Source organism: Streptomyces sp. NBC_01198, from assembly GCF_036010485.1.
In the GTDB taxonomy this organism is placed as follows: Bacteria; Actinomycetota; Actinomycetes; order Streptomycetales; family Streptomycetaceae; genus Actinacidiphila.
The window spans coordinates 4,153,874-4,208,540 of record NZ_CP108568.1 but is presented as its reverse complement, the minus strand read 5'-3'; the positions used below and the strand labels follow the sequence as shown (position 1 = coordinate 4,208,540).

Annotated in this window: 55 protein-coding genes and 5 tRNA genes (1 of these 60 only partly in view); 29 read left to right on the top strand and 31 right to left on the bottom strand. The window is 73.5% G+C overall.

The window, feature by feature from the left end; genetic code table 11:
* Positions 1-167: 167 nt before the first annotated feature.
* Positions 168-443, bottom strand: coding sequence for a chaplin (locus OG702_RS18905; RefSeq protein ID WP_327290068.1), 276 nt, complete (start codon positions 441-443; stop codon positions 168-170).
* Positions 444-623: 180 nt separating this feature from the next.
* On the opposite strand from OG702_RS18905, the gene OG702_RS18900 reads away from it, so the two are divergent.
* Positions 624-1,124 (top strand): DUF5949 family protein, encoded by a 501-nt coding sequence (locus OG702_RS18900; protein WP_327290067.1) that lies wholly within the window; start codon positions 624-626, stop codon positions 1,122-1,124.
* Between the two features lie 63 nt (positions 1,125-1,187).
* On the opposite strand, the gene OG702_RS18895 is transcribed toward OG702_RS18900, so the two are convergent.
* A complete protein-coding gene (locus OG702_RS18895; protein ID WP_327290066.1) occupies positions 1,188-1,460 on the bottom strand; it encodes a hypothetical protein in 273 nt (90 codons plus the stop codon).
* Between the two features lie 187 nt (positions 1,461-1,647).
* On the opposite strand from OG702_RS18895, the gene OG702_RS18890 reads away from it, so the two are divergent.
* Positions 1,648-2,757 carry a hypothetical protein gene (locus tag OG702_RS18890; protein WP_327290065.1) on the top strand — a complete coding sequence of 370 codons (1,110 nt, stop codon included), beginning with the start codon at positions 1,648-1,650 and terminating at the stop codon, positions 2,755-2,757.
* 12 nt (positions 2,758-2,769) lie between these two features.
* Here OG702_RS18890 and OG702_RS18885 read toward each other — a convergent pair whose 3' ends face one another.
* From OG702_RS18885 to OG702_RS18875, 3 genes are all read right to left on the bottom strand, one after another.
* Positions 2,770-3,351 carry a hypothetical protein gene (locus OG702_RS18885; RefSeq protein ID WP_327290064.1) on the bottom strand — a complete coding sequence of 194 codons (582 nt, stop codon included), beginning with the start codon at positions 3,349-3,351 and terminating at the stop codon, positions 2,770-2,772.
* 12 nt (positions 3,352-3,363) lie between these two features.
* Positions 3,364-3,891 carry a J-domain-containing protein gene (locus tag OG702_RS18880; RefSeq protein ID WP_327290063.1) on the bottom strand — a complete coding sequence of 176 codons (528 nt, stop codon included), beginning with the start codon at positions 3,889-3,891 and terminating at the stop codon, positions 3,364-3,366.
* 70 nt (positions 3,892-3,961) lie between these two features.
* Complete coding sequence (locus OG702_RS18875) at positions 3,962-5,692, bottom strand: SpoIIE family protein phosphatase (protein WP_327290062.1); 1,731 nt, start codon at positions 5,690-5,692, stop codon at positions 3,962-3,964.
* A gap of 238 nt (positions 5,693-5,930) precedes the next feature.
* Here OG702_RS18875 and pip point away from each other — a divergent pair, with 238 nt between their 5' ends.
* Entirely contained in the window at positions 5,931-6,878 is a 948-nt protein-coding gene (gene pip / locus OG702_RS18870) for a prolyl aminopeptidase (protein WP_327290061.1), read from the top strand.
* 3 nt (positions 6,879-6,881) lie between these two features.
* On the opposite strand, the gene OG702_RS18865 is transcribed toward pip, so the two are convergent.
* On the bottom strand, positions 6,882-8,288 hold the full coding sequence (locus OG702_RS18865) for an MFS transporter (RefSeq protein ID WP_327290060.1): 1,407 nt from the start codon (positions 8,286-8,288) through the stop codon (positions 6,882-6,884).
* A gap of 143 nt (positions 8,289-8,431) precedes the next feature.
* Here OG702_RS18865 and OG702_RS18860 point away from each other — a divergent pair, with 143 nt between their 5' ends.
* From OG702_RS18860 to OG702_RS18850, 3 genes are all read left to right on the top strand, one after another.
* On the top strand, positions 8,432-9,334 hold the full coding sequence (locus OG702_RS18860) for a LysR family transcriptional regulator (protein ID WP_327290059.1): 903 nt from the start codon (positions 8,432-8,434) through the stop codon (positions 9,332-9,334).
* A gap of 457 nt (positions 9,335-9,791) precedes the next feature.
* Positions 9,792-10,088 carry a type II toxin-antitoxin system VapB family antitoxin gene (locus tag OG702_RS18855; RefSeq protein ID WP_033173270.1) on the top strand — a complete coding sequence of 99 codons (297 nt, stop codon included), beginning with the start codon at positions 9,792-9,794 and terminating at the stop codon, positions 10,086-10,088.
* Positions 10,089-10,175: 87 nt separating this feature from the next.
* The gene (locus OG702_RS18850; RefSeq protein ID WP_327290058.1) at positions 10,176-10,769 is read left to right on the top strand and encodes a LytR C-terminal domain-containing protein; all 594 of its coding nucleotides are present in this window, start codon (positions 10,176-10,178) and stop codon (positions 10,767-10,769) included.
* A gap of 37 nt (positions 10,770-10,806) precedes the next feature.
* On the opposite strand, the gene upp is transcribed toward OG702_RS18850, so the two are convergent.
* Positions 10,807-11,442 carry a uracil phosphoribosyltransferase gene (gene upp / locus OG702_RS18845; RefSeq protein ID WP_327290057.1) on the bottom strand — a complete coding sequence of 212 codons (636 nt, stop codon included), beginning with the start codon at positions 11,440-11,442 and terminating at the stop codon, positions 10,807-10,809.
* Positions 11,443-11,600: 158 nt separating this feature from the next.
* Between upp and OG702_RS18840 the strand changes: the two genes are divergently transcribed.
* The 8 genes from OG702_RS18840 to OG702_RS18805 all read left to right on the top strand — a co-directional run bounded on the left by OG702_RS18840 (position 11,601) and on the right by OG702_RS18805 (position 15,936).
* Positions 11,601-11,765: a hypothetical protein gene (locus tag OG702_RS18840; protein ID WP_327290056.1), complete on the top strand. Its 165-nt coding sequence runs from the start codon at positions 11,601-11,603 to the stop codon at positions 11,763-11,765.
* 254 nt (positions 11,766-12,019) lie between these two features.
* Positions 12,020-12,559, top strand: coding sequence for a tRNA adenosine deaminase-associated protein (locus tag OG702_RS18835; protein ID WP_327290054.1), 540 nt, complete (start codon positions 12,020-12,022; stop codon positions 12,557-12,559).
* An 83-nt stretch (positions 12,560-12,642) separates the two neighbouring features.
* Positions 12,643-13,080 (top strand): nucleoside deaminase, encoded by a 438-nt coding sequence (locus tag OG702_RS18830; protein WP_327290053.1) that lies wholly within the window; start codon positions 12,643-12,645, stop codon positions 13,078-13,080.
* A 41-nt stretch (positions 13,081-13,121) separates the two neighbouring features.
* Positions 13,122-13,211: transfer RNA gene (locus tag OG702_RS18825), tRNA-Ser, on the top strand.
* Positions 13,212-13,439: 228 nt separating this feature from the next.
* Positions 13,440-13,604 (top strand): hypothetical protein, encoded by a 165-nt coding sequence (locus OG702_RS18820; RefSeq protein ID WP_327290052.1) that lies wholly within the window; start codon positions 13,440-13,442, stop codon positions 13,602-13,604.
* Between the two features lie 23 nt (positions 13,605-13,627).
* Positions 13,628-13,921: a Dabb family protein gene (locus OG702_RS18815; RefSeq protein WP_327290051.1), complete on the top strand. Its 294-nt coding sequence runs from the start codon at positions 13,628-13,630 to the stop codon at positions 13,919-13,921.
* Between the two features lie 190 nt (positions 13,922-14,111).
* Complete coding sequence (locus tag OG702_RS18810) at positions 14,112-14,933, top strand: RNA polymerase sigma factor SigF (RefSeq protein ID WP_327290050.1); 822 nt, start codon at positions 14,112-14,114, stop codon at positions 14,931-14,933.
* A 166-nt stretch (positions 14,934-15,099) separates the two neighbouring features.
* Positions 15,100-15,936 carry an RNA polymerase sigma factor SigF gene (locus OG702_RS18805; protein ID WP_327290049.1) on the top strand — a complete coding sequence of 279 codons (837 nt, stop codon included), beginning with the start codon at positions 15,100-15,102 and terminating at the stop codon, positions 15,934-15,936.
* Between the two features lie 39 nt (positions 15,937-15,975).
* On the opposite strand, the gene OG702_RS18800 is transcribed toward OG702_RS18805, so the two are convergent.
* The gene (locus OG702_RS18800; RefSeq protein WP_327290048.1) at positions 15,976-16,164 is read right to left on the bottom strand and encodes a hypothetical protein; all 189 of its coding nucleotides are present in this window, start codon (positions 16,162-16,164) and stop codon (positions 15,976-15,978) included.
* Between the two features lie 154 nt (positions 16,165-16,318).
* Between OG702_RS18800 and OG702_RS18795 the strand changes: the two genes are divergently transcribed.
* The gene (locus OG702_RS18795; RefSeq protein ID WP_327290047.1) at positions 16,319-16,780 is read left to right on the top strand and encodes a PPOX class F420-dependent oxidoreductase; all 462 of its coding nucleotides are present in this window, start codon (positions 16,319-16,321) and stop codon (positions 16,778-16,780) included.
* Positions 16,781-16,828: 48 nt separating this feature from the next.
* Here the strand turns inward: OG702_RS18795 and OG702_RS18790 are convergent, their stop codons facing one another.
* The 6 genes from OG702_RS18790 to OG702_RS18765 form a co-directional block, all read right to left on the bottom strand.
* Positions 16,829-18,886, bottom strand: a complete 2,058-nt coding sequence (locus OG702_RS18790) for a glycosyltransferase family 39 protein (protein ID WP_327290046.1) — start codon at positions 18,884-18,886, stop codon at positions 16,829-16,831.
* Positions 18,883-20,181, bottom strand: coding sequence for a glycosyltransferase (locus OG702_RS18785; protein ID WP_327290045.1), 1,299 nt, complete (start codon positions 20,179-20,181; stop codon positions 18,883-18,885). The genes OG702_RS18790 and OG702_RS18785 overlap by 4 nt, the downstream gene beginning before the upstream one ends.
* Before the next feature lie 25 nt (positions 20,182-20,206).
* Positions 20,207-21,688: a sensor histidine kinase gene (locus OG702_RS18780; protein ID WP_442814465.1), complete on the bottom strand. Its 1,482-nt coding sequence runs from the start codon at positions 21,686-21,688 to the stop codon at positions 20,207-20,209.
* 146 nt (positions 21,689-21,834) lie between these two features.
* The gene (locus OG702_RS18775) at positions 21,835-22,644 is read right to left on the bottom strand and encodes a response regulator transcription factor (RefSeq protein WP_327290044.1); all 810 of its coding nucleotides are present in this window, start codon (positions 22,642-22,644) and stop codon (positions 21,835-21,837) included.
* Positions 22,645-22,801: 157 nt separating this feature from the next.
* Complete coding sequence (locus OG702_RS18770) at positions 22,802-23,452, bottom strand: HAD family hydrolase (RefSeq protein WP_327290043.1); 651 nt, start codon at positions 23,450-23,452, stop codon at positions 22,802-22,804.
* 67 nt (positions 23,453-23,519) lie between these two features.
* Complete coding sequence (locus OG702_RS18765) at positions 23,520-24,449, bottom strand: NAD-dependent epimerase/dehydratase family protein (protein ID WP_327290042.1); 930 nt, start codon at positions 24,447-24,449, stop codon at positions 23,520-23,522.
* Between the two features lie 211 nt (positions 24,450-24,660).
* On the opposite strand from OG702_RS18765, the gene OG702_RS18760 reads away from it, so the two are divergent.
* Complete coding sequence (locus OG702_RS18760) at positions 24,661-25,647, top strand: GlxA family transcriptional regulator (protein ID WP_327290041.1); 987 nt, start codon at positions 24,661-24,663, stop codon at positions 25,645-25,647.
* On the opposite strand, the gene OG702_RS18755 is transcribed toward OG702_RS18760, so the two are convergent.
* The 3 genes from OG702_RS18755 to OG702_RS18745 form a co-directional block, all read right to left on the bottom strand.
* Positions 25,637-26,389: an aminoglycoside 3'-phosphotransferase gene (locus OG702_RS18755; protein ID WP_327290040.1), complete on the bottom strand. Its 753-nt coding sequence runs from the start codon at positions 26,387-26,389 to the stop codon at positions 25,637-25,639. The two genes, OG702_RS18760 and OG702_RS18755, sit on opposite strands and share 11 nt — an antisense overlap.
* 88 nt (positions 26,390-26,477) lie before the next feature.
* A complete protein-coding gene (locus tag OG702_RS18750) occupies positions 26,478-26,990 on the bottom strand; it encodes a GNAT family N-acetyltransferase (RefSeq protein ID WP_327290039.1) in 513 nt (170 codons plus the stop codon).
* 65 nt (positions 26,991-27,055) lie between these two features.
* The gene (locus OG702_RS18745; RefSeq protein ID WP_327290038.1) at positions 27,056-27,772 is read right to left on the bottom strand and encodes a histone deacetylase; all 717 of its coding nucleotides are present in this window, start codon (positions 27,770-27,772) and stop codon (positions 27,056-27,058) included.
* A gap of 93 nt (positions 27,773-27,865) precedes the next feature.
* Here OG702_RS18745 and OG702_RS18740 point away from each other — a divergent pair, with 93 nt between their 5' ends.
* Together OG702_RS18740 and hemC are read left to right on the top strand one after the other, a co-directional pair.
* Positions 27,866-28,258 carry a hypothetical protein gene (locus tag OG702_RS18740; RefSeq protein ID WP_327290037.1) on the top strand — a complete coding sequence of 131 codons (393 nt, stop codon included), beginning with the start codon at positions 27,866-27,868 and terminating at the stop codon, positions 28,256-28,258.
* Between the two features lie 92 nt (positions 28,259-28,350).
* On the top strand, positions 28,351-29,322 hold the full coding sequence (gene hemC / locus OG702_RS18735; RefSeq protein ID WP_327293282.1) for a hydroxymethylbilane synthase: 972 nt from the start codon (positions 28,351-28,353) through the stop codon (positions 29,320-29,322).
* 39 nt (positions 29,323-29,361) lie between these two features.
* Here the strand turns inward: hemC and OG702_RS18730 are convergent.
* The 5 genes from OG702_RS18730 to OG702_RS18710 all read right to left on the bottom strand — a co-directional run bounded on the left by OG702_RS18730 (position 29,362) and on the right by OG702_RS18710 (position 31,385).
* Positions 29,362-29,436, bottom strand: a tRNA-Trp gene (locus OG702_RS18730).
* 33 nt (positions 29,437-29,469) lie between these two features.
* Positions 29,470-30,342 (bottom strand): GNAT family N-acetyltransferase, encoded by an 873-nt coding sequence (locus tag OG702_RS18725; RefSeq protein WP_327290036.1) that lies wholly within the window; start codon positions 30,340-30,342, stop codon positions 29,470-29,472.
* Between the two features lie 74 nt (positions 30,343-30,416).
* Positions 30,417-30,489, bottom strand: a tRNA-Arg gene (locus OG702_RS18720).
* Positions 30,490-30,715: 226 nt separating this feature from the next.
* On the bottom strand, positions 30,716-31,102 hold the full coding sequence (locus OG702_RS18715) for a hypothetical protein (protein ID WP_327290035.1): 387 nt from the start codon (positions 31,100-31,102) through the stop codon (positions 30,716-30,718).
* A 189-nt stretch (positions 31,103-31,291) separates the two neighbouring features.
* Positions 31,292-31,385 (bottom strand) — tRNA-Ser (locus OG702_RS18710).
* Between the two features lie 212 nt (positions 31,386-31,597).
* On the opposite strand from OG702_RS18710, the gene OG702_RS18705 reads away from it, so the two are divergent.
* Together OG702_RS18705 and OG702_RS18700 are read left to right on the top strand one after the other, a co-directional pair.
* Positions 31,598-32,101, top strand: coding sequence for a hypothetical protein (locus OG702_RS18705; RefSeq protein ID WP_327290034.1), 504 nt, complete (start codon positions 31,598-31,600; stop codon positions 32,099-32,101).
* A gap of 295 nt (positions 32,102-32,396) precedes the next feature.
* Positions 32,397-35,966 carry a hybrid sensor histidine kinase/response regulator gene (locus tag OG702_RS18700; RefSeq protein ID WP_327290033.1) on the top strand — a complete coding sequence of 1,190 codons (3,570 nt, stop codon included), beginning with the start codon at positions 32,397-32,399 and terminating at the stop codon, positions 35,964-35,966.
* Positions 35,967-35,984: 18 nt separating this feature from the next.
* On the opposite strand, the gene OG702_RS18695 is transcribed toward OG702_RS18700, so the two are convergent.
* Positions 35,985-36,521, bottom strand: a complete 537-nt coding sequence (locus OG702_RS18695; protein ID WP_327290032.1) for a carboxymuconolactone decarboxylase family protein — start codon at positions 36,519-36,521, stop codon at positions 35,985-35,987.
* A 47-nt stretch (positions 36,522-36,568) separates the two neighbouring features.
* Here OG702_RS18695 and pdxR point away from each other — a divergent pair, with 47 nt between their 5' ends.
* From pdxR to OG702_RS18680, 3 genes are all read left to right on the top strand, one after another.
* Positions 36,569-38,029 (top strand): MocR-like pyridoxine biosynthesis transcription factor PdxR, encoded by a 1,461-nt coding sequence (pdxR, locus tag OG702_RS18690; protein ID WP_327290031.1) that lies wholly within the window; start codon positions 36,569-36,571, stop codon positions 38,027-38,029.
* A 95-nt stretch (positions 38,030-38,124) separates the two neighbouring features.
* Positions 38,125-40,059, top strand: a complete 1,935-nt coding sequence (locus OG702_RS18685; protein WP_327290030.1) for a hypothetical protein — start codon at positions 38,125-38,127, stop codon at positions 40,057-40,059.
* Positions 40,059-42,155, top strand: a complete 2,097-nt coding sequence (locus OG702_RS18680; protein WP_327290029.1) for a dynamin family protein — start codon at positions 40,059-40,061, stop codon at positions 42,153-42,155. Before OG702_RS18685 ends, OG702_RS18680 begins: the two co-directional genes overlap by 1 nt.
* A 105-nt stretch (positions 42,156-42,260) precedes the next feature.
* Here OG702_RS18680 and OG702_RS18675 read toward each other — a convergent pair whose 3' ends face one another.
* The 5 genes from OG702_RS18675 to OG702_RS18655 form a co-directional block, all read right to left on the bottom strand.
* A complete protein-coding gene (locus OG702_RS18675; protein ID WP_327290028.1) occupies positions 42,261-43,910 on the bottom strand; it encodes a long-chain fatty acid--CoA ligase in 1,650 nt (549 codons plus the stop codon).
* 244 nt (positions 43,911-44,154) lie between these two features.
* Entirely contained in the window at positions 44,155-44,679 is a 525-nt protein-coding gene (locus tag OG702_RS18670) for a SigE family RNA polymerase sigma factor (RefSeq protein ID WP_327290027.1), read from the bottom strand.
* A gap of 236 nt (positions 44,680-44,915) precedes the next feature.
* Positions 44,916-45,776: a DUF1906 domain-containing protein gene (locus OG702_RS18665; RefSeq protein WP_327290026.1), complete on the bottom strand. Its 861-nt coding sequence runs from the start codon at positions 45,774-45,776 to the stop codon at positions 44,916-44,918.
* A 258-nt stretch (positions 45,777-46,034) separates the two neighbouring features.
* The gene (locus OG702_RS18660) at positions 46,035-46,340 is read right to left on the bottom strand and encodes a hypothetical protein (RefSeq protein ID WP_327290025.1); all 306 of its coding nucleotides are present in this window, start codon (positions 46,338-46,340) and stop codon (positions 46,035-46,037) included.
* A 227-nt stretch (positions 46,341-46,567) separates the two neighbouring features.
* Complete coding sequence (locus OG702_RS18655) at positions 46,568-47,308, bottom strand: SDR family oxidoreductase (protein WP_327290024.1); 741 nt, start codon at positions 47,306-47,308, stop codon at positions 46,568-46,570.
* 153 nt (positions 47,309-47,461) lie between these two features.
* On the opposite strand from OG702_RS18655, the gene OG702_RS18650 reads away from it, so the two are divergent.
* Positions 47,462-47,968, top strand: coding sequence for an RrF2 family transcriptional regulator (locus OG702_RS18650; RefSeq protein WP_327290023.1), 507 nt, complete (start codon positions 47,462-47,464; stop codon positions 47,966-47,968).
* A 179-nt stretch (positions 47,969-48,147) separates the two neighbouring features.
* Here OG702_RS18650 and OG702_RS18645 read toward each other — a convergent pair whose 3' ends face one another.
* The gene (locus OG702_RS18645) at positions 48,148-48,447 is read right to left on the bottom strand and encodes a hypothetical protein (RefSeq protein WP_327290022.1); all 300 of its coding nucleotides are present in this window, start codon (positions 48,445-48,447) and stop codon (positions 48,148-48,150) included.
* A 244-nt stretch (positions 48,448-48,691) separates the two neighbouring features.
* Here OG702_RS18645 and OG702_RS18640 point away from each other — a divergent pair, with 244 nt between their 5' ends.
* Together OG702_RS18640 and OG702_RS18635 are read left to right on the top strand one after the other, a co-directional pair.
* A complete protein-coding gene (locus OG702_RS18640; protein WP_327290021.1) occupies positions 48,692-49,453 on the top strand; it encodes an MBL fold metallo-hydrolase in 762 nt (253 codons plus the stop codon).
* A 251-nt stretch (positions 49,454-49,704) separates the two neighbouring features.
* Positions 49,705-50,049 carry a cupin domain-containing protein gene (locus tag OG702_RS18635; protein WP_327290020.1) on the top strand — a complete coding sequence of 115 codons (345 nt, stop codon included), beginning with the start codon at positions 49,705-49,707 and terminating at the stop codon, positions 50,047-50,049.
* A 481-nt stretch (positions 50,050-50,530) separates the two neighbouring features.
* On the opposite strand, the gene OG702_RS18630 is transcribed toward OG702_RS18635, so the two are convergent.
* Together OG702_RS18630 and OG702_RS18625 are read right to left on the bottom strand one after the other, a co-directional pair.
* Positions 50,531-50,617 (bottom strand) — tRNA-Ser (locus tag OG702_RS18630).
* Positions 50,618-50,668: 51 nt separating this feature from the next.
* Positions 50,669-52,411, bottom strand: coding sequence for a S1C family serine protease (locus OG702_RS18625; protein WP_327290019.1), 1,743 nt, complete (start codon positions 52,409-52,411; stop codon positions 50,669-50,671).
* Positions 52,412-52,565: 154 nt separating this feature from the next.
* Here OG702_RS18625 and OG702_RS18620 point away from each other — a divergent pair, with 154 nt between their 5' ends.
* The 3 genes from OG702_RS18620 to OG702_RS18610 all read left to right on the top strand — a co-directional run.
* Positions 52,566-53,420: a glycerophosphodiester phosphodiesterase gene (locus OG702_RS18620; protein ID WP_327290018.1), complete on the top strand. Its 855-nt coding sequence runs from the start codon at positions 52,566-52,568 to the stop codon at positions 53,418-53,420.
* A gap of 177 nt (positions 53,421-53,597) precedes the next feature.
* Positions 53,598-54,320 (top strand): ATP-binding protein, encoded by a 723-nt coding sequence (locus OG702_RS18615; RefSeq protein WP_327293281.1) that lies wholly within the window; start codon positions 53,598-53,600, stop codon positions 54,318-54,320.
* A 292-nt stretch (positions 54,321-54,612) separates the two neighbouring features.
* A protein-coding gene (locus OG702_RS18610; RefSeq protein WP_327290017.1) for a DUF5926 family protein crosses the window boundary here: on the top strand, positions 54,613-54,667 show its beginning. It continues 929 nt past the right edge of the window; only the first 55 of its 984 coding nucleotides appear in the window; the start codon lies at positions 54,613-54,615; its stop codon lies beyond the right edge, outside the window.

Genomic DNA, 54,667 nt, shown 5'->3' with positions numbered 1-54,667 from the left:
AGAGGAATGACGAGCGAGGTCCCGTAGCGGTCGGCCGAGGCACGAGGTCGCCCGCGAAGGGAGCGAGGAGGAAGACCGACCAGCAGAGGAAGAGGAATGACGAGCGGCTCCCGCACGCGAAACGGCCTCCCGGCACCAGGTGCCGGGAGGCCGCGCTGGCGCGGGATTTACCACTCCGCGCTGTCGTCCGTGACGTGCGTGACCGAGCTGTTCTCGCACTGGTTGCCGAACGCCGGGTTCAGCAGGCCGACCACGTTGATGGAGTTGCCGCAGACGTTGACCGGAACGTGGACCGGGACCTGGATCAGGTTGCCGGACAGCACGCCCGGGGAACCGACAGCAGCGCCCTGGGCACCGGCGTCGGCAGCGGCCATCCCGGCACCCGCGGCCAGTACGGCACCCGCGGCGGCGGTGACAGCCGCAGCCTTTGCGATACGCGACATCAAGATCTCCCTGAGATGAAAAAAGCAGCCGCAAAGAACCGCGGCTTTGACGCAGTGCGCAACGGGAGGAGATCAGGAATAGTCACGCAAGTTGAGCTGAACCGGTGATTCGGTATCGGATTCCCCCGTTGGAGTGACATACGCGGCGGTCCGGCACTTCCGGCCGTTAGGGTCCGGCGCATGACCCAGACCAATACCGCGTCCGACACGTCACTGATGAACCGCCTGGGCACCCTCGTGGTGATCCCGTGGGCCGGCGAACACCAGGATGACGGCCGCGACATGGCATTCCTGATGGCTTATACCCTCGGTGACGGCGTGGCGGGCCGCGAGGGCTCGGAGGCCGCCGCCCTGATCGTCGCGAAGGAGGCGGGGCTGCCGGTCGGCGGCGCGGTCCTCGATGTGGCCCAGGTGCCGAAGTCCCCGGTGAAGGTGCTGGTCGAAGGCGGCAAGGCGGTCCTGACGATGCCGTATCTGCATGTGGCCTGCCCCGTGCCCGAGCAGTGGGTCACGGCCGCGCGCGACCGCGGCACGGTCTACGTCATCCTGGCCAGCCGGCCGTGGCCCGAGGCCGTACCCGGCCGGGCGGTCACCGAGGCCGCGCTGCAGGCCTTCGCGGCGGACGAGGCCGTCCTCGGCACGGCCGCGCACTGCCTGGTGCCGGTGGGCACGCTCAGCTGACGGGCGCGGGTGCGCCGCCCCCGCACGACGGGCCGTCGTGCGGGGGCGGGCGGCGGGCGGGCCTTACTGGTTCACGAGTTCGTTGCCGGCGCTGACGGCGTCCGAGCCGGCCTGGACGGCCTTCTTGACAGCCGAGACCTTCTGGCCGACGCCGGACTGCGCGAGCACCCCCTGCGTCGCCGTGGTGGCCTGCTCACCGGCGGCCTGCGCGGTCACCGCCGTACCGCTGAGGGTGCTGCCGAGGTCGGCAGCCTGGGCCGCCGCGGTCGCGGACGTGGCGGCGGCGAGCAGGACCGAGCCTGCCGCTGCCTTGCTGAGGAATCGGCGTACGTTCATGATCCTTACAACGAGTGACCGGCCACCAGGGCACGCCGGGTCACCCCAGCACAGCGCCGGCCCGCCTGGGACGGCACCCGGCCCTGCGGCGCCACACGGCGACGGCGCCCGGGACGCCCGGCCGCTGTTGCACGCGCGTGACAACGGCCTGACAGGAGGGCGACGTTGGCCGGGCAGGCTTTCCAGAGTGGCAGGTGCGGACCGCGCCGCCGCGCTCACCGTCGTGCTTGACCAGGGGGAAACCGCCATGCCCGCTCGCGCCGGACGCCGTACCACCGCCGCCGCCATCGCCCTCACCGCCGGGATCACCGCGGGCCTCGGCTTCGCGCTCACCGGCTGCGGCCCGGAGGACGCCGCCGGCGCGGACGGCCCCGGGCCGTCGGCGAGCAGCACCACCGCCGGCACCCCCGCCTCCGACGGCAAGGGAGCGCCGGGCAGGCCCGCCGCCAGCACCTCGCCGACGTCCGGCCCGCCGCTCAACGGCACCGCGCACAACGGCCTGACCATCAGCGACGGCACCCGCTTCGTGGTGATGAACGGCACCCGGGTCGACTTCGGCACCGCGGTGCGCGACCTGACCTGGTCGCCCGACGGCAGCACCGCGGCCTTCGTGGACGGCGCCGGCGACCTCGTCGTGAGCAGGCAGGACGGCAGCGGCCGCAGAGTCGTGGCGAAGAATCCGGGTGACCAGAACTGGTCCCACCCCACCTGGCAGGTACGCAAGGCCGACCCGGCCAACGACCAGCCGAAGCAGGACAACCTGTTCTTCGCCGCCCGCAAGGACGGCGTGTCCCGGCTCTACGGCGTCCCCGCCACCGGCCACAACGCCCGGCCCACCGTGCTGAGTCTGGGCAACGAGTCCGGCGAGAACGTCAAGCCGCTGCCGAAGACCGGCAATGTGTGGCCCAGCGGCAGCGGCACGCACGGCAGCGCCGTCTACGCCAACAGCGCCGACGGCCATGTCTACATCCGCGACGACTACCTGCGGCAGCAGGGCTCCGCGATCACCAAGGGCTCCGAGCCCGCGGCCGCGCCGGACGAGGACGAGGGCTTCGTCTTCGTCCGCTCGGTGGGCGGCCACGACCACCTCTTCCGCGAGACGCCCGGCAACAACGCCGCGCAGTTCACCGACCTCACCCCGAACGCGACCACCGACTACACCGAGCCGGCCTTCTCCGCCGACGGGAAGACCATCGCCGCCCGCACCCCGGACGGCATCGTGACGCTGCCCGCCGACGGCTCCAAGGCCCCGGTCAAGGTGTCCGGTTACCTGGGCCTGCCCGCCTACCGCGGCTGAACTGCCCCCGTGCTAACGGCGGTCGGCCAACTCCGTCCGCAGCGCGTCGAGGTGGGCGTCCGCGACGTCGTGGGGCAGGAACTCCACGACGTCGACGAAGCGGAAGAGCACCTGCGAGGCGGTCACCGCGAACTCGTAGTCGGCGAAGCCAACCACCGCGCCCATCGACCCGCGCACCGCGCCCCTGACCACATGCGCCGTCATGTCGTCCGCGGCGTTCGCGCTGGTGCCGCGGCGGGCGTTGGGCCTGGCCAGGTAGGGGCACACCATCGAGGCGTAGAGCATGCACGCCCGGTGACCCGGGCCTTCCAGGGTGGCCGCGAGATTGCGGTACGGCCGCCCGGCGGCCAGCGCCTCGCCGATCGCCGTGCTCTCCGGTCCGCCCACCACCCGCCAGACCGGGCCTCGCGGCATCAGCACGTCGCACACCGAACACAGCCGCCCCCGGGCGCACTTCGCGCTGCGCTCGTAGTCGGTCAGCGCGAACTGCGGCTGGTCGCCGTCCCACGGGGTGATCGCGGGGACCGGATAGCCGCGCACATCACGCGGCCTGGCCTCGACGGACCGCGGCATGGGAACGGATTCGAAGCGCATCGCCCATGCCTATCAGGCCGAGCGGCGCCTGCGGAACAGCCGTCCCCAGCCGCCCCGCGCGGGCTCCCCGTCCGCGGCGGGCCCCGCGGCGCGGGCCGCCGCCTCCGCCGCCTCAACTGCCTCGGCCGCAGCCGCCGCCTCCTCCGCCCTGGCGGCCCGCCAGTCCGCGACGACCTGCTCGACGTCGAAGAGCCCGCGGCCCAGCGGCGGGCCCTCGGGCGGGCGCCGCAGCGCCTCCCTCAGCTTGTCGTTGATCGTCCCGACGATCCGCCGCACCTGCGCCTCGGTGGCCGCCCGCGCGACGGCCTCCATGGCGTCTTCGGCCTCCTTGCGCAGCACCAGCGACGGCGGCAGCGCGGACAGGCCCTCCTGCTGCATCTTGCGGCGGATCCACCACATCTCGTCATAGGGCGCGTCCAGCGACGGCAGCGGCTTGCCGGCCCCCGGCAGTGCCGCGAATTCCCCGCGGCGCTCGGCGTCGCGGATCTGCTTGTCGGCCCAGGTCTCGAAGGAGACACCGGGCGGCTTGCGTTCGGTCATGCCGCACTCCTCCCGATCCCGTACGGCCCCCAGGACGCGGGGCCCGTACGACGACGGCGCTCCGTCCAGGCTACAAGCGGCCACCGGACAGCGGACGGGCCCGGGCGGCCAGCAGCGCGACGTCGTCCTCGGCGACGGCGGGCGCGAGCCGCTGCACGATACGGGCGAGCAGCGGCTCCAGCGGGCCGGCCGCGTGCGGCAGCTCCAGCCCGGCCAGCCTGGCCAGCGAGACGTCGATGTCCTCGGTGCGCCGCTCGATCAGGCCGTCTGTGTACAGCAGCAGGGTGTCGCCGGCCCGCCAGCGTACGTACACCGCCTCGTACCGCCCCCGCAGCTCCGCGCCGAGCGGCGGGCCCGGTGGTACGTCCAGCAGCCGCACCCGGCCGTCCGGGGTGATGATGGCGGGCGGCAGGTGGCCGGCGTTGGCGAACCAGATGCCGCCGCGCAGGGGGTCCGCCAGCGCCAGCAGGCAGGTCGCGGGCCGCTCGATGCCCGCGGCGGCCAGCAGCGTGTCCATCCGGCGCAGGATCCGGTCCGGCGGGTCGGCGTGGCCCGCGACCACCCGCAGCATCGAGCGGTAGTGGCTCATCTCCACGGCCGCTTCGACGCCGTGGCCCATCACGTCGCCCATCGCCAGCAGGGTGGCCCCGGAGGGCAGGGCCATGGTGTCGAACCAGTCGCCGCCGACCAGGTCCGTCGCCCCGGCCGGCAGGTAGCGGGTGGCGACGTCGATCCGCGCGTTCGGGGCGCCGGGCGTGGCCAGCAGTGCCCGCTGCAGCTCCACCGCGATGCCGTGCTCGCGGCTGTAGCGGCGGGCGTTGTCCATGCTGATCGCGGCGCGGTCGGCGAGCGCCACCGCCACCGCGACGTCCTCCTCGCCGAAGACCGGGGAGGAGCCGGCCCTGATCAGGGTCACCGTGCCCAGCTGCTCCCCGCGCGCCGCCAGCGGCACCACCAGAGCCGAGTGGATGCCCGCCGCGCGGAAGGCGGCCACCCGGTCCGGATTGGGCGCCGACCTGCGCAGTTCCGCGTCGCCGGGCACGTTGTACGTCATCGGCCTGCCCGTCTCCAGGCAGCGCGGGATCGCCGAGCCCGGCTGGTAGTCGACGTGCTCGCCCGGCACGCCGAACTGCTGCACCGACTCCCGCAACCGGGGCACCGCCGCCATCGCCGCCCGGCGCATCCGCAGCATCCCGCCGGCCGGCGGGCGGCGGCCCTCGGTGCCGTGCATCGCCAGCACCTCCACGGTGGCCACGTCGGCGATCACCTCGACCAGCAGGTCGCACAGCTCCTGGCAGGTGCGGTCCACCTCCAGCGTCCGGCCGATCCGCACCGCCGCCGTGTCCAGCAGCTGCAGCCGCTCCCTGGTCCGCTCCAGCTCCGCCCGGGCCTCGTACTCCTTGCTGACCTCGAAGACCACCGCGCCCAGGCCGCGCACCTCGCCCTGCGGGCCCTCCAGCCGGTGGTAGGTGCCGCGCCAGACGCGCATCCGGTGCGGGGAGTCCGCGCGGGTCTGCCCGGTCGCCACGATCTCCCGGGTGCGGCCGTCCGCCAGCACCTCGCGCAGGGTGCCGACGCCGACGTCCACGTCCGGGGCGATCTCGGAGATCGTCCGCCCGATGTGCGCCTCGGCGGCCACGCCGTTCATGGCGGCCAGCGCCGGGTTGACGTACACATAGCGCAGGTCGGTGTCCAGCACGGCGACGCCGGCGGTCGTGCCGCCCAGCAGCGCGCTCCACGCCCACGCACCGGCGTCCGCCGGTGCCCACGCACCGGCCTTCGCCGGAGGGTCGTCGTGCATCCCCGTCCCTCCTGCCCGTTCCTGCCGCCCCTCGCCTACGTTCCACCTTGCGCGCCACCTGCCCGATCTGCTCTCCGAAGGGGTGCGATCGGTGCCACCCGGGCCGCGTCCCCGGCGACCCGGGGAAACCCGGTGGCCGGGGGGCGGGGGATGGCGGGAGGATCTACGGGCGCGGCGGACCGCGCGACGGGCCGGGACGCACCACGGGGTGCGACGTTGAGAGGCGCTGGAGCCGCACATGGATGCTGAGCCCTACAACCACGGGATGCTGGACGTCGGCGACGGCGATCTCGTGTACTGGGAGGAGTGCGGCAACCCCCAGGGCAAGCCCGCGCTCGTCGTGCACGGCGGCCCCGGCTCGGGCTGCACGCCGGGCCACCGCACCCTCTTCGACCCGCGGGCCTACCGAGCCGTGCTGTTCGACCAGCGCAACTGCGGCCGCAGCCTGCCGCACGCCTCGGATCCGGCGACGGACCTGGCCCGCAACACCACCGACCACCTCATCGCCGACATGGAGCTGCTCCGCCGCCACCTCGGGATCGAGCGCTGGCTGCTGATGGGCGGCTCGTGGGGTTCGACACTGATCCTGGCGTACGCGCAGCGGCACCCCGAGCGGGTCACCGAGATCGTGATCAACGGTGTGACGACCACCCGCCGCGCGGAGATCGACTGGCTCTACCGCGGAGTGGGCCGGTTCTTCCCCGGCGAGTGGGAGCGTTTCCGCGCCGGGGCCGGCGGCCCCGACGTGGCGCCGCAGGACGTCGTGGCGGCCTACGCGGCACTGGCCGGGCACCCCGACGCGGCCGTACGCGAGCGGGCCACCGCGGACTGGTGCGCCTGGGAGGACGCGGTGCTGTCACTGGAGCCGAGCGGCAGCCCGCGCCCGTACAGCGACCGGCCCTCCGCCGCGCGGCTGGCGATGGTGCGGATCACCAGCCACTACTTCTCGCACGCGGCCTGGCTGCCGGAGGGCGCCCTGATCGACGGCGCCCCCCGGCTGGCCGGCATCCCCGGCGCCCTCTTCCACGGCAGGCTGGACCTGAGCACGCCGGTCGACACCGCCTACCACCTCGTACGCGGTTGGCCGGACGCCCGGCTGACGGTGGTGGCCGACTCCGGTCACAAGGGCAGCGCGACGATGAGCGCGAACGTCCGTGCGGCCCTGGCCGCGTACGCCACGCGGTAGCGGTCAGCGCCGTACCGGTTCGAGGACCGGGACGGCGACCTCCCGGCGCGCACGCCGGCCCGCCACCGCGACGGTCGCCGCCGCCGCGCAGACCGCGGCGGCCAGCAGCAGGGCCTCTGCCACGCCGTGGTCGGCGCGCCCCTCACCCCGGTGCATGGCGACGGTGACGAAGGCGCCGAGGACGGCGACGCCCAGGGTGGCGCCGAGCTGGCGCAGCGCGTTGAACAGGCCTCCCGCTGCCCCCGCCGAGCCGTCGGGGGCCAGCGTGATGACCGCGGTGGTGAGGGCGGGCAGCGCGAAGGAGACGCCGAAGCCGGCCGCGGCCAGACCCGCCGCGAGCAGCGCGTAGGGCGCCCCGGTCCACACGACGGCGCCCATGGCGGCGGCCCCGGCGGCCAGCAGGCACAGCCCGGCGAGCACCGGTCCGCGCGGGCCGGTGCGGGCGACGATGCGGCCGGTCAGCAGCGGGTTGAAGGCCGTCGGCAGCGTCATCGGCAGGAAGGCCAGCCCGGTGCCGACCGCGCTGTAGCCGAGGCGCTGCTGCAGCAGCAGCGGCAGCACGAACAGCGCGCCGGTCAGCGTGAAGCCGACCGCCGCACCGGCCAGCAGCATCGCCGCCATGCCCGGCGCCCGCAGTACCGCCCTGGACAGCACGGGGGAGGTGCTGCGCCGCTCCCGTATCCCGAACAGCACACCCGTGGCGACGGCCGCGGCGCAGGACCACGCGGTGTGCGCCCAGTGCCGCCCGCCCAGGGCGATCAGCGCGTCCGTGCCCAGCGCCAGGGCGGCGCAGGCGAGCACCTGCCCCGTGCGGTCGATGCGCCGGTCGGGCGCGGCAGGGCAGTGCAGCGCGCTTCCCGACACCAGGGCGAGGGTGAGCGCGGCGATCGGCACGTTGACGAGGAAGACCGCCCGCCAGCCCCCCAGGCCCACCAGCAGCCCGCCGGCGATCGGCCCGGCGGCGAGCGCGGCCCCGCTGACCGCGGCCCACACCGCGACCGCACGGGCCCGCCCGGCCGGATCCGGGTAGAGCCGGGTGATCAGCGCCATGGAACTGGGCACGCAGGCCGCCGCCGCGACGCCGAGCACCGCGCGCAGCACGACCAGCGTCCACAGCTCCGGGGCCGCCGCGCACAGCAGCGATCCGGCGCCGAAGACGGCGACACCGCCGCGGAAGAGCCGGTGCGCGCCGAAGCGGTCGGCGGCCGCCCCAGCGGACAGCAGCAGCGCGCCGAAGGCGACGGTGTAGCCGGTCACCGCCCACTGCAGCCCGGCCACCGAGCCGCCGAGCGAGCGGGACAGGTCGGGTTCCGCGACCGACAGAACGGTCATGTCGAGGAGCACCATGAAGTAGCCGAGCGCGATGCCGAGCAGCGCGTACGGTTTCCGGTCGGGGGACATGCCAGGCATCACCACTCCGGTCGTCCGGACTGAGCCGGATCGCAGGGTTCGGGAACGCCTGTCAGCCTGCGGCCGGCCCGCGCCCCGGCTCCACCGGCGCCGCCGCACACGGCATTCGGCCGCGCCGAACGCATCGGAACGGGAAGTGAGCGATGGAACTGCGCCAGCTGCGGACCTTCGAGGCCGTCGTCCGCGAGGGCAGCGTCACGGACGCCGCCGTCGCCCTCGGCCTGGCCCCCTCGTCGGTGTCCCAGGCGGTACGCACCCTGGAGCGGTCGCTGGGCGTGCAGCTCTTCGTCCGCGACCCGCGCGGCATGCGCCCCACGTCCGCCGGCGAGCAGCTGCTGGTCTGGGCCGCGCGGCTGCTCGACCAGGCCGAGCAGGCCCGCCGCGAGGTGGTCGCCGCCGATGCCGCGGCCCGCGAGGTGACCAGGGTGCGGCTCGGAGCGCTGGAGTCGATCGCCGCCGAGCTCGTCCCCGCGATCCTGGCCAGGCTCGCAGCCCGGCGCCCCGGGCTGCGGGTCGAGGTCCGCTCCGACCCCTCGCGCGACGCGCTGCTCGCCGCGGTGGGGGCCGGCGAGCTCGACGCGGCGCTGGTGCTGGACACCGGGAGCGCCCTCGGCGACCTGGGCTTCCCCCTCCCCTCGGTCGGCCCGCTGGACTTCGTCGACCTCGACCCGGTCCCGCTGGTCCTGGTCGGCTCCCCGGCCCACCCGCACGCCGGCGCGCCCGCCCTGGCCCCTGCGGACTTCGACGGGCACCGGCTGCTGGTCAATACCGCGTCGTCCTGCTCCTTCGCGCTCACCGCCGCCAAGATCTTCGGCCCGGCCGTCGAACGCGTCCAGGCCGGCAGCGTCGCCGTCATGCGGGCCTGGGCCAGGCAGGGCGTGGGCATGGCCCTGCTGCCCGCCTTCGCGGTGACCCCCGATCTGGCCGCCGGCACGTTGGTCGCCCTGCACCTCCCCCTCCCGACCCTCCACCTCCGCCTGACCTGGTCCCCCTCCGACCCGACCCCGCCCGCCACCCGCGCCCTCCTCTACGCGGCCGCCACGTAGCCCCTCCGGGGCGCGGTTTCCTCTGCGGCAAGGGGGCCCCCGACAGGAGCGCGGGACTCCGCCCCCGAGCCCCCACGCGCCGTCCCGTGTCAACGGACCGCCATCACCCCAGGGGCGCGGGGAACTGCGCGACCAGCCCCCACCGGCGCGCGGGTCGTCACCGACCGAAGGGGGCTGTTCGGTCCGTACCGGACCACCGGCCGGTGGTCGGCGGAGCGCGCAGTTCCCCGCGCCCCTGTCGGGCACCCCCCCCCCGCGGAGGGGAAGCGCCAACCACCGCGGCCCGCGGAAGGTCAGGCTCAAGCGCGGCCGGGAGGCCATTGGTCGGGCGGCGCCAGGAAATTGCGGGCTCATGGCCGCATCACATCCCCCACCTGCCCCCCTATGCCCCATTTGGCGTCACCGCACCACGTCGCCACTGCTGCGCCCGCGCAAGCGGGACCGGTAGGCTTTCCGTGTGATCTTCAAGCGCATCGGAAGCACTCGGCCGTACCCGGACCACGGCCGGGTGAGTACGCGTGAGTGGGCGGACGTCGCCCCCCGACCCGTGCGGCTGGACCAGTTGGTGACCACCAAGGGACAGCTCGACCTGGAGACGCTGCTCGCCGAGGACTCCACCTTCTATGGCGATCTCTTCGCACATGTCGTCAAATGGCAGGGTGATCTCTATCTGGAAGACGGCCTGCACCGGGCGGTACGCGCCGCGCTGCAGCAGCGTCAAGTGCTCCACGCCCGGGTCCTGGAGATGGACTGACAATCCGCTTACGCTGCGCTCATGAGCATGCTGACGCCCTCTGGGATGGGCGGGAAGTACCGAGTCACCGGGGATACGTATCCGCGGATGCGACGACCCAGAAAACGCGGCCGTATCGTGACCGCGCTCGTCGCCTCGGTCGTCGTGCTTGGCCTGTTCGGCTGGGGCGCGCTGCAGCTCTTCCACGTCTTCAACGGTGACGACGGCGACACCAAGGCCAACGCGGCCCCGCAGAGTCGGCCGTGCGTGCCGGCCGTGTCGGCCTCGCCCGCGCTGAAGCCGATGGCGCTGCCGCAGCCGGCCGGCGTGACGATGAACATCTACAACGCCACCGTCCGGGGCGGCCTCGCCAAGTCCACCGCCGACGAGCTGGCCAAACGCGGCTTCAGGGTGGGCAAGTTCGGCAACGCCTCGGCGCCCTACGACAAGAAGGTCACCCAGTCGGCGCTGATCGTGGCGGGCCCCGCCGCGGAGGCCGCCGCCCGGGAGGCCGGCACCCAAGTGGCGGGATCGGCGGTGAAAATCGACCCGACACGTAAGGACAAGACCATCGATCTGATGATCGGTTCGGCATTCAGGTCACTGGCCACCCCGGCGGACGCGGCCAAGGCGCGGATCGTCGCGGCCAACCCGCCGCCGGCGAAGCCCGTCTGCGCCGCCTCGACTCCCGCCGCCCGCTGACCCTGTGGTGGGCGCCCCTTCCGGGCGCCCACCGCGGTCAGCCGACCGTGCCGTAGAGGCGGTCGCCCGCGTCGCCGAGGCCCGGGACGATGAACCCGCGCTCGTTGAGCCGCTCGTCCACCGCCGCGGTGACCACGGTGACCGGCTTGCCCGCCAGCTTGCGCTCCATCAGTTCCACGCCCTCGGGGGCGGCGAGCAGGCACAGCGCCGTGACGTCGTCGGCGCCCAGCTCGATCAGCAGGTTGATGGCCGCCACCAGGGTGCCGCCGGTGGCCAGCATCGGGTCGACCACGTAGACCTGCCGGCCGGACAGGTCGTCGGGCATCCGGGTGGCGTACGTCGTCGCCTCCAGCGTCTGCTCGTCGCGGACCATGCCCAGGAAGCCGACCTCGGCGGTGGGCAGCAGCCGCACCATGCCGTCGAGCATGCCGAGCCCGGCGCGCAGGATCGGCACCACCAGCGGCCGCGGGTGCGACAGCCGCACCCCGGTCGTCGGTGCGACAGGCGTGCGGATGTCGACCTGCTCGGTCCTGACGTCGCGCGTGGCCTCGTAGGCGAGCAGGGTCACCAGCTCGTCCGCGAGCCGGCGGAAGGTCGGTGAGTCGGTGCGCTCGTCGCGCAGGGTGGTGAGCTTGTGCGCGACCAGCGGGTGGTCGACAACGTGGAGACGCATACCGATGACTGTATCGGCCGCCCCGGGGGACCCGGCCAGCCCCGTCACACCCGTCGCTTGTGCGCGGCCGAGGGGGTAAACCGCTCGTAAGAGGGAATCCGGGTCTGTACACCCGGTGCGTCACCCGGGTGAACCGATTCCAGGGATGGTGGGCGCCCATGGCGGACCACGATGACGAACGCGATCTGGAGCGCCGCCGCAAGCGCGCGTCGTTCCTGCGGGAGCTGAACGAGGCCAAGGAGCTCCGCGAACGGGTACAGCCCCGCAAGGCGCGCGCGGCGCGGATGCGGCAGCAGATGCGGATGCGGACCTTCCGTTGGTGAAAGCCCGTGAACTGCGATGTGCGTCACATGAGCACAGTGTGACCGCTTCATGGTCCGCGGGTGACCCGGGTACCCCCACAATGGCCGTACAAGATCGCCGAATATCGCAGAAGTGACGAAGACCTGGCACGTCGCGGTGCCGAAGACCCTTCGCAACGCCCCGGTTTCTGCCACGATGCCGATGGGCGGGGCCGACAGAAGTCGAAAGCGGCCCCACCCGGTCCGGACGGCCTGAGACCAGTGGGAGAGTCACGGTGTACTTCGCCGCACTGCTCGCGCGCACCGAGGACGGTTGGCACGCGAGCGAACCCGATCTCGACAATGTGGAAACCCTCGCCGATCTGAGCGATCTGGCCCGCGCGGCCGGCGACGAGGAGGAAACGGTTCTGGTCTTCATCGAGCAGGAGGACGCCTGGTTCGGCGTCATCCGGGTCGACGGTGAAGAGGATCCCAGGATCTACGTGTCCGACGCGGCAGCCGCCGCCCGCAGCTCGTACGGAGAGATCCTGCTCACGGACGAGGTGCTGGGCCGCGACCCGGAGGACCTCGATGACCTGGTCGACCTCGACGGCACCGAGGACGGCGAGACCGACGACGACGAGGACGCCATGGCGGGCCCCTCGGAAGACCATGTGCCGACCGGCCCGCTCGGCGAGACCGATCTGCTGGCGGACCTCGGGATGAGCACCGGGGAGCTGCTGGCACTCAGCGGCGACGGCGCGCTCACCGGCGAGGCGCTGGGCGAGATCGCCGAGGCGCTGGGTTGTGCCGACGTGCTGGAGGCGGTCCGCTGACAGCACACCCACCGGCATCGGAACCTCCGCCAGGGGACGCGGCGCCACCGGCCGACCCGGTACGCGACCCGTGGAAGGCCGCCATGCGGCTGGCCCTGGCGGAGGCGGAACACGCCCCGCTCACCGGCGACGTCCCGGTGGGCGCGGTCGTGCTGTCCGCGGACGGCACGACCGTGCTCGCCCGTGCCCGCAACGAACGCGAGGCCACCGGCGACCCGACCGCCCACGCCGAGGTGCTGGCCATCCGGCGCGCCGCCGCGGCCACCGGCCAGTGGCGGCTGACCGGCTGCACCCTGGTGGTCACCCTCGAACCGTGCCCGATGTGCGCGGGCGCCATCGTGCAGTCCCGCCTCGACCGCGTCGTCTACGCGGCCCTCGACCCCAAGGGCGGCGCGGCCGGCTCCCTGTGGGACCTGATCCGCGACCGCCGCCTCAACCACCGCCCCGAGGTCATCCCCGGCGTCCTCGCCACGCCCGCCGCCGCCCTCCTGACCCACTTCTTCCGCACGACCGCCCCGTAACGATTTCGGCCCACCCCCCGGTGTGGGCTAGGATCTGTCTCGGTAGCGTGTCCGAGCGGCCTAAGGAGCACGCCTCGAAAGCGTGTGAGGGGGCAACTCCTCCGTGGGTTCAAATCCCACCGCTACCGCCATCAGCACCGCGAACGCCCGTCCACTCCCGCGGAGTGGACGGGCGTTCGGCTTTTCCGCCGGTCGGGGCGGGTGCGGGACCGGGGCGGCAGGGGTGCGGGCCCGACGGGTGGCGTTCATCCGATCAAAGGGCTGGGCGCCCGTCTGATTGCGCCAACTGATGGATAGACTTCGTTGATTGCACACTTGTGACCGTTGGTGCTTGGCTGCGGCTGGGGAGGGCAAGACGCATGGCGCAGGCGAGGAAGGTCGCCACGTACGTGCTGGTGATCTTCGTGCTCTACACGATCATCAACCAGCCGTCCCGGGCCGCCGATCTTGTGCAGGTAGGCTTCGTCGGAATATCGAACGCGGCCAAGAGCATCGGAAAGTTCATGCACGACCTGGCCAACTAGCACGTCAGCGAGCGAGGGTTTCGATGATCCGGCATCTGGTGCTGTTCAAGCTCAACGAGGGCGTCACGCGGGACGAACCCCGGGTGGTGGACGGGGCTCGGGGGTTCGCCGAGCTCGGCGGGCTGGTGCCCGAGGTCGAGTCCTGGGAGTGCGGGTGGAACGTCAGCGACCGGGCGGTCGCCTACGACTTCGCGATCAACTCCTCGGTCGCGGACACTGGCGCGCTGGTCCGGTACCTGGAGCATCCCGCGCACCAGGCGGCCGTCGCGCCCTGGGCCGAATTCGCCACCTGGGTGATCGCGGACTACGAGATCTGACCCGTACGCACGTTCCCCGACGCGCCCCCCGCCGGTCCAGCGGGGGGCTTCTTCGTGCCCGGGACCGGCCGGGAACGCACTGCGGTTGTACAACACGGCAATATGCGGTGCTTGCGCACCCCGCACATGAATTGTGATGCTATGACCGCTTTTGCCGGATGAGTCGACCAGTGTGGGGTGTGATGTGCCGGTGCCGGCCCGTACGGCGTCAACGACGTATCCCCGCGCACGGACGCGTACCCCGAGCACCAACGCGGCGGACGCACGGGCACTGACCCAGGTGCTGTTCGAACAGATCCGCACACTGGAACCCGGCACCGCCGAGCACTCCCGGGTCCGGGCGGCACTGATCGAGGTCAACCTGCCACTGGTGCGGTACGCCGCGGCCCGCTTCCGCAGCCGCAACGAGCCGATGGAGGACGTCGTCCAGGTCGGCACGATCGGCCTGATCAACGCCATCGACCGGTTCGACCCGGAACGCGGGGTGCAGTTCCCGACCTTCGCGATGCCGACCGTGGTCGGCGAGATCAAACGATACTTCCGCGACAACGTGCGGACCGTGCACGTACCGCGCCGGCTGCACGAGCTGTGGGTGCAGGTCAGCGGCGCGATCGAGGACCTGACCGTGATGCACGGCAGGTCCCCCACCACCGCCGAGATCGCCGAGCGGCTGAAGCTTTCCGAGGACGAGGTGCTGGCCTGCCTGGAGGCGGGACGGGCCTATCACGCGACCTCGCTGGAGGCCGCCCAGGAGGGCGACGGGGCGCCCGGGCTGCTCGACCGGCTCGGTTACGAGGACCCCGCGCTGTCCGGCGTGGAGCACCGCGACCTGGTCCGGCATCTTCTGGTGCAGCTTCCCGAGCGGGAACGCCGCATCCTGTTGCTGCGCTACTTCGGCAACCTGACGCAGTCCCAGATCAGCGCTGAACTGGGGGTTTCCCAGATGCACGTGTCCCGGCTGCTGTCCCGCAGCTTTGCCCGGCTGAGGTCCGCAAACCAGCTCGAAGCGTAACCGAAACGGATTAAGTCACCTGCGCAGATATGTCGACTTGGCGCTACAGCGTGTTGCCGACATGTGACATTCTGCGGATACCGCGTTTGTCGCGAGCGCACCTCCGGTATTCCAGTGGAGGAACAACGTCGCTCGCGACACCCGTCCGCGACCTCAAGGGGGTGGCATGTCCGTACAGGTGGGCAGTCCCAAGGTGCTCCGTACCACCGACGCACCGCACGATGCTCTTCACGGCGAGGCCATCGACACCCGTACGCTGTCCCGCTCGCTCTTCCTGCGCCTCGCGGAAGTGCCGGTGGACAGCCCGGAACGCACCTACGTACGCGACACGCTGATCGAGCTGAACCTCCCGCTCGTGCGTTACGCGGCGGCCCGCTTCCGCAGCCGCAACGAGCCGATGGAGGACATCGTCCAGGTCGGCACGATCGGCCTGATCAAGGCCATCGACCGCTTCGACTGCGAACGCGGGGTGGAATTCCCCACCTTCGCGATGCCGACGATCGTCGGCGAGGTGAAGCGGTTCTTCCGCGACACCTCCTGGTCGGTACGGGTGCCTCGGCGGCTCCAGGAGCTGCGGCTGGCCCTCACCAAGGCCAGCGACGAGCTGTCCCAGCGGCTCGACCGCTCGCCGACCGTGGCGGAGCTCGCCCTGTGCCTCGGCGTGACCGAGGAGGACGTGGTCGACGGCCTGGCCGTGGGCAACGCCTACACGGCCAGCTCGCTGGACTCCCCGCCGCCCGAGGACGACGGCAGCGAGGGCACGCTCGCCGACCGGCTCGGGTATGAGGACGCCGCTCTCGAAGGCGTCGAGTACCGCGAGTCGCTGAAGCCGCTGCTGGCCCAACTGCCACCGCGCGAGCGTCAGATCATCATGCTGCGCTTCTTCGCGAACATGACGCAGTCGCAGATCGGCGAGGAGGTCGGCATCTCCCAGATGCACGTCTCCCGGCTGCTGACCCGCACGCTGGCGCAACTGCGTGAGGGCCTGACCACCGAGGGATGACGCCGGCTCGCGGACGGGACGGAGTGGTCGGGACGCGCCCTAGCTCACGGCGAGCGCGACCACTCCGACAATGACGATCACGGCGATGACCAGTCCGATGATCAGCCCGGTCCGGGGTCGAGCCTGTGCCCGCTGGACCTCCGCGGGCGCCGGCTGCTCGTCGACGAAGGCGCGGAACATCTGCGTGTTGCCGGCCGGGTCGTAGTTGTTCTCAGGGTTGTTCGACATGCCGCCTGACCCTAGCGTGTCGACGGAATCCCCCGCACCCCCCGTAGGCCCCCCATCTGCGGCCGATCCCACATCGCACCCGCCGGCGGCCGAGCCGCGGCCGGCCGGGGCCGCCCGCCGGGACCCGCGCGGGCCGGCGACGTAGAGTGCGGGCATGGCTCCCAACATCGCCACGAACACCGCGGTCTCGCGGGAAGAGCTCCTCGACTTCGTACGCCCCAGGCACCGGGCGATCCTTCTCACCACCCGCGCTGACGGTCGCCCCCAGGGCTCCCCGCTCACCTGCGGCGTCGACGACGCCGGCCGCGTCGTCGTCTCGACCTACCCGGAACGGGCCAAGACCCGCAACGCGCGGCGCGACGCCCGGGTCAGCGTCATCGTCCTGTCGGACGAGTGGAGCGGGCCGTGGGTCCAGATCGACGGCACCGCGGAGGTGCTGGACGTACCGGAGTCCGTCGAGCCGCTGGTCGAGTACTTCCGCAACATCAGCGGCGAGCACCCCGACTGGGCGGAGTACCGCGAGGCGATGGTCCGCCAGGGCAAGTCCCTGATCCGCATCACCCCGGACCGCTGGGGCCCGCTGTCCACCGGCGGTTTCCCCGCACGACTGGCGTAACCGGCGCAGGGCCCGCCCTCCGCGGCGGAGGGCGGGCCGCGGACGGGGCTACGAGAGGTCGTAGACGGTCGTCGAGCCCACCGTCTTCGACGGGTAGGCGGACTCCACCCACGACTGGATCTGCGCGGCGGTGCCTGAGCCGCCCATACCACCGCCCCCACCACCCATGCCGCCGCCGGCGATGAAGTAGTGGATGCGGCCCGCGGCCACGTACTGCTTGAACTGGGCCAGCGTCGGGGACGGATCGCTGCCGTTGAAGCCGCCGACGGACATCACCGGCTTCCCGCTGGCGAGCTGGTAACTGGCCTGGTTCTGCGAGCCGACCGCCGCTGCCACCCACGTGTACCGGCCGGCGTCGGCCTTGAGCAGCGACGTCATCGCCGAGCTGACCTGCGTGCCGTTCAGCAGCCCGCCCATACCGCCGCCGGCGCCCCGGCCGCCGGTGAAGCCGCCCCGGCCCTGCCCCTGCGGGCCGGCGCCGGGTCCGGCGGGAGCACCGGCAGCGCCAGGTGCGCCCTGAGCCGCCCCGCCGCCCGGCGCGCCCGGGAAGGCGCCGCGGCCCATGGCGCCGCGCGGGCCGCCGCCACCCCCGGGGAAGCCGCCGCCGGAGGCCACCGCGGGCCCGGCCGTGACGATGGAGCCCTCGTGCGGAGTGCTCACCGTGTCGAGGGTGTACGCCGCCGGTCCGCCGAGGGCCGCCGCGAGGCCGACGACGGCCGCGCCGCGGGCCAGCGCGGCGAACCGCACGTGGGGCGCAACGAGCAGGGCCACCGCGGCGGCGATACCCGCGATCAGCACGGCGTACCGCAGCCAGGGGTGCCAGGACGGGGAGCGGTCGAGGAGGACATAGGAGACCGCCCCGGTGCCCGCGACGGTCGCGGCGAGGACGGCCGCGGCCAGGGGGGTCTCCCGGCGCCGCCAGAGCAGCACCGCGCCCATGCCGGTGACCGCCGCGATGTACGGCGCCAGCGCGATGTTGTAGTACTGGTGGAAGATCCCGGACATGAAGCTGAAGGTCGCGAAGGTCAGGAGCAGCGAGCCGCCCCACGCCAGGAACGCGGCCCGTTCGGGGTCGGTGCGCCCGGCGCGCCGGGTGAACCACAGCCCGGCCAGCAGCAGCGCGAAGGCGGCCGGCAGCAGCCAGGCGATCTGCCCGCCCATGTCCGCGGTGAAGAGCCGGCCGATCCCGGTGACGCCCCACTGCCCGCCGCCGGGGCCGCCCCCGCCGCCGACGCTGCCGGTCTCGTTGCCGGTGATGCGGCCGAAGCCGTTGTAGCCGAAGGTCAGGCCGAGGAAGCTGTTGTCCTGCGAGCCGCCGATGTACGGGCGCGAGGACGCGGGCCAGAGCTCCACGATCGCCACCCACCATCCGCCGGCCAGCACCATCGCGCCGCCGGCGTAGAGGAGTTGGAGCAGCCTGTGGCTCAACCGGGTGGGGGCGCAGGCCCCGTAGACGGCGGCGAGCGCGGGGACGATCAGCCAGGCCTGCAGCGTCTTGGTGAGGAAGGCCAGGCCCAGCAGCCCGCCGGCGACCAGCAGCCACCTGGTGCGGGCGTCCTCCAGCGCGCGCTGCACGCTGTAGACGGACGCGACCATGAGCAACGCCAGCAGCGCGTCGGGGTTGTTGAAGCGGAACATCAGCGCGGCGACCGGCGTGAGCGCCAGCACCGCACCGGCGGCGAGCCCGGCGGCGGCGCCGAAGCGGCGGCGTACTGCCGCGTACAGCAGCGCCACCGTGCCGACGCCCATCAGCGCCTCGGGCACCAGGATCTGCCAGGAGCCCAGGCCGAACAGCCGGACGGACAGCGCCATCGGCCACAGCGCGGCGGGCGGCTTGTCGACGGTGATGGCGTTGGCGGCGTCGCAGGAGCCGAAGAAGAAGCCCTTCCAGCTCTGGCTGCCTGCCTGGACGGCCGCGGAGTAGAAGGAGTTGGCGTAGCCGGACGCGCCGAGGTCGTAGAGGTAGAGGACCAGGGTGCCGAGCAGCAGGGCCAGCAGGGCCGGCCGCGCCCAGGCGGGGTCGTCGGGGCGGCCGCGCCAGGTCCGCCGGGCGATCGGCAGGCGGGGGGCGGGTCCTGCGGTCGGCGGGTGGGTCAGCGCGGTCATCGCGCACTCCTGTCGGACGTGGGGACGGCGGGCGCGGGTTCAGGTTCGGGTTCGGGTTCGGGGAAGACCCAGGCCCGGAAGAGCAGGAAACGCAGCACCGTCGCCGCCAGGTTGGCCGCCACCAGCACCGCGAGTTCGCTGCCGTGCGAGGGCGTGGCCGTCGCGGTGTGCAGCGCGGCGAGCGAACCGCTGGTCAGCGCCAGGCCGATGCCGAAGACCACCAGGCCCTGTGCCTGGTGCCGCATCGCACGGTCGTGCCCCCGCACGCCGAAGGTGAGCCGCCGGTTGGCCGCGGTGTTGCCCAGCGCGGACAGCAGCAGGGCCAGGGCGTTGGCGACCTGGGAGCCGGTGCCGAGCCGGAAGAAGGAGAAGAGGGCCAGGTAGATCAGTGTGCTCAAGGTCCCGACGACGCAGAATCCGACCAGCTGGCGGGCAAGTCCGCCGGGGACACCGGCCAGTTCGCGGTCGCGCGGGTCGTCGCCGAACGGGCGGCGCAGCCGGTCGAGCGCCAACTGCCCGGTGGCCAGGGCCCGTCCGATCCGCCAGACGCCCCGCAGGTCGTCGCTGGCGGTCCGCACCAGGTCGACGCTGCTGTCGGGGTCGTCGACCCAGTCGACCGGGACCTCGTGGATCCGCAGGCCGGCCCGCTCGGCGAGCACCAGCATCTCGGTGTCGAAGAACCAGCCGGTGTCCTCGACCATCGGCAGCAGCCGCTGTGCCACGTCGCCGCGGATCGCCTTGAATCCGCACTGGGCGTCGGTGAAGCGGGCGGCGAGCGAGCCGCGCAGGATCAGGTTGTAGGCCCGCGAGACGAACTCGCGCTTCGCGCCGCGCACCACCCGCGAGGAGCGGGCGAGCCGGGAGCCGATCGCCAGGTCGGAGTGCCCGGAGATGAGCGGGGCGACCAGCGGCAGCAGGGCGTTGAGGTCGGTGGACAGGTCCACGTCCATGTAGGCCAGGACGGGCGCCTCGGAGGCGGTCCAGACCGCGCGCAGCGCGCGCCCGCGGCCTTTCTGCTCAAGCCGGAAGGAGACGACCTCGGGCATCTCGTCCGCGAGGGACCTGGCGACCGCCGAGGTCAGGTCGGTGCTGGCGTTGTCCGCGACGGTGATGCGGAAGGGGTAGGGGAAGGTGCCCGACAGGTGTGCGTGCAGGCGGCGGACGCAGGGGCCCAGGTCGTCCTCCTCGTTGTGCACGGGAATGACGACGTCCAGCACCGGGGTGCCGGCCGTGAGCGCTGCGCCCGTGACCGGCAGGTGCTGCCGGGCGGGCAGGTTGCCGAGTGGGGTTCGCATGCTCCGACACTCGCCAACCGCCCTGTCACGAGGTTGTGCTGAGGCTGGGGAGGGGCTGTGAGTGTGCCGGGGGCAGTGTGACGGTGAAGACGGTGCGCCCCGGCCTGCTGTCCAGCGCGACGGTGCCGCCGTGCGCGGCGACCACGGACTGCACGATCGCCAGGCCCAGGCCCGTACTGCCGCCGGAGTCGGCGGACCGCGTACGGGAGGCGTCGCCGCGGGCGAAGCGTTCGAAGACCACGGTCTGCAACTGCGCGGGGATGCCGGGACCGTCGTCCTCCACCTGGAGGCGTACGCTCCCGGCCGGATCCGCGGCGACCCGGGTGGTGACGGTGGTGCCGGCCGGGGTGTGGGTGCGGGCGTTGGCCAGCAGGTTGGTGAGCACCTGGTGCAGGCGCTGCGGGTCGCCGTGCACGACGGCCGGGTCGTCGGGCAGGTCGAGCCGCCACACGTGGCCGCCGCCCGCCGCCCGCGCGTCGCTGACCGCGTCGACGACCAGCGGGGACAGGTCGGTCGGCGCGGGGGACAGCGGGCGGCCCGCGTCGAGCCGGGCGAGCAGCAGCAGGTCCTCGACCAGGGTCGTCATCCGGGCCGCCTCGGACTCGATACGTCCCAGGGCGTGCTGGGTGTCGCGGCCGACGGGCTCGCGCCCGCGGCGGGTGAGTTCGGCGTAGCCGCGGATCGAGGCGAGCGGGGTGCGCAGCTCGTGGCTGGCGTCGGCGACGAACTGCCGTACCCGCGTCTCGCTCTCCTGCCTGGCGCGCAGGGCGGAACCGACGTGCCCCAGCATCCGGTTGAGCGCGGCGCCGACCTGGCCGACCTCGGTGCGCGGGTCGGTGTCGGTGTCCGGCACCCGGTCGTACAGCGCCACCTCACCGCGGTCCAGCGGGAGTTCGGAGACCCGGGTGGCGGTCGCGGCGACCCGGCGCAACGGGTGCAGGGCGATCCGCATCAGTGCGGCGCCCGCGAGTCCGGCGGCGACCAGGCCCGCGGCCGACACCGACACCTCCACCCACATAAGCGTCGACAGGGTGTCCTCGGTGCCCTTCGTGGACAGCCCGACCAGCACAGTGCTGCCGTCGGCGGACGGCCGCGCTGCCTCGACGCGGAAGCCGCCGAGCCCGGACACGTCGAGGGTGTGCGGGCGGCCGTCGAGCGGCACGTGCGTGAAGGCCGCGGCCTGCGCGGCGCTGAGCGGTGCCGCGACCAGACCGCCGGAGCCGGTGGAGCCGGTGGCACTGACCGCGGCCTGGCCGATCTGGCCCGTCGCGGTCACGACGGCGCCCACGGTCTCGCCTGGCTGGCCGCCGCCGATCAGGAAGTTCAGCGGCACGCCGGCCGGCCTGCCCTCCCGCGGCGCCCTGGAGCCGGGGCCGCCGCCGGGCGGGCCCGCCGCGCGTACGGCCAGGTCGCGGACCTTGCCGTCCAGCTGGCCGTAGAGGAAGTCGTGCAGCGCGAAGATGGTGACCGCGCCGATCACCGTGCAGACCACGGCGACCAGGGCCACGCAGGACGCCACGAGCCGGCGGCGCAGCGACCATGCGCCTCGCGGGTGCGGGTGCCGGCGCCGGGGGGCGGGCGGGTGCGGGGGTCCGCCTCCGTGGGTGCGTCCCCCTGGGTGTGCGGGGTCCGCCCGCGGCCTGCGCGGGAAGGTCACGCGGGGTCCCCCGGCTTGATCAGGTAGCCGGCGCCGCGCCGGGTGTGGATCATCGGCGGGCGGCCGACGTCGATCTTGCGGCGGAGGTAGGAGATGTACAGCTCCACGACGTTGGCCTGGCCGCCGAAGTCGTACGACCACACGCGGTCCAGGATCTGCGCCTTGCTCAGCACCCGGCGCGGGTTGCGCATCAGGTAGCGCAGCAGCTCGAACTCCGTGGCGGTCAGGTGGATGTTGGCGCCGCCGCGGCTGACCTCGTGGCTGTCCTCGTTCAGTACGAGGTCGCCCACCGTCAGCAGCGACTCGTTGCGCACGGCGGCCGCGCCGGAGCGGCGCAGCAGCCCGCGCAGCCGGGCGACGACCTCCTCCAGGCTGAACGGCTTGGTCACGTAGTCGTCGCCGCCCGCGGTGAGCCCGGCGATCCGGTCCTCGACCGCGTCCTTCGCGGTCAGGAAGAGCACCGGGACGTCCGGGGTCTCGCGGCGCAGCCTGGCAAGCACTTCGAGGCCGTCCATGTCGGGCAGCATCACGTCGAGCACGACCGCGTCGGGCCGGGACTCGCGGGCGGCCCGCAGCGCTCCGGCGCCGTCGCCCTCGGTACGCACCTGCCAGCCCTCGTAGCGCAGCGCCATCGACAGCAGGTCGGCGAGCGGGGTCTCGTCGTCCACGACGAGGACACGCACCGGCGAGCCGTCGGGGCGGGCCAGGTCGGCGGCGGGAGCGGTGACCGCGTGCCCGGCGGGCTTCGCGGCGGCGGCCTGGGCGGCGGATGCGCGGGCGGCGGGAGCTATGGGTGTCGTCGTCATGCGCTCAGACTGTGCGCGGGCTATGAGAGCAGTCTTGGCCGTTTCTGTGAATCGTCTGAGAAACCGGCCCGCGGGGGTTGCCGCGGGCCGCCGCCGGTCGCCGGTACGTGCCCGGGCCCCGCACCGGCCCGGTACCTGCCCCGTGCCGGCCGTCGCGCTATCGCGGCGGGCCGCAGAAGACCGGTTCGAGCACCGCGTGCAGGCCGCCGGGTTCGCGGTAGTGCAGCGCGCTCATGCCGAGGGCCAGGGCGGCGTCGACGTTCTCCCTCGTGTCGTCCACGAACAGGCAGCGCTCGGCCGCGACTCCCGCCAGGTCGACGGCGACGGCGTAGATCCGCGGATCGGGCTTGGCCAGCCCGACCCGCGCGCTGCTGACCACGTGGTCGGCCAGGTCGGCGAGTCCCAGCGCCGTGAGGTCGTCCTCCAGGTCGACCGAGGCATTGCTGACCAGGACCAGCGGCAGTCCGGCCTCGGCGCGTATCCGGCGCAGCAGCCCGACGACCGCCTGGTCGGCGGCGAAGGGCGACCCGACGAGCGCGGCGGCCAGCGGCCGCGCCGCGGCCTCGTCGAGCACCCCCTGCCGGGCGAATTCCACCGTGATCGACGCCGCCCACTCGCGCGGGGTTATCGCCCCCAGCAGCAGCGGCTGGTCGACTTCGGGCGCGAAGGCGATCCGGGCCGTGGTGCCTTCCGCCAGTCCCGCGGCACGCTCCAAGGCGGCGAGCGGCGCGGGGTCGTAGTGCCGGATGACGTTGTCGATGTCGCACAGGACGGCGTCGAAGGGGCGCGGCGGCGGGTTCGTGGTCACCGCTCCTGCATAGCATCCCGCCGGTCCGCCGGCGCCCATCGGTCGGCCGGACCCGGCGCCCGCGGCGTCAGGCCGCGGGCCGCACCATGGTGTCGAGCACCTCGTCGAGCGGGGTCGCGGTCACGCCCAGCTTCTCGACGGTCGGCGTGGCGTCGAGCAGCAGCGGGCGGTTCAACAGGTAGAGCACCTCGGGGAATTCGGCCGTGATCGAGTCGGCGCTCGCGGCCGCCGCGAGCTCCTGCGCCGTCATCACCCCGAGCCGGGGCGCGGGGACGCCGGCCCGGGTGGCGAGGCGGGCCGCGAGTTCGCGCACGGGCAGGTCCGAGGTCGGCGGCACGTGCCAGGCCCGCCCCCAGGAGTCCTCGTGCCTGGCCGCGGCCACCAGCGTGCGGGCCACGTCCCGGGCGTAGCACCAGCTGTGCGGGACGTCGAGGTCGCCGGGGTAGGCGGCGGGCCGGCCGGCCAGCACCTGGTCGCCGACCAGGATCGTGAAGGGGGAGTAGGCGCCGCCGCCGATGAAGTCGCTGGCCCGCACCTCGGTGACGCGCGCCCGCCCCGCCTCGTACGACGCCAGCGCCTCCTGCCACATCCGGGCCCTGACCTCGCCCTTGACGCTGCTCGGCGCGAGCGGCAGGTCGTCGGTGAGCGGTCCGTCCACCGGCCCGTAGCCGTAGACGTTGCCGAGCATCACGTAACCGGCCCCCGTGGCCTCCGCCACGCTGAGCAACGACGCGGCCAGCGGCGGGAATTCGGTCGGCCAGCGGTCGTACGGCGGCATCGCGCAGTTGATCAGCACGTCGGCGCCTGCCGCGATCGCGGCGAGCCGTACGGGGTCGCCCGCGTCGGCTGCGACGCGTTCGACGCGGGGGTGGTCGGGGCCGGAACCGCTGCGGGTGACCAGCAGGACCCGGTCGCCGGCCTCGGCGAGCAGGACGGCGGTGGCCGAGCCGGTGGCGCCGGCTCCGACCACGACGGCGGTGTTGACGTGCTGGGACACGGAGTTGGCCTCTCATCGGTGGGTGCTTCGCCCTCAACCCTCCGCGACGGGCCGCCGGTAGAGTAGTGGCCCGGATGCCAAACCTACGGAGGTTCGGGCCATGGCCCCTTCGGCCCCGCCGCCCGGCCCGGCGGCACTTCCCGCGCCTGGCGTCGCGCCACTCCCCGTGCCTGGTCTGGCTTTACGCCCCGTGCCGGCCGCCGCCCGTGGGGTGCGCGAGCCGATCCGGGTCGCCGTCATCGCCGTGCCGCCGGTCACCGTCTTCGACCTGACCATCCCCGAGCTGGTGCTCGGCGAGACGACCGTACGCGGCGAGCCCGGCTACGACGTGCGCGTCTGCACCGCGGAGCCCGGCCGCCAGGTGACCGCGGGCGGCAGCCTGGAGATCGCCGTCCCGCACGGGCTCGACGCCGTCGCCGACGCCGGCACGGTGATCGTCACGGGCACCGGAGCCCGCGACGGCATCGACCCGCGGGTGCTCGACGTGCTGCGTGCCGCCTACGCCGCGGGGCGGCGGGTCGTGTCGATCTGCACCGGCGCCTTCGTACTGGCCGAGGCGGGCCTGCTCGACGGCCGCCCCGCGACCACCTACTGGGCGAAGTCCGCCGAGTTCACCGCCCGTTACCCCCGGGTGGAGCTGTGCCCGGGCGTGCTCTACGTCGACGACGGCCGGGTGCTGACCTCCGCCGGGCTCTCCGCGGGGATCGACCTGTGCCTGCACCTGATCCGGAAGGACTACGGCGCCGCGACGGCGAACGCCGCCGCGCGCCTGGTGGTGGCCGCGCCCGTACGCCCGGGCGGGCAGGCGCAGTTCATCGACAGCCCGCTGCCGCCGGAGAACGGCACCTCACTGGCCCCGACCCGCGCCTGGGCGCTGGGCCGCCTCGACGAGCCGCTGACCCGTTCCGACCTGGCCGCCCACGCCCGCACCAGCGTCCGTACGCTGACCCGCCGCTTCCACGCCGAGACGGGGCTGAGCCCGCTGCAGTGGCTGCTGCACCAGCGCGTCAACCGCGCCCAGGAACTGCTGGAGACCACCGAGCTCCCGATCCCCCACGTGGCGCGGCTGAGCGGCCTGTCGACCCCCGACTCCCTCCGCCACCACCTCACCCGGCGAACGGGTCTGCCGCCGTCCGCCTACCGCACGAGCTGGCACCACCCGGCCGCGCCGCCGGCGGCCGGGGGTGTCACGGGCTGACGCCGCCCAGCCGGCGGTAGAAGGCGATGCGCTCCGGGTCGGGCGCGATGCCGTAGGCGTCGAAGTACGTGTCGTCCCAGCCGGGGCCGTAGTTCAACCCCATGCTCCAGGCGCCGACCGCGAGGTCGGCCCAGCGGTCGGCGACGCCGAGGGCGCCCAGGTCGACGTGGGCGCGCCAGGAACCGTCGTCGTTCAGCAGGGTGTTGGGCGCGCACGCGTCGCCGTGGCACACCACCAGCCGGTCGACCGGCGGCGCCGGCAGCACCAGGTCCACCTCGCTGTCGCCCTCCGCCCTGGCCTTGGCCCGCCGGTGCTCCACCGACCAGCTGAACGGGCAGTCGTCGACCGGCAGCGCGTCATGCAGCGCCCGCAGACCTTCGGCCACCGCCCGCACCGCGGTCTTCGGGTCCGCCCGCCAGCGCGGGCTGACCGCGCTGTCCCCCGGCAGCCCCTCCGTGACCAGCCACCCGCCGCCCCCCGCGGGGTCCAGCCCGTGGTCCACCACCCGCGGCACCGGCGTGAAGTCCACCGTCCACCGCAGCCGCGCCGCCTCCGCCCCGAGGTCGACACCGGACCCGGCGGGCGCCCACTTGGCGAACAGCCGGCCCTCCCCGGCCCCCAGCTGGAAGGTCACGCCGCCCGATCTGTTGATCCACACGGGCACCACGGGCCGCCCACCGGAGCGTTCGGCTATCGGCGCGGGGACGGGCACCTCGCCCTGTGGCGGTCCTGAATATTCCATCCCCGCATGCTCCCCCGCCCCCGCCGCCCGCAGCGACCCGTTTTCCTGCCCGGCACCAGACCTCGCCCCGTACCTGCGCCCCCCTTCCTCACCCCGCCTGGAGATCCACCCGCCAGTCGTGCGAGGTCATCCAGTTCCCCTTCGGATACTCGAACTCGGCCTCCCCCAGCAGCTCGAAGCCCGCCTTGCGGCACACCGCGTTCGACGCCGGGTGATCGACCCCGGGAAACGCGTGCAGATACCGGTGCGTACCCGCCTCGCGCGCCACCTCGATCACCTCCCTGGCCGCCGCCACGGCCAGCCCCCGCCCCTGGAACTCGGGCAGCACCCCCCACCCGGTCTCCCACACCGTCCCGCCCTGCCACTCCCGCTCCCAGTAGCCGATCGACCCGACGGTCTCGCCGCTGCCCGCCAGCACGACCCGGAGCATCTCCCCCGCCGTCATCTCCAGATACCGCTGGTGCCGCCGCGCCAGCTGCTCCGGACTCTCCGGCCCCCCGAGATGGTCCGTCATCTCGGCCGCGTTGGCCCGCTCGAGCAGCCAGAAGTCCCCCTCGCCCCACCCGACCAGTTCCACCCGCGTCCCGCGCACGCTGTCCATACCGATCACCGTAGACGGGGGGTCTGACACCGGCCCCGACCGCGACAGGTGACCGCGGGAGCGGTTCAGCCGGTGAAGCCCGCGGGCCCCGGGGAGCCCGTGGAGCCGGGGGGATCGGCGGGATCGGCGGGATCGGCGAGCAGCAGCATGATCTCCTCGGCGGTCCACTGCCCGGCGGCGCCCGGGCGGGAGGCGAGGTAGCGGGCGATCCCGTCCGCGTCCCACGCGCCCGCCTCCAGCAGCCCGACGGCCAGCAGCCGTACGTACGCGGCCGACGGCTTCGTCCACGGCACGTCGGCGGCCCGCCACGGCGCGGTGAACGTCAGCAGCGGGACACCGTCCAGGTCGCCCGGGCTGACGAGCGTCTCGTACCGCCCCGGTCCCAGCCGCGCCCGGCCTTCGGCGAGGACCGGGCCGAGGTCGAGGTCGTGGCCGGGCGGCCGGTACATCTCCTGCGCGGCGATGTCGGAGAACTGCCCCACGCTCACCAGGTGGGCCCGGGCCCTGACGGTCCCCTCCGCGTCCGGGTCGTAGAAGGCCCGTCCCCCCTTCCACACCGGCGACCGCGTCGCGAAGTACATGACCCCCGGCAGTTCGACGGTCGCCGACCGCACCGGCATGCGGCGGTCCCGGGCCCCCGGGTACGAGCGGGCCGCGCCCGGCGGACGCCCCCCGGCGAGGTAGCACGCCAGCCGCCCCGCCGCCATGTTGGAGCCGTACGCCACGTACCAGACCTGCCCGCCGGGCGGCTCCTGCGCACCGGCCGGCCCGCGCATTCCCATCCCGTGATCGTAACGACGCGGCCCGCCGCGACGCCGCAACCGGCCGGTTCCCCCGGTGCGTTCCGGTCACCCCCGGTCTGCCAGAGTGGCGCCGTGCTTCTGGCTCCTGAGCAAACCCTGTTCGTGCGCGGCGACACGCCCCTGCTGCTGCTGGCGGGCGCGCCCGTCCATGACGCGCTGCCCCTGGTGACCGCCCCGGGCGAGACCCTGCCCGCCTGCGAGGGCTGGAGCATCGTCCCCCGGCTCACCCTCTGCGTCGTGGACGGCCCGGGGGACCACGGTGTCGTCATCCCCGCGTTCACCGCCCCCGTCGTCGCCGCCGCCGGAAGCCCCGCGGCGGACGGGATGGCGGAGTGGTGCACGGACGTCGAGAAGGCGGGCGGGGCGATCGTGCTGTCCCTGGACCGGCTCCCCGACGTGATCGACTGGTCGGCCCTGCTCGCCCCCGGCGCGGCCCGCGGCGGCTTCCTGCCCGCCGTCTCCTGACCCCGGCCCCGGCCGCCCGCGTACCGGCCCGCGTCCCCGGCTCCGCGGACCCACCCTCTACCGTGGGACGCGGACGAGAGGACGCCAGCGAGATGACCACCTTCCCGGCCGGCCGGACGCTGCGGCTCGGCACCCGCAGCTCACCGATGGCCCTGGCCCAGGCCACCGCCGTGTCCGAGCTCCTGCGCAAGGAGCACCCGGACCTCCAGGTGGAGCTGGTCCCCGTCACCACCGAAGGCGACCGGTGGCACGGCGACCTGTCCCGGCTCGGCGGCAAGGGGCTGTTCGTCAAGCAGATCGACGCCATGCTCCAGCGCGGCGACGTCGACCTGGCCGTCCACTGCATGAAGGACGTCCCCGGCGACACCCCCATGCCCGAGGGCCTGGTCTTCGCCGCCTACCTGCCCCGCGACGACGTGCGGGACGTCCTGGTCTTCCCCGAGGGCTCCGGGTCGCAGACTCTCGACGACCTCCCGGCGGGGGCCGTCGTGGCCACCTCGGCCGTACGCCGCAAGGCCCAGGTCAACCGGGTACGCCCGGACCTCACCGTCGTACGCGTGCGCGGGGCCGTCGGCACCCGGCTCGACAAGCTCGACGGCAGGAAGCCCACCGACACCACGCCGGACGCCATGATCCTGGCGACCTCCGGACTGGAGCGGCTCGGCCTGTCCCACCGCGGCCGGCAGGTCTTCGCCGTGGACGACCTGCTCCCCGCCGTCGGAGCCGGGGTCCTCGGCCTGGAGTGCCGCCACGACGACCCCGCAACCGCCGCCCTGTTGTCCCGGCTGAACCACGGGAAGACCATGACCGAGGTCACCGCCGAGCGCGTGATGCTCCACGAGCTGCGCGGCCACTGCAACAGCCCGATCGCCGGCCTCTGCACCACCGACCCCGACGGACGCCTCAGCCTGCGGGGCATGGTCTTCTCCCCCGACGGCTCCACCTCCGTCCACGCCCACCTCCGGGCCGAGCCCACCAACGACCCGGCCCTCCTCGGCACCCGCGTCGCGGCGGAACTCCTCCAGCAGGGCGCGGCCGAGATCATCGCGGCCATCCCCCACTGACCCTCCCCGGCGGGGCCGCGCGGCACGTCAGGCGGCGGACGGAGCCGGCCGGATTCGAACCGGCGTCCTCGCGGTTTTGGAGACCGCGCGCGACGACCTCTGCGCTACGACCCCGCCCGGCCGGGATCCTAACCGCCCGGCACGGGCCTAAGCCTCGGCGTTGATGACGAATCCGAGCGACGTCAGCCCCTCGGCCTGGCAGAGCGTGTCCGAGGCTCCGCCGACCTCGGTCTGCAGGAGTTGGTAGGCCGCACCATGGTCGTGTCCCCACCGCATCGCTGCCCGCCACAGTGCGCGCCCGAGGCCGCGTCCCCGCCGCTCCGGAAGAACGCCGAAGTATTGCGGCATGAGCTGTGGTTGGCCGATGGCGTCATGCCTGATCTCCATGGGGCAGATGGCCCCGGCCACGCGGCCGTCCACTACCGCGAGGAGTACAGGACCGACCGCGCCTACTCGCATGCGTTCGAAGAGGAAGCGGAATCCGTCTTCTCCGATCGTGTCCCCGAAGGTGGCAAAGCTCCTGTGGCCTGAGACCGAAAGGTCGGCGTAGGCCGAGACAACCGGCTCGGCCGCCGGGCGCGGCCCGCCGGAGAACTCGCGGAGCTGGATGCGCGTGCCCCGGGCGGATCGGGTCGCGTACTCGGAGCCCAGGAAGCGGACGACGCGTGCCGTGTCGGCGCCGTGCGTGACGCAGAGCTTCTGTGCGAGTTCGGCGGCGGTGATGCGGCTGGCGGGCTCGACACCGTAGGCGTAGACCTTGACCGTTCCCGCGCCCCTTGCCAGGAGGGTGGGGATCAGGGTCTCGCCCGGTCGGTGCGCGATGTCCTCGGCCAGTACGCGTTCGTCCTTCGTGTCGGACCAGCGGAGGTCTTTGTCGTAGAGCAGGAAGCGCCTGGTCCCAGCGGTCCGGAGGATGTCGGCGAACAGGTCCTCCGTGAGTACGGAGGGATGCACGGGCCCGATGGTGGGGACGTAGGGAGCCGTTACCACCGGACGTAGCCAGTCCCAGCGGAATCGCATGGCTCGCACCTTACTTGCGGAGCGGCACGACACAGAGGCCCCCCGGAATGATCCCGGGGGGCCTCTGAGCTGTGTGCACTCGGCAGGATTCGAACCTGCAACCTTCTGATCCGTAGTCAGATGCTCTATCCGTTGAGCTACGAGTGCGGGGCTGCTTCGCGGCGGTTTGGGCCGGTCGGCGGCTGCGGAGACAACATTACATGAGGCGGGGCGGGAGGTGAAATCGGTAAAGGGGGCGCCCCAGGGGAGGGGGCGGGAGGCCCCGCTCGCCTGGGAAGGAGCGGGATCCCGGGGGGCGGCGAGGCCCCCGGAGGGGTCTCGCCGCCCGCCCCTTATGCCCGCGGGGGACGGGGTCCGCCGAGGGCCGGGACGATCACGTGTAGCCGTTGTGCGACCTGGCGCACTCGTACTTGACGCCGCTCCGCATCAGGCAGACCTGGATATAGACCGCGTGCTGTTCTTCGAGGTTCTGGTTGGTCGAGACGCAGTCACCGTCGGGAACGCCGTCGTAGACCGTCTCCATCACCTCGCCGGAGGCCTCGTAGAGGATCGCGCCCGCTCCGTAGCTGTCGCCCGACACGTCGTCGCAGACCCAGAGGTCGTCGCCGGTGCTGACGAACTCCGCTCTTCCGCCGAGGTTGTGGTCGACCGTGTAGGTCCACCCGATGTCCTGGGAGATGGCCTGCGCCGACCCGTTCCCCAGCAGCAGGCCCCCCACCGAGAACGCCGCGACGACCGCGGCCCCCACGCTTCTCCTCATGCTGCCTCCCGTTGATGGCTGAGCCAGACATGGTCGTTCGCCTGTCCGGGCGGCGTCCATGGTGCCTAATCCGCACAATGCGGGCAGGGAACGCCTGTTCGGTCGAGCCGGTATGCCCCGGCCGCCGGCGCCCGGCCGGCGAAACAGCTCAGGGAGCTCGCGCCGAGTGGCCCGAACTCCCTGGTCAGATGGCGGAGGCGGAGGGATTTGAACCCTCGATGGACGGTAAAGCCCAAACCGCATTAGCAGTGCGGCGCCATAGACCGGACTAGGCGACGCCTCCTGGGTACGACCCGGGTGACCGGGTGCGTGTGCAGATGATGGCACAGCCCTGCGGGCCGCGACCAATCGCAGACTACGGTACAAGGCCGCCGGTCGGCTGGGCAAAGGGGTTGGCCCGGGCGGGGCGGCGCACGTGGGTGCGGGTGGTGGCGGCACGCCCACGAAAGGGTGGAATGGGCGGCTTGCCGGGTTCGCGCGCGGTAGAGACGGGGCATGACTCTTGCCAGGCCTCGCATCAGCAGTCGGACCGGCACCGCAGCGGGTGCCCGGGTCCGCCCCCGCCTCACCCTCTGCGTCGCCGCCGCGGCCCTCGGCACGCTGCTGGCGGCCGGGTCCGCCGGGGCCGTCGGGCTGCCGCGGCCCGGCATCGCCGGGTTCCAGGACCGGCTCACCGTCGCGTACGACGACGGCAGCGGGCTCTCGGTCACCCGCACGCTGGACTGCGGTGCGGCCGTGTCGGCGGGGCAGCAGGACGCCTGCCTGCGGCTCGTCGAGCTGGGCGGGCCGCTGGCGCCGGTCCCTGCCGGGCAGATGTGCCCGATGATCTACGGCGGCCCGCAGACCGCCCGGGTCACCGGCCTGTGGGACGGTGTGCCGATCGACGAGTCGTACCGCAGGACGGACGGCTGCGAGGTCGCCCGGTGGAACCGCATGGTGCCCGCGCTCCCCTCGCCCGCCGGCGGCACCGACGGCGGCCGCCGGATGCTCCTGACCTGAGCCGGCGAGCCCCCGCACCCGAGTCGAGACCCCACCCCGGAAGCACGCCCGCACTACCCGTGACGTACACCACACAAACCCCCCACACATCCGAACCCCTATACGCACACCCCCACATGGGCATCCGCAGCCGCGCGCGGGGGCCCGACCCGTACACTCGGTCTAGTGACATGTCCCGGGGGTGGCGGCAAGATGGGCCGCCCGTAAAGACAGCCGACGGCGCCGGCGGGAGTACGCCGTGCGCGGCACGCCACCCGGGGCGAGAACAGAGCGGAAACCAGAGAGGACGCGTCTCGTGAGCAGCAGGCCATCCAGAGGCGCTGCTCGCCTCGCCTCCATACTCGACGCGCTGCCCGACGCCCTGCTGCTGGTCGACGTCAACGGCACCGTGGTGAACGCCAACGCGATAGCGCTGGAGACGTTCGAGTCGCCCGGGACCGCCCTGGTGGGGCGGGGCCTGCTCGACCTGCTGCCGTCGTTCGACTCCAAGCGCATCCCGGGGTCCATGCGCAGCCCGCGCGAGGCGGCCGAGGACACCCGGACGAAGCCGACCCGGATGGTGGCGCGGCGCACCGACGGCACCGACTTCCCCGTCGAGGTCACCAGCGCGAACCTGGAGAACGGCCGCAGCCCGTACGCCGAGTACGGCGACGGCGTGCCGCACTACACCGGCGACGAGCTGCTGATGCTGGTGGTCCGCGACCTGACGGGGACGATGGACACCGAGGCCGAACTGGCCCGCCAGCAGCGGCAGACGGAGATGATCCTGCGGGCCGCGGCCGAGGGCGTGGTCGGGGTCGACACGGCCGGCAAGGTCGTGCTGGTCAACCCGTCGGCCGCGCAGATCCTCGGGTATCGGGCCACCGACCTGGGCGGCAAGGAGCTGCACCCGCTGGTGCACCACTCGCGCCCGGACGGCAGCCCGCTGGCGTACGAGGAGACGCCGCTGGCCGACACGCTGCGCAGCGGGCGCAAGCACCGGGTGCGCGGGCAGGTGCTGTGGCGCAGGGACGGCAGGCCGGTGCCGGTCGACCTGACGACGGCGCCGGTACGGGACGGCGATCAGCTGGTCGGCGCGGTGATGACCTTCACCGACCGTTCGGCGTACGACGCGCTGGCCGCGCGCAGCGGGCAGCTGAGCGCGCTGCTCGACACCTCGCTGCGCGGGCCGCTGGCCGAGCTGCGGGGCGAGCTGACCGGCCTCGCGGCCGACCCCGCGGGGCAGCTGTGGCCGGAGGCCAACCAGATCCTGCACCACCTGGCGGCCGGTTACGCGCGTATCACCACCCTGATCGACAACGTGCTGGCCTTCCAGCGGCTCGACCGCGGTGAGGACAAGCTGCGCCGCGAGGACGTCGGGCTCGACCAGGTCATCGCGGCGGCCGTCGACGGCGCGACCGAGCTGATCGGGCCGGGCCGGGCGCAGTTCGCGGTGCACGCGCCGCCGATCGAGGCGTCGGTGGACGGCGAGCGGATGGCGCAGGCCCTCGCCCACCTGGTCGCCGACGTCGCGGGCGTCGACTCGGCGGGCAACGCCATCGCCTACACCGGCGACTCCACGATCGTGGTGGCGGCGGCCCAGCGCGGTGACGTGATCAGGATCGACGTGCGCGGCCCGCACGCCGGCGGCGACCCGGTGCATCTGCCGCTGGCCCGCGGCATCGTGGAGCGGCACGGCGGTGTGCTGCAGACCCACGAGGTGCCCGGCCAGGGCAGCGCGTACGTGCTTGAGGTGCCCGCGGGGAAGGGCAACGGCGCGGGTGTTCCGCGGCAGGCGGTGGAGGGCGCCGACCAGGGCGTTGCGCGGACGAACGGCGTCGCCCGTACGTCCGGGGACGGCGACGGCCCCCGCGAGTCGGACACCACCGTGATGCCGCTGCCCACCGAGCCCGCCCGGGGCACGCAGGGCCAGGAACAGCCCGGAGCCCGTAAGTCGGCCGGCGAGGTCGCCGCCTGGTCGGTGCCGCCCGCCGCCGACGAGCATCCGGGCGGGCAGTCGCACGCCGAGCAGGACGGGGGCGCACCGACCGGACGCCGCCGCGCGCTGCGCAGGCCCGAGGGCCGGCCCGCCCCGGTGGAGGCGCCGGCCGCGGCACCGCAGCCGACCGGCCGCCGCCGGGCCCGCAGCGAGGAGCCGCAGGAGCAGCCGCCGGCGCCGGAACGCGCCGAGCTGCCCGCCGTACCGATCCCCAACGCCCTCCCGCCGGCCGGCCAGGGCGGGGGCGCCGCCGTCCCCGAGGGCACCGGCCGCCGCGCGGCCCGCCGCGCCGTCGAACCGCCCGCCGCACCGGTGCCGCCGCAGCCGGCGCCGCAGTCCTGGCCGGACGCCGGCCGTACGGCGCCGCCCGACCCGCAGGCCTGGCCCAGCGCCCCGCCGCGGGCGGCCCAGCCGCCCGCCCAGCCGGCCCCGCCGTCCTCGCCCGCCCTGCCCGCCGCGCCCGCCGGGCCGCAGAACCACCAGGACCCGGGTGCCGGCGGCACGCCCCGCGCCGCGCTCCCGCCGGCCACCAACTGGCCCCCGGCCCAGGGCACCCGCCCGACCCCGGCGGCGCCTCCGCCGCCACCCCCGCTCGCGTCCGCCCCGCAGCCGGACCCGCTCGCGTCGGCCCCGCAGCCGGACCCCTCGCACAGCACGTACGGCCGTGCCATAAGCGTCCGCACCCTCGGCCAGGGCGTCCCGTACTCGCACCGGCCCGACGGTTCACAGGACCCGCAGACGCAGACGCAGGCGATCGAGGCGCACAGCCCGCAGGGCCTGCCCGCGCAGGTCGCGGCGGGCGGTTCAGGACGGCGCCGCAGGCTCAACCCGGACCGGGCGGCCGTCGACAAGGAACAGCCCAGCCGGAGCCTGATCCAGCAGGTGCCGAGCCAGCCGCACGGCCCCGGCGGCGAGTCGCAGGCCCGCCAGCACCCGCAGGCGGACCCGGACAGCGGCCAGTTGCCGGTCAACCGCAAGGAGGCGCCGCCCGCCCCGGAGGAGGAGACCGCGCTGCTGCGTCCGGTCCCGCCGGCGCCCCCGCAGGCCCCCGGCAGGTCGTACGCGATAGGCGCGCCCGCGGCCGGCGCCGACGAGGGCCCCGAGCCGCTGGACGGGCCGAACGGCGCGGTCGACGTCACGGACGTCGCCGATGTGGCCGACGACCGCATCGAGGAGCCGCTGGACGAGCCGCGCCGGCTGCTGGTGTGGCCGGAGCCGGACATCTCCACCCGGCAGGCGCTGACCGACCGCGGCTATCGTCCGGTGATCGTACGGTCGCGCGAGGAGGTCGACGCGCAGGTCGCCGAGCCGCCGGCCGCGCTGTTCGTGGACCCGCTGACCGGTCCGATCACCCGGACCGCACTCCAGGCGCTGCGGCAGGCCGCCGCGGCCGCGGACGTCCCGGTGCTGGTGACGGCGGGGCTCGGCCAGGCGACCCGGGAGGCGGCGTACGGCGCCGACCCCGCGGTGCTGCTCAAGGCGCTGGCACCGCGCGACAGCGAGCAGCACCCGCCGCGGGTGCTGCTGGTCGAGAGTCACGAGCCGATCGCGCAGGCCTTCGCGGCGACGCTGGAGCGGCGCGGGATGCAGGTCGCGCACGCCGGCTCCGAGGCCGAGGCGATGACGAAGGCCGCGCAGATCCACCCGAATCTGGTGGTGATGGACCTGATGCTGATCCGCCGCCGCCGGCAGGGGATCGTCGACTGGCTGCGCGGCCACTCGCGGCTGAACAACACGCCGCTGGTCGTCTACACCTCCGCCGACATAGACCCGGACGAGCTGCCCCGGCTGGCGTCCGGCGAGACGGTGCTCTTCCTCGCCGAGCGCTCCACCAGCACGGACGTGCAGTCCAGGATCGTGGACCTGCTCGGCAAGATCGGCACCTGACCCCGCCGGCGGGGCGGCTCAGCCGTTGCCGCCGCGCGGGTCGGTGCCGGCCAGGCTGTGCCCGGCGAGCGCCACGCGGTTCCAGACGTTGATGGTGAGGACCAGCCCGAGCAGCTGTCCCAGCTGCTTGTCGTCGAAGTGCGCGGCGGCCCCGGCGTAGACGTCGTCGGGCACGCCGCCGTGCGAGATCAGCGTGACGGCCTCGGTGAAGGCGAGCACCGCCTGCTCCTTCGGGGTGTAGAAGTGCCGCGCCTCGCGCCAGGCCGACAGCACGTACAGCCGCTCCTCGCGCTCGCCGTGCTTGCGGGCGTCCTTGGTGTGCATGTGGAGGCAGTACGCGCAGCCGTTGATCTGCGAGGCGCGGATCAGCACCAGGTCGACCAGCGTCGGGTCGAGGCCGGCCCGGGAGGCGGCGTCGAGCCCGATGACGGCCTTGTAGACGGCGGGCGCGGCGGTGGCGAGGTCGATGCGGGTGTCTGCTGACGATGCCGTCACTGCTGTCACTTCTGCCGCTGGGGTCTCTGGCGTCACAGGGGTTTCTGATGTCGTTGTCATGATGATCAGCCTAAAAGCGGTGGTGACCGGGCGTAGAGTGCAATTCCATGACAGATGGACGGGTCAATCCCGCAGAGACCCCACCCCCCGGGTGGGCGGAGGCCGCCGCGGGTCTCGGCCGTGACCTGCACCTGGAGCTCGCCGGCGACCGTGGCGGCGGCCGCGGCGGCAGGTGGGCGGTGCTCGCCGGGGCGCTGCGGGAAGCCATCCGCAGCGGCCGGCTTCCGGCCGGCACCCGGCTGCCGCCCTACCGCTCGCTGGCCGCCGACCTGGGCATGGCCAGGAACGCGGTCGCGGACGCCTACGCCGAGCTGGTCGCCGAGGGCTGGCTCACCGCACGGCAGGGCTCGGGCACCCGGGTCGCCGAGCGCGCGGCGCCGCCCGCCGCGCCCGACCCGGCACCCGCGCCCGCGCCCCGGCCGGCCTTCGACCTGCGGCAGGGGGTGCCGCTGACCGGGTCCTTCCCCCGGACGAGCTGGCTGGCCGCGTCCCGGCGGGCGCTGACCGCCGCGCCCAACGACGCCTTCGGGCCCGGCGATCCGCGCGGCCGGATCGAGCTGCGCCGGGCGCTTGCCGGCTATCTGGCCAGGGCGCGCGGGGTGCGGACCTCGCCGGGGCGGATCGTGGTCTGCTCGGGGGTGGCGGGCGCGCTGCGGCTGCTGGCGACCGTCCCGCAGGTGCGCTCGGCGCCGGTCGCCGTGGAGGCGTACGGGCTGCCGCAGCACCGGGCCATCCTGACGGGGGCGGGCCTGCGCACCCTCCCGCTGCCGGTCGACGGGCGCGGCGCCGACCCGGCGGGGCTCGCGGCGAGCGGCGCGGCGAGCGTACTGCTCACTCCCGCGCACCAGTTCCCGACCGGTGTCGCGCTGCACCCCGACCGGCGGGCCGCGGCGGTCGGTTGGGCGCGGGAGACCGGCGGGCTGGTCTTCGAGGACGACTACGACGGCGAGTTCCGCTACGACCGGCAGCCGGTGGGGGCGGTGCAGGGGCTCGACCCGGAGCGGGTGGCGTATCTGGGCTCGGTGAGCAAGAGCCTGTCGCCGGCCGTGCGGATCGGCTGGATGGCGCTGCCCGCGCATCTGGTGGACGCCGTCGTGGCGGCCAAGGGCGAGCGGGAGCCGTCGGTGAGCGTGCTCGACCAGCTGGCGCTGGCCGAGTTCATCGAATCCGGTGGCTACGACCGGCACTTGCGCGGCATGCGGCAGCGCTACCGGCGGCGGCGCGACCAACTGGCCGCGGCACTGGCCGAGCAGGCCCCGCAGGTCGAGGTGACCGGCATCGCGGCGGGACTGCACGCTGTGCTGCGGCTCCCGGCGGGCACGGAGGCCGCGGTGGCCCGGGACGCCGCTCTCCAGGGGCTGGCCGTCGAGGCGTTGACGGGCTTCCGCCACCCGGACGCGGCCCCCGGCGGTGACCGTGACGGCCTGGTGGTCGGATACGCGGCACCGCCCGACACCGCCTTCGCGGCCGCCCTGGTCGCCTTGTGCCGGGTGCTGGCCGGGGCGTGACCGCACGCGATCGGGGGCGGGTTGTCCGAAAAGCCGGTGGACGGTGCGGCCGCTCGCCATGATGGAGGTGGCCGGTTACGTGTCAGGGGGATGCGGTGGACGGGTCGGTGAACGGCGGGGTGGCGGCGCAGCAGCTGGCGGAAGGCGTCGCGCTGCTCGCGGACCGCGCGGGCGCGGGCCTGTCGGCGACGCTGATCCGCCAGTCCCTGCGCAGGGCCCGGTCCGCGGCGGCGCGCGTGTGCTTCGTGGGCGGGACGAACACGGGCAAGTCCCAGCTGGTCAACACCGTTGTCGGAGCAGCGCTGTTACCGGTCTCCGTACGCCCGGGAGCCGACCCGCCCGCGCTCGTACGGTCCGCCGGGGCGGCGGCGGGCGGGTCGGCGGGCGCGTCGGCAGGTGACGTATCGGCCGACGTGTCAGCCGACTTGTCGGCGGGCGGCTACCGGGTGGTCGCGGTGCCCGCGAGTGCGGGTGACGGGTGGCTGGCGGGGGCGGGGCTCGAACTGGTCGAGACCCGGGGGTGGGACACGTGGGTGGCGGACGCCGCATCGCCTGCGCCCGCGCCCGGCAGGGGAGTTGCACCGCGCGGCATACCGGCGGCCCTGCCCGGGAGGGGAGTCGTGCCCGGTACGTCCCTGCCGGGAGCCGGAGTTGCGCCCAGCGCGTTATCCGCGGACGGGGATGCCCCCGACGCGTCCGGGACGTCGGACGGGAGCAACGACGTACTCGTAGCCTTACGCCCGGCGCAGGACGGCGGTTCCGCCCGGCTCGTCGCGGACTGCGACGCGCTGGTCGTCGTCATCCAGGCGGAACGCGCCCTCACCAGCACCGAGCAGGCCGCGGTCCGCGCGCTGGCCGCCGAACCGCACTGCCCGCCGCTGCTGGTGGTCGTCACCGCGCTCGACCGGGTCGGCGAGGAGAGCGCGGGGGACGGCAGCGAGGCCGCAGAGGTGATGCACCGGGTGCGCCGCCGGATCCGCACGCTCGCGCCTGAGGCGCTGGTGCTGCCCGGGCCCGGGGTGCCGGCCGACGCCGACCGGCTCGCGCAGGTCCGCGACGCGCTGACCGCGCTGACCGGCGCCCGGCTGCGGCTGTCGCTGCGCGGCGAACGCCGGCTGCGGCTGCTCGCCGCGACCTGCGCGCTGGTCGCCGACGCCGCCAGGCGGGCCGTCGCCGAGGCGGTTCCCGGCGATCCGCTGCGGGCCAGGGCCACCGAGGTGTGGCATGCCGCGCGGGAGGGCGCCGTCTACGAATGGGTGGGCCTGGCCGCCGCGTTGGACCACCGGCGGGCGGACCTGCTGGCCCGCGTCGCCGCCGAGGCGGGCCGCCGCAGGGCCGCCTGCATCGCCGCGCTGGCGGCCGAACTGGCCCAGGCGCCCGAAGCGCCGGCCTTCGTACGCCTCCGGGTCCGGCCGCAGACGGACGTCGCGCTGCAGGAACTCCAGGCGTGGATCGCGGAGGAGATCACGGCCGCCTTCGCCGCCGACACCGAGTGGCTGCGCGAGGCGCTGACCCGCGGGCGGCCCGGCACCGACCTCTTCGCCGGCCTGGCACCGGTCGGCGCGGCCGCCACCGCGATACCGGTCGCCGCCCCGTCCCCGGCAGTCAGCGACGGCGGCTGGGACGCCTCCTGGCTGCCCGACGTGCTCGGGCCCGCCGTCGAGGGCGTACTCGCCCCGCTCGCACCCGAGGTCATCGCCCGGGCCCTGGGGGCGGCGGCCGGCGCGCTGCTCGGCGACGCCGTCGAACGCGGCCAGGCCCAGCGCCTCGACCGCACCGCCGACGCGCTGGAGCACACCGTCGCGGCGGCGTTCACCGGCCATCTGGCCCGCGTAGAGGAACGGCTCGACCAGCTCCACGCCCAGCTGCTCGGCCGCGCGAGGGAACGCGACGAGCAGTGGTGGCGCCTGAACACCGCGGCACTGACCGCCCATCCGGACTCGGCGACGCACTGGCGGACGCTCCTGGCGGAGGCGGTATCGCTCGGCGAATCGGTGGCCGCCCGACTGGCAGCACGGGAAGAGGCGTGATGCACCACAACGCGAACGGCGCGAACCGCGCGAACCGCGCGAACCGCGCGAACGGCGACTCCGGCCGTTTCGACGGCTGGCAGACCAGGATCGGCGAACTGCGGCAGATCTACCTGAAGATCCGGCGGGTCGCCGAGGAGTCGGCCCGGCTGACCGGCGGCAGCGACGGCGACCTGCGGCTGCAGCAACTCACCCGCACCGGCAGCGCGCTGGAACGGGAGACGTTCCGGATCATGGTGCTCGGCGAGTTCAGCAGCGGCAAGAGCACCCTTATCAACGCCATGCTCGGCAAGAACCTGCTGCCCGCCAAGGCGAATCCGGCGACCGCCTTCACCACGATGCTGCGCTGGGGCGAGACGGAGAAGGCCGAGCTCTACCGCACCGCCGACCGCAGGGGCGGCCCGACGGTCGTCGGCATCGAGGAGTTCAAGCGCGAGGTGACGCTGCAGTTCGACGCGGTCGGTGAGCCGCGCGAGCCGGCGTTCGCGCTGGCCGTGGTCTCCCAGCAGCTCGAACTGCTCACCAACTCCGTCGAGATCGTCGACTCCGCGGGCGTCAACGAGAGCCCGGAGCGCGAACTGGTCACCCTGAGCTTCCTCGAACAGGTCGACGCGGTCGTCTACGTCACCGACGCCAACCGCCCGTTCAGCACCCACGAGACCCAGCACTACCTGGGCCATGTGCTGCAACTGGGCCACCGCGACGTCTTCTTCGTGGTGAACAAGTTCGACCACGTCCCTGATGACGAGCAGGCCGAGGTCATCAGCCGCTGCCGCAGCACGGTCGCCCAGGTCGGCGCCGCCTACGGCGGCTTCTCCGCCGTGAACGTCTTCTTCGTCAGCGCCCGGGACGCGCTGCGCTCCCGGCTCGACAGCGACGCCGAGCTCGAACGCGCCTCGGGGATAGGTTCGTTCGAGCGTGCCCTGGAGTTGTTCTGCCTCCAGGACGCGGCCCGCGTCAAGCTGCTGCGGCTCGCCGAATACCTCCGCTACAACGCCGTCGGGCTGCGCGGCCGGCTGCACAACGAGAGCAGCATCCTCGACCAGTCCGCGGAGCGGCTGCGCGCCATGCTCGAACAGAGCCAGAGCACCCAGGACCAGTTGCAGCACAATGTCGCGCAGATCCGGGAGCACATCGAGGAATGGATCATCGACGTCGAGCACCGGATCAGGATCGCCCTGACCGACTTCCTGGTCAGCCTGAGCGAGCAGGTGCCGGGCTGGACCTCCCAGCACAGCCCCTGGCTCGACGCGCTCGGCCAGCGGCTGACCAGGGAGGGCCGCGAGACGATGGTCAGGAAGATCTTCGACGGCTACCGCAGCATCCTGCAGCGCCGTATGCAGATCTTCTGCACCGAGACGATCGAGCCGCTGATCGCCGACCACCAGGAGAAGCTGATCACCAGGCTCGACCCGCTGCTGCGCGAGCACGAGGCCGCCTTCGAGGTGCTGCACAGCGAGCTGACCGGTACGGCCGTCGGGACCGTACCCGGCTACCTGCTGCGGATGCTCGCCACGTCGGTGGGCGAGCAGGCCGGCGGCCGCGGGGTGCTCGACGGGGTGCCGCTGCGGCTGCGGCCCGGATCCGTCCTGGTCGCCGGGGCGGGCGCGGGCGCCGCGGCCGGCGGCGGGCTGTCGGCGGCGACCGCGGCCGGGCTGATCGCGCTGGGCTTCTCGCTGCCGCCGCTGGGGGTGACGCTGGCGATCGGGGCCGCGCTCGGCCCGCTGATGGCGGCGGCTTCGCTGGTGCTCTCCGGCGGCAAGCTGCGCGGGCGGGCGGCGGACGCCTTCGCCGAGCAGATGCGGCATTCGGCGGCGACCTCGGCGAAGGAGTACGCCAGCAGCCGCACCCACGATCTGCGCGAGGTGTGGCGGGGGGTCTCGCTCGCGCTGAAGGCCCGCCTTGAGGAGCTGATCGGCGGGGTGCGGCGCAATGTGCAGGGCAGCAGGCAGGACGAGCAGAGCAAGCTCGCGGCCCGCAGCCAGCTCTACGCGTTCGAGCGCGAGCTGACCGCGATCGAGGCGGAGATCAGCGAATTCCTGCTGCCGTACCTGCCGGACATCCAGGACCTCGCGGACCCGGGGGCGGGGCTGTAGGGCGGGCGGCGCCGGTGATGCGTGTGGGGCTGGTACGGGTCGCGGGGCTGGTACGGGTTGCGGGGCCGTCGCGGCGATGGCCGCGGGACGGCCCGCGGAGCGGCCTCACAGCTGCGTGACGTCCAGCTCGCCGTCCGCGTAGGACTTGCGGATCACCTTCTTGTCGAACTTGCCGACGCTGGTCTTCGGGACCGTCGGGATGATCGCCCAGCGCTCAGGGACCTGCCAGCGGGCGATCCGGCCGGCGAGGAAGTCGTACAGCTCGGCGTAGCCGGTCGTCGCGCCGTCCACCAGCACGACGGTGGCCAGCGGCCGCTCGCCCCACCGCTCGTCGGGGACGGCCACCACCGCCGCCTCGGCCACATCGGGGTGCGCCATCAGCTCGTTCTCCAGCTCGACCGACGAGATCCACTCGCCGCCCGACTTGATCACGTCCTTGGCCCGGTCGGTCAGGGTGAGGTAGCCGTCCGGTGAGATGACGCCGACGTCGCCCGTCCGCAGCCAGCCGTCCGGGCTGAACTTGTCCTCGGGCCGGAGCGGGTCGGCGCCCGCGCCGCCGTAGTACGACCCGGCGATCCACGGGCCGCGTACCTCCAGCTCGCCCGCCGACTCGTTGTCCCACGGCATCTCCGTGCCGTCGGGCCCGATCAGCCGCGGCTCGACCGAGGCCGGGAAACGGCCCTGGGTGATGCGGTACGCCCACTCCTCCTCGTCGGTGACGCCGGCGGGCGGCAGTGCCACCGTGCCGAGCGGGGAGGTCTCCGTCATGCCCCAGGCGTGGCAGAGCTGCACGCCCAGCTGCTCGTCGAAGGCCTTCATCAGCGCCGGCGGGCAGGCCGAACCGCCGATCGTCACCCGCTTGAGCGAGCTGACGTCGCGCGGCTTCGCGGTCAGCTCCGCCAGCAGGCCCTGCCATATCGTCGGCACGGCGGCGGCGTGGGTGGGCCGCTCGCTCTCGATCATCTCGGCGAGCGGCGCCGGCTGCAGGAAGCGGTCCGGCATCAGCAGGTTGACCCCGCTCATGAAGGCCGCGTGCGGCAGGCCCCAGGAGTTGACGTGGAACATCGGGACGACCGGCAGGGTCGTGTCGTGGTCGGTCAGCCCCATCGACTCCGCCGAGTTCACCTGCAACGAGTGCAGGTAGACCGAGCGGTGCGAGTAGACCACGCCCTTCGGGTCGCCGGTGGTCCCGGAGGTGTAGCACATGGCGGCCGCGCTGCGTTCGTCCAGCTCGGGCCAGGCGTAGGTGTCCGGGCGGTCGGCCAGCAGCTCCTCGTAGTCGTGCACCGCCGGGCGGCAGCCGTCCAGCAGGGCCAGATCGCCGGGGCCGACGACCACGATGTGCTCCAGCGGCTCCATGCGCGGCAGCAGCGGTGCGAGCAGGGGCAGCAGCGAGCCGTTGACCAGGACGACCCGGTCGGCGGCGTGGTTGACGATCCACACCAGCTGGTCGGCGGGCAGCCGCAGATTCAGGGTGTGCAGCACCGAGCCCATCGACGGGATGGCGAGATACGCCTCCAGGTGCTCGGCGTTGTTCCACATGAGGGTGGCGACCCGGTCGCCCTCGGAGACCCCGAGCCCCTCGCGCAGCGCGTTCGCCAGCCGCACCGCCCGCCCGCCCACCTCACGGAAGGTGCGGCGGTGCGGTTCGCCCTCGCCGGTCCAGGTCGTCACCCGGGACCTGCCGTGCACCACGGTCCCGTGCAGGAGGATGCGGGTCACGGTCAGCGGTACGTCCTGCATGGTGCTCAGCACAGCGGGCCTCCGGCGGCTACGTGAGGTCGGCGAGGTGGTACCCCGCGATTGTGCTGGCATACCGGGTGGTATGTCACTACCCGCGGGGCCGCCGCCGCGGACCCGTCCGCGCGTGCGGTGCCAGGACCGGGGCCCGGCGCGCACCCGGACCTGCGGCGGGCGTCATGTGGCGCCGGACCGCTGCGGGCCGCGTCGGGGACGGCGCGGGCCGACTCCGGTCGGCGCGGGGCGCGTCGGGCCTGGCTCAGCCCACGCCCAGCTCCAGCTCGGGATCGTCGCGCAGCTTCCCGAGCGCGCGCGAGACCGCGCTCTTGACGGTGCCGACCGAGACACCCATCGCCTCCGCGGTCTGCACCTCGCTCATGTCCTCGTAGTAGCGGAGCACCACCATGGCGCGTTGGCGCGGCGGGAGCCGGGCTATCGCGCGCAAAAGGGCGTCGCGCTGCGCCTGCTGCTCGGTCAGGTCGGGGACGCCGCCCGCCGCCGGCTCGGGCAGCTCGTCGGTGCTGAACTCGTCGACCTTGCGCTTGCGCCACTGCGAGGTCCTGGTGTTGACCAGGGTGCGCCGGACGTAACCGTCGACCGCCCGGTGGTCGTCGATCCGGTCCCAGGCCAGATAGGTCTTGGTCAGCGCGGTCTGCAGCAGGTCCTCCGCGTCGGCCGGGTTGGGGGTCAGGGAGCGCGCGGTGCGCAGCAGCGTCGGGCCCTTGGAGCGTACGTAGGTGGTGAACTGCTTCGTGCTGGCGCTGGTGCACACAGGCGTGGTCATGGCTCCACGCTAGGAGGCGCGGGGCCCTCAGCGGATCGGCCGCAGGTGCCGAAAAGAGATCCCTCTCAGGTCGTAGGGAGGGGGCTCTCCCCACCCCCCGAGGGGGGAGCCACCCGCCCGCGTCCCGCAGGGGATACACCTGAGGTCGTCACCGCGGCGGTCGGGGAAGTAGGCCCGCGGGATCAGTCGTCCGCCCGCGGGCCGCTCCCGGAGCGGTACGTGCGCCGCCCTCGGCGTCAGCCGACGACGGCGACCGGGGCGTCGATCAGGTCGCGGTCGATGGACAGCTTCTTGCCGCCGTACGACTCGGTGACGCTGCCGGTGTACTGGTGGATTCGCGCGTGCGACGCCCAGGCGTCGTCGCTCAGCGCCGGCTCGTCGGTCAGCGTCGCGCTGACGCCCCAGCGGGCGTACCAGACGACGTCCGGCAGGTCGGCGACACCGGCCCTGCGGGCGGTCTCGATGTGCTTGATGCCGGAGTCGGCGCTGCTGTAGAAGCCGGCCAGATAACCGGCCGCCCGCACCTGGCGGTCCCAGCCGCGCACGAAGGTCAGCGTCGCGTCGGCGCAGTCCGAGTCGCCGATGTTGTACGACTCCATGTCGAGGTAGAGCGCGCTGCCCCTGCCCAGGCCGAGCGCGTCGGCGCTGCTGACCGCGTCCTCCCCCTCGGTGCCGCCCTGCGTCGCCGCCTGCGCAGGGTCGATGCGGTAGGGATTCTTGTTGGAGCCGCTGACGCACGGGCTCTGCGAGCCGACGTAGATCGGCAGCAGGCTCCACCCCGCGTCGGTGGTCTGGCGCACCCAGTCGGCGGTCAGATGGAGCTGGCTCTTGCAGGCCCGCGCCCGGCCGCCGAAATAGATCCCGACGGCGCGATAGGCGGACGACGCGCGCCACGCCCGCATCGTCGCCAGATCGGGGGCCTGGCAGGTGTCGAACCCGCGACCCTGGAAAATACGGGGTGCGGTGTCCCCCCGGTTCGCACCGGCGGCGCCGGACTCCGCGGCGGCACTCGCCACGGGAAGGAGCACCCCGGTCAGGGTCAGGGTGCCGGCGAGCAGGCGGCGGACATAACGGATAAGAATACTTTTTTTGCTCATTCAGCGAGTGAACGTGGCGAGCGGCCCCGCGCCGCGCAGACACGCCGCCGCACACCCGTCCGCGACGGCCTTCCGGAGCAGCGTCCAGGACTGTCCACAGCCTGTGGACAACGATCACCGAGGCAGCGGATACCACGGCGGGCGCGCGACGGCACGGGGATACCGTCGCGCGCCCTGGCCGGATTCAGCCGGCCGGCGCGTCCTCAGCGCGCGGGCACCGGGGCCCCGGAACGTCACAGGGCCGGGGCCTCCGGAGGGTCACCAGAGCGGTGAGAAGTGGACGTTGGCCGTGTTCTGGCCGATGGCGGTGAAGCCGGCGCCGGCCACGCTCGCCGTGTTGTTCTGGTTCGACGCGCCGGCGCCGGTGGCGGCCTGCTGGGTCGTCGTCACGTTGCCGAAGTTGCCGCCGCCGACGTTGCCACCGGAGTTGCTCACCACCGTCGCGTTCGAGTGGTCACCCGCGAACGACCCGTCGTCAGCCGCGGCGGTGCCGGCGAACAGCAGCGCCGCGACGGGCAGCGCGGCCACGGCGGCCAGGACACGGACGGTACGGATGCTTGCCATGGTGTTCCCTCCCAGGGGACTGAATTGCGGACTCGGACCTGCTGTCTGCGGTGGAGCGGCCGGCCGGCCGCTCCACCTGTACTTCCGACTTCCGACGGCGTCGCCGAATCCAGACTTGCCCAGCACATCCGCACCGAACGCCCCCGATTGATCCAATTCCCTCGCACGCGTGACGATCTGTCGACAAACCTCCACAATGACCGTTTTTGTGGCATGCGGCGGGGCCGTCAGCGGGACCGGCTGAGCCAGTCCTGGTAGTGCGTCGGCGCCAGGTGCGCGTCCGGCCCCCCGAGGAGCACGTCACCGTTGACCGCGGCGAACATCCCGGCCTGGTCGTCGATGACGACGGGCCTGCCGTCCCCCTGCGCCGCCAGCGTGACCTCGCCCAGCTCGTTGAGCGGGAAGACGTCCGGGCCCGCGACGTTGCGGATCCCCCGCAGCGGCGCGCCGGTGGCGACCTCGACGACCGCGGCGGCCACGTCGGCGGCCGCGATCGGCTGGATCCGGGTCGCCGGAAGCCGCACGGTCTCCGCGTCCGAGGTCCAGGACAGCACCGCGTCCATGAACTCGAAGAACTGCGTGACGCGGACGATCGAGTACGGCGTCGGGCCCTGCTGGAGCAGCTCCTCCTGGAGCGCCTTGGCGCGGTAGTAGTCCAGCTCGGGCACCTGGTCCACGCCGACGATCGACAGGATGACCTGGTGCCCGACCCCGGCCTTCTCCCCCGCCGCGAGCAGGTTGCCCATCGAGGTGCGGAAGAAGTCCAGCGACGCCTCGTCGAAGGTCGGCGAGTTCGCCAGGTTGACCACGACGTCCGCGCCCGCGACCGCCTCGCTCACCCCCTGCCCGCTGATCAGGTCGACCCCGGTGGACAGCGCCGCAGGCACCGCCTCGTGCCCGGCGTCGGCCAGCGACCTGACCACCTGCGAGCCGATCAGCCCGGTACCGCCGATGACGGTGAACTTCATGATGTCTGCCACCTTTCGCGGCATGCCGCACACCGCGTGGCGCCGGGCATGCCGGAATCGAGGGAGGACGCGCCTCCGTAACTCGGACACTTCTTATCCGGGATAATAGTCGGATAGTCTTTGTCCGAGTCAAGCGGAGGGAGTGCGAGCCCGATGAAGTTGTCCGGTGGAGTCGAGTGGGCCCTGCACTGCTGCGTCGTCCTGACCTCGGCGACGGAGCCGGTCCCCGCGGCGCGCCTAGCGGAACTGCACGACGTCTCCGCCAGCTATCTGGCCAAGCAGCTTCAGGTGCTCTCCCGCGCCGACCTCGTGCACTCCGTCCAGGGCAAGGCAGGCGGATACGCCCTGACCAGGCCTCCCGCCGAGATCACCGTCCTGGACGTCGTCACGGCCATCGACGGCCCGCAGCCCGCCTTCGTCTGCACCGAGATCCGGCAGCGCGGCCCGCTGGCGGCGCCTCCCGAGGCCTGCACGCGCCCCTGCGCCATCTCCCGCGCGATGGCCACGGCGGACGCGGCTTGGCGGGCAGCGCTGCAGGCGATATCCGTCGCCGACCTGGCGACGAGCGTCAATGACGACTACGGGACCGGCACCATGGCGAGCATCCGGACCTGGCTGTCCGGCCCGGCGGAGCATGCTCCGGCGGATTCGTCCGCCTGACCGCCGGGGCGGGCGGTCATCCACCTGACCCCTGGGGCCGGCGGTCATCCACCTGACCCTGGGGCCGGCGGTCATCCACCTGACCCTGGGGCCGGCGGTATGCCCGCGCAGCCCTCGTGGCGGGGCTGTCGTGGCGCGACAGCCCCGCCACGAGGCGGGGCCGGGGCACCCCGGGGCGCTTACTTGGCCAGGCTCTTGAGGATCTTCCCCACCTTGGCGCCGACCTTCGCCCCGACGGCGCCCCCGGCGCCGGCGGCGGGGATGACGAGGTGGGCCCCGACCACCGTCGCCGCACCCGGCGCGGCGACGCTGCCCGCGGCTGTGGCGCTGGCCACCCCGAGCAGGCTGCCGGCGAACCCCACCACCACACCGACCGCGATGCACGCGTGCTCGACGCCCGAATCGGCACCGACGGACGCCTCCGCCATCCCCTTCGCCAAGGCCCTGCTTGCCTTCGTTGCCGCGATACCGATCGACATGACCGCCCCCCTGGGCCGTAGTCCCGGAGCATCCGTTTTACTCGGATCTGCTCCCTCGCGGGCACTATGCCCACTCGGCCGGACTTACGAACGGAGCAACCAGCCCAATCCGTCACACATACGTACCGCGACAGGGCCCTGGCGGCCCGATGTGTAGGCGGCGTCAGCAGAATTGAGGGCGCGGCGTCGCCTGCTCCCTACGGCATCGTCAACACCTGTGGATCACGCGTCCTAAGCTCCCTGGATGACCAGCGACTTCCTTCTCACCGTTCTGGGATGCGCGGCGCCGTATCCGGGCGTGGACGACCCGTGCTCGGGCTACCTGGTGTCCAGCGGCGACACGAGCGTGTGGGTGGATGCGGGCACCGGCACGCTGGCGGAGTTGCAACGGCACGTGCGGCTGGACGAAGTCGACGCGATCTGGATCTCCCACCTGCACGCCGACCACAGCGCGGACCTGCTGACCGCCTACTACGCGGCCCTCTTCGCCGACATACAACTCCCGGCGCCGATCCCGCTGTTCGGACCGCCGGGCACCGCCGACCGGCTGGCCCACTTCCTCACCAACTCCTCGACCCGCAGCCCGGTCGAATCGGCCTTCGAGATCCACGAACTGCACGACGGCCACCAAGTGCAGGTCGGCGCGCTCACGTTGACGAGCAGGGCAGTGGCCCACGGCGTGCCGGCCTTCGCCCTGCGCATCGAGACGGCGGAGACGTCGCTGGTCTACTCGGGAGACACGGCGCCGTGCCCGAACCTGATGAGCCTGGCCGAGGGCTGCGACGTCCTGCTGTGCGAGGCCGAGAGCGCGCAGCCGGCGCCCGAACGGGTCCACCACACCCCCGAGGAGGCGGGCGAGACCGCCACCGCGGCCCAGGCGTCCCGCTTGATCGTGACCCACGTCGGCCGCGCCCTCCCCCGCGACCAGGCGGCCACCCGCGCCGCCACCCGCTTCGCCGGCCCCGTCGACTACGCGGCCCCGGGCGCCACTTTCCCCCTCGCCTGACCCGCACCCCGTGCCCCCGCGCCACTGTCCTCCCGCAGACAGGGAGCGGCCGGCAACGGCAGGGCGTGTACCCCGGTCGGAGATCCCTCAGGTGACCGCGCGGCGCGGGCCTTTGCGCCTGGGCGGCAGCACGGGGCCCGGTGAACATGCTTACCGGGGGCGGTAGTCGGGTGCTGGAGCGGCTCGGGAGCCGTCGGCGCGGATCGTAGACTCGTTCTCGATGTGATCACGAGACGCAGGAGGATTCGATCATGGGGAGCACCCCGACCCCTGAGCAGCCGATGACCCGCGAGGTGCTTCTGGACGAGCAGTTCCCGACGGCGCTGACGACTGATCGGGTCGAGGTGAGGCGCATCCACATCCTGGCGGGGCACCCGGCAGGGCGGCATGTTCACAACGGCCCGGTGTTCGGCAGCATCGTCGAGGGCTCGGTGCTGTTCCAGGTCGAGGGCGAGGACGAGGTGACCCTGCGTCCCGGCGACGTGTTCTACGAACCCGCCGGGGCCCCGATCGCGCACTTCGACGCGCTGGACGAGAACGTGACCTTCCTCGGCTACTTCCCCCTGGCCGCCGACCAGGAGCCCGGGTTGCTGTGAGGTCCCAAAACAACCTCCCCCGGCAAATCCCCGCCGCCGCGCCCTTCTTGAAGTGCCTCCAGTGCGGGGCGCCATTCCCAGCGAACGGCCAGGCGTTCCGAACCGCCGAAGCCGGGCGTCCCCGCGGGCGTCAACAAGGTTCGGGTACGCGCGATGAGCCCAAAGACGCTCTCCAGCCACGCCGGACCCCGGACGCACGAAGCCGGTCGTACTCCGCCCGCCCCGGATGCCCCTCCGTACCGGGCTTCCCGCGACCACGGACCCCGGCCTTCCGCGCCCACGCAGCCGCCGTGTGAGGGTTCGCCCCGACCACGCGAGCCGCACCCGAGATACTGCCGTTCTTCCGGTCCAGCGCTTCGAAGAACCTTGCCTTCAAGTCCCCAAAATCCACGATCCCCGCAACACCCTGAACTACAGGGTGTTGCGGGGATCGCTAGAACCCGCCTTCCCCTGGTCAGGGGCCGTTTCCATGGTGCTAGAGCGGAGGCTGTGGGATTTGAACCCACGGTGACATCGCTGCCACGACGGTTTTCAAGACCGTTCCCTTCGGCCGCTCGGGCAAGCCTCCTCGCTGCGCCCGTGGGCCCCGGGTGGGGGGCCTGGGCGTGCGGGGGACAGCTTACTGGGGGGAGTCGCCGACGCGGGAGCCGAGGGTGACGATGGTCGTGTGGGGGGTGCCGTTGCGGGTGTAGGCGATCGTGGCCTTGTCCTTGGGCTGGTGCTGCCAGATCTCGCCGATCAGGGTCTCGTCGCTGTCGATGATCGTGTGGTCGAACTCGGTGATCACGTCGCCGGGCTTCAGGCCGGCCAGGGCGCCGGGGCCGCCTGTCTCGACGGAGTCGCTGGAGGCGCCGATCTTGGCGCCGTCGCCCTGGAACTGCGGGTCGAGGCTGATCTTCATGACGGGGTAGACCGGCTGGCCGGTCTTGATCAGTTCGTCGGCGACGCGCTTGGCCTGGTTGATGGGGATGGCGAAGCCGAGGCCGACGCTGCCGCCCTGGGTGCCGGGCTGGGCGGTGCCGCCGGGCTGGATGGCGGAGTTGATGCCGATCACGGCGCCGTTGGCGTTGAGCAGCGGGCCGCCGGAGTTGCCCGGGTTGATGGACGCGTCGGTCTGGATCGCGCTCATGTACGACGCCGACGATCCCTGGCCGTCGCTGGAGGCGACCGGGCGGTGGACGGCGCTGACGATGCCGGTGGTCACCGTGCCGGACAGGCCGAAGGGGGCGCCGATGGCGATGGTGGCGTCGCCGACCGCGGCCTGGTCGGAGTTGCCCAGCGGCAGCGGGCTGAGGCTGACGCCCGAGGCGTCCTTCAGCTTGACCACCGCGACGTCGTAGCCCTGGGCGCGGCCCACGACCGAGGCGTCGTAGGTCTTGCCGTTGGAGAAGGTCACCGTGAGCTTGCCGCCGTCGGCGGCGGGGGCGACGACGTGGTTGTTGGTGAGGATGTGGCCTTCGGTGTCGTAGACGAAACCGGTGCCGGTGCCGCTCTCCTGGCTGCCGCTGGCCTTGATGGTGACCACGCGGGGGAGCGCCTTACCGGCGATGCCCGCCACCGAGGTGGGCGGGCGGTTGAGGGCCTTCTGGCTGCCGGAGTCGGAGACGGTGGTGGAGGAGGTGCCGCTGTTGTTGTTGTCGTTGTGCTCGGCCGCCCAGTAGCCGATGCCGCCCCCGACGCCGCCCCCGATGAGGGCCGCCACCAGGACCGCGGCGACCAGGCCGCCGACGCCGCGGCGCTTGCGGCCGCCTTCCGGCGGTACGGGCACGGGCGCGCCCCACACCGGGCCTTCGGGGCCGCCGCCGCCGTGGCCGGGCTGGGTCTGCGGCGAGTGACCGCTGGCATACGCCGGAGTGGCCGGCACGGCGTACGGGTCCTGGGGACCCTGCTGCGGCTGCTCCGAGCCGTAGGGGGGCTGGTCGGAGCCGTACGGGGAGGGCTGCTCCGCGCCGTACGCCGGCGGCTGCGCGTAGGCCTGCGCCTGGGCGGGCACGACGGGCGCGGCGGGGGGCGGGGCGTCGTGGACGGGCTGCTGCGGCACGGGGGCGTCGTACGCCGGCGGCTTCTGCGCGTCGTACCCGCTGTGGCCGTACGGCGTCGCGGCCGGGGGCTGCGGCGGGGAGGCGGGCTGCTGGCTCAGTGCGGCCGGGGGCGGGCCGTACGGCGACGGCGGGCCCACCGGCGGCGGTGCCTGAGCGGGAAGCACCTCGGTCCGGGCCGCCTCGGCGGCGGGCGCTGCCGGCGGGGCGGCCGGAGGAGCGGGGGCCTGTGCGGCCGAGGCACCGTCGGGCGCGGCACCGTCAGGCGCGCTCGCTGCCGACTCCGCAGCCGGGACGGATCCGGCTTCGTTCTCGGTGCTCACAGCGTTTCTCCTCGGGGTCAGGACAGGGTAGTGGGCCGAACACAGCATTTCCCACGGCGTGTCGGACCGCCGTAAGCGGTAGCTGTGCATGTCCGTAGGCGCGTGCGCGGGGCTGGTTCGCGTGACCACCGTCGGGCGGTGGCACCATGAACCGGTGACACATGCGCGCGCGATCCCGGAGACGTACCCGGACGGGCGACCTGTCCAGGTCGTCGCCCATCGGGGTGCTTCCGAGGATGTACCAGAACATACGCTCGCCGCGTACCGGAAAGCCATCGAGGACGGCGCCGACGCCCTGGAGTGCGATATCCGGCTGACCGCGGACGGTGAGCTGGTGTGCGTGCACGACTGGCGGGTCAACCGTACGTCCAACGGCCGCGGCGCCGTCTCCTCGCTCGAACTGGCCGACCTCGCGGCGCTCGACTTCGGCTCGTGGAAGGGGAAGTACGCCGACCCCGAGACCCCGGAGCGCCATGACCTGGCGGAACGCAGCCGGGTCCTCACCCTGCGGCGGCTGCTTGAACTGGTCGCCGACACCGACCGCAGGGTCGAGCTGGCGATCGAGACCAAGCACCCGACCCGCTGGGCGGGGCAGGTGGAGGAGCGGCTGATCGACCTGCTGCACCGCTTCGGCCTGGACCGGCCCGCGCCGGACGGTGCGGGCTCCCAGGTGCGGGTGATGAGCTTCTCGTCCCGCTCGCTGCGCCGGGTACGGCTTGCGGCACCGGCGCTGCCGACCGTGTATCTGATGCAGTACGTGTCGCCGCGGCACCGGGACGGGCGGCTGCCCGCAGGGGTGGGGATCGCGGGGCCGAGCATGCGCATCGTTCGCGCGAATCCTGGGTACGTGGCGCGATTGCATCGGGCCGGAAACCGCGTCCATGTGTGGACGGTGGACGATCCGGGCGACGTGGAACTCTGCGCCCGGCTCGGGGTGGACGCGATCATCACCAACCGGCCGCGCCAGGTGCTGGCCCAGCTGAGCAGCCTGTACGGTCCTCGCCTCTGACATTGCCGCCGGGCGTAATCAGGTGTCCCATGCCGCCAGCATGCGCATATGACGCGTGCGTGACCGGCGCGCATATGGAGTGCGTCAAGAGATCGCGGTTGGCCTGTTTCCGGTCGAGTCCCAGAGGGCATCTCTCCCGTGGCGTGGGGTGAAAAGGAGGTCACGGGGGTGTCGTTGATGGTCGCACAGGAGGTGCCGACGTCCTCGACCATGGCCCTGCCGCATGGTCCCACCGGCGTCGCGGAGGCACGCAGACGAATGCGCGGGGATCTGTACGCGCAGGACGTGCCGGAGACGGTGATCGACGACGCGGTGCTGATCCTCTCCGAACTGCTCAGCAATTCCTGCCGGCACGCCCGGCCGCTGGGCGATCCGGGCGAGGCACTGCCGGGCCCGATGTCCGGCGCGAGCTCCGGCGGCCCCGGCGCGAGCCCTGGCGCGGTGTCCGGCACCTCGGGCGCGAAATCCGGCGCCCTGTACGAAGCCTTGTCCGATACGGCGGGGGCGACCGCCGGGGACCTCGGCACACGGCAGCCGCAGGCCGCGCAGTGCGCGCGGCAGGACGCCGGCGGCATACGAGCCGGCTGGTCCATCGGCACCGACGGCCTGCTCAAGGTCGAGGTCACCGATGGCGGCGGCCCCACCAGGCCGCGGCCGTCCAGCCCGTCGCTGACCGCGCGCGGCGGCCGCGGCCTGGGGATCGTGGACAGCCTGGCGCTGCGCTGGGGCGTACGGGACGACGCGCAGGGCCAGGTCACCGTCTGGGCGCTGCTGCCGGTCCGCGGGCGGCACGCCCGCCGCGACGACCTCGGCACCGGCGGTACGGGCATCGGCCTGCCCCGCGGCATCCCGCTCGACCTGCCGCTGGACCTGGCCGAGTCGCTGGACGACCTGAGCTGAGGCCTACGCCTGGAAGCCGCCGCCATGTACGACGGCTTCGGGCGGCCGTCACGTGAGCGCGGCCATGTACGCCGGCGTCAGCACGGACCCGGGTGTCCGTCCCTCCGGCCGCGCGCCAATCCTCAGCCGTGAGCCCGTATGCCTGTGCTGCCCGCAAGCCCGTACGTCTGCGCTGCCCGTACGCCGCTACGCCCGTGCGGCCCGCACCCCCGCGCCCGTCGTGGTCCTGCGGTCGTCCCGCCGGGCGCTAGGCTCGCGGCCGGAACACCGCCGCAACGGGAGAGACCGAGCCATGGCCAAGAAGCGCGCGACCGCCACCAGGAGCAAGGGGGCCGCTCAGGCCGCCA

What these genes read in the sequence shown, in the direction of transcription:
- OG702_RS18905 (WP_327290068.1), bottom strand. Translation starts at nt 443, where the DNA reads ATGTCGCGTATCGCAAAGGCTGCGGCTGTCACCGCCGCCGCGGGTGCC.
- OG702_RS18900 (WP_327290067.1), top strand. Translation starts at nt 624, where the DNA reads ATGACCCAGACCAATACCGCGTCCGACACGTCACTGATGAACCGCCTG.
- OG702_RS18895 (WP_327290066.1), bottom strand. Translation starts at nt 1,460, where the DNA reads ATGAACGTACGCCGATTCCTCAGCAAGGCAGCGGCAGGCTCGGTCCTG.
- OG702_RS18885 (WP_327290064.1), bottom strand. Translation starts at nt 3,351, where the DNA reads ATGCGCTTCGAATCCGTTCCCATGCCGCGGTCCGTCGAGGCCAGGCCG.
- OG702_RS18880 (WP_327290063.1), bottom strand. Translation starts at nt 3,891, where the DNA reads ATGACCGAACGCAAGCCGCCCGGTGTCTCCTTCGAGACCTGGGCCGAC.
- OG702_RS18875 (WP_327290062.1), bottom strand. Translation starts at nt 5,692, where the DNA reads ATGCACGACGACCCTCCGGCGAAGGCCGGTGCGTGGGCACCGGCGGAC.
- pip (WP_327290061.1), top strand. Translation starts at nt 5,931, where the DNA reads ATGGATGCTGAGCCCTACAACCACGGGATGCTGGACGTCGGCGACGGC.
- OG702_RS18865 (WP_327290060.1), bottom strand. Translation starts at nt 8,288, where the DNA reads ATGCCTGGCATGTCCCCCGACCGGAAACCGTACGCGCTGCTCGGCATC.
- OG702_RS18860 (WP_327290059.1), top strand. Translation starts at nt 8,432, where the DNA reads ATGGAACTGCGCCAGCTGCGGACCTTCGAGGCCGTCGTCCGCGAGGGC.
- OG702_RS18850 (WP_327290058.1), top strand. Translation starts at nt 10,176, where the DNA reads ATGCGACGACCCAGAAAACGCGGCCGTATCGTGACCGCGCTCGTCGCC.
- upp (WP_327290057.1), bottom strand. Translation starts at nt 11,442, where the DNA reads ATGCGTCTCCACGTTGTCGACCACCCGCTGGTCGCGCACAAGCTCACC.
- OG702_RS18840 (WP_327290056.1), top strand. Translation starts at nt 11,601, where the DNA reads ATGGCGGACCACGATGACGAACGCGATCTGGAGCGCCGCCGCAAGCGC.
- OG702_RS18830 (WP_327290053.1), top strand. Translation starts at nt 12,643, where the DNA reads ATGCGGCTGGCCCTGGCGGAGGCGGAACACGCCCCGCTCACCGGCGAC.
- OG702_RS18820 (WP_327290052.1), top strand. Translation starts at nt 13,440, where the DNA reads ATGGCGCAGGCGAGGAAGGTCGCCACGTACGTGCTGGTGATCTTCGTG.
- OG702_RS18815 (WP_327290051.1), top strand. Translation starts at nt 13,628, where the DNA reads ATGATCCGGCATCTGGTGCTGTTCAAGCTCAACGAGGGCGTCACGCGG.
- OG702_RS18805 (WP_327290049.1), top strand. Translation starts at nt 15,100, where the DNA reads ATGTCCGTACAGGTGGGCAGTCCCAAGGTGCTCCGTACCACCGACGCA.
- OG702_RS18800 (WP_327290048.1), bottom strand. Translation starts at nt 16,164, where the DNA reads ATGTCGAACAACCCTGAGAACAACTACGACCCGGCCGGCAACACGCAG.
- OG702_RS18795 (WP_327290047.1), top strand. Translation starts at nt 16,319, where the DNA reads ATGGCTCCCAACATCGCCACGAACACCGCGGTCTCGCGGGAAGAGCTC.
- OG702_RS18790 (WP_327290046.1), bottom strand. Translation starts at nt 18,886, where the DNA reads ATGACCGCGCTGACCCACCCGCCGACCGCAGGACCCGCCCCCCGCCTG.
- OG702_RS18785 (WP_327290045.1), bottom strand. Translation starts at nt 20,181, where the DNA reads ATGCGAACCCCACTCGGCAACCTGCCCGCCCGGCAGCACCTGCCGGTC.
- OG702_RS18775 (WP_327290044.1), bottom strand. Translation starts at nt 22,644, where the DNA reads ATGACGACGACACCCATAGCTCCCGCCGCCCGCGCATCCGCCGCCCAG.
- OG702_RS18755 (WP_327290040.1), bottom strand. Translation starts at nt 26,389, where the DNA reads ATGGAATATTCAGGACCGCCACAGGGCGAGGTGCCCGTCCCCGCGCCG.
- OG702_RS18750 (WP_327290039.1), bottom strand. Translation starts at nt 26,990, where the DNA reads ATGGACAGCGTGCGCGGGACGCGGGTGGAACTGGTCGGGTGGGGCGAG.
- OG702_RS18745 (WP_327290038.1), bottom strand. Translation starts at nt 27,772, where the DNA reads ATGGGAATGCGCGGGCCGGCCGGTGCGCAGGAGCCGCCCGGCGGGCAG.
- hemC (WP_327293282.1), top strand. Translation starts at nt 28,351, where the DNA reads ATGACCACCTTCCCGGCCGGCCGGACGCTGCGGCTCGGCACCCGCAGC.
- OG702_RS18725 (WP_327290036.1), bottom strand. Translation starts at nt 30,342, where the DNA reads ATGCGATTCCGCTGGGACTGGCTACGTCCGGTGGTAACGGCTCCCTAC.
- OG702_RS18715 (WP_327290035.1), bottom strand. Translation starts at nt 31,102, where the DNA reads ATGAGGAGAAGCGTGGGGGCCGCGGTCGTCGCGGCGTTCTCGGTGGGG.
- OG702_RS18705 (WP_327290034.1), top strand. Translation starts at nt 31,598, where the DNA reads ATGACTCTTGCCAGGCCTCGCATCAGCAGTCGGACCGGCACCGCAGCG.
- OG702_RS18695 (WP_327290032.1), bottom strand. Translation starts at nt 36,521, where the DNA reads ATGACAACGACATCAGAAACCCCTGTGACGCCAGAGACCCCAGCGGCA.
- pdxR (WP_327290031.1), top strand. Translation starts at nt 36,569, where the DNA reads ATGACAGATGGACGGGTCAATCCCGCAGAGACCCCACCCCCCGGGTGG.
- OG702_RS18680 (WP_327290029.1), top strand. Translation starts at nt 40,059, where the DNA reads ATGCACCACAACGCGAACGGCGCGAACCGCGCGAACCGCGCGAACCGC.
- OG702_RS18670 (WP_327290027.1), bottom strand. Translation starts at nt 44,679, where the DNA reads ATGACCACGCCTGTGTGCACCAGCGCCAGCACGAAGCAGTTCACCACC.
- OG702_RS18665 (WP_327290026.1), bottom strand. Translation starts at nt 45,776, where the DNA reads ATGAGCAAAAAAAGTATTCTTATCCGTTATGTCCGCCGCCTGCTCGCC.
- OG702_RS18660 (WP_327290025.1), bottom strand. Translation starts at nt 46,340, where the DNA reads ATGGCAAGCATCCGTACCGTCCGTGTCCTGGCCGCCGTGGCCGCGCTG.
- OG702_RS18655 (WP_327290024.1), bottom strand. Translation starts at nt 47,308, where the DNA reads ATGAAGTTCACCGTCATCGGCGGTACCGGGCTGATCGGCTCGCAGGTG.
- OG702_RS18650 (WP_327290023.1), top strand. Translation starts at nt 47,462, where the DNA reads ATGAAGTTGTCCGGTGGAGTCGAGTGGGCCCTGCACTGCTGCGTCGTC.
- OG702_RS18645 (WP_327290022.1), bottom strand. Translation starts at nt 48,447, where the DNA reads ATGTCGATCGGTATCGCGGCAACGAAGGCAAGCAGGGCCTTGGCGAAG.
- OG702_RS18640 (WP_327290021.1), top strand. Translation starts at nt 48,692, where the DNA reads ATGACCAGCGACTTCCTTCTCACCGTTCTGGGATGCGCGGCGCCGTAT.
- OG702_RS18635 (WP_327290020.1), top strand. Translation starts at nt 49,705, where the DNA reads ATGGGGAGCACCCCGACCCCTGAGCAGCCGATGACCCGCGAGGTGCTT.
- OG702_RS18615 (WP_327293281.1), top strand. Translation starts at nt 53,598, where the DNA reads ATGGTCGCACAGGAGGTGCCGACGTCCTCGACCATGGCCCTGCCGCAT.